Genomic DNA, 44,891 nt, shown 5'->3' with positions numbered 1-44,891 from the left:
GACGGGTCGAAGGCGGTGCGCTGGTACCGGATGGCCGCCGAGGCCGCCGACCGGTCCGGCGACATCGACACCCGTGTATGGGTACGGGGCCGCGCCGCCATCGCCCTCGGCTACGAGGGTGCCGCACTGCCGGTGGCGGACCGGCTCGGCCGCGAGGCGTTGCAGATCGATGACCGGCCGTCGCTCGGCCGCCTCAACGCCGTGATGGGCGCCGCCCATGTGGCCGCCCTGCGCGGCAACCCCCGTACCGCCCTCGCCCTCGCCGACGAAGGACGCCGCATCCACGACCAGGCCGGATCACACGAGCAGGACTCGGACTACGCCGTCCCGTACTGGCGCCAGAACGTACTCCTGTCCCTGCTCCTGGCCCGCCTCGGCAAGGAACACGACGCAATCGAGGCGCAGGACGCGGCGGCCCGCGAACTGCCCGCCACCCTGCCCAGGTTCGCCACCCACCTGGAACTCCACCGGGGCCTGATGATGGCGCGCGCAGGCGACCAGGCGGGCGGCGCACGATACGCGCGGACCGCACTCGACCGACTCCCGCCGGAGAAACACTCACTGACGCTGCGGATGCTACTCACCGAAATCGAAAGGGCCCCAGCACCCGCCTGACGGGGACTGGGGCTTTTCGGTTTGTCCGGGGTCAGGTGGCCTTACCGTGCTCCGTGCCCGCCGGCCGCCGCCTCGATGCGTCGGGCCAGTTCGATGTCGTGCTCTGCCACGTACCCGCCAAGGTCGCTGCTGCTGATCGAGACGTGCACGCCCCGGTAGCTGAGCGTGGTGTCCGAGTGGTGTCCGAGGTCGTCCTGGATCGCCGCGATGTGCACGACGAACGCGGCACCGGGAACATGCTCGATCGCATACGACCGTTCGATCTTCCGGCCGTCCGTGGACCTCCCTTACCGACCTTGCCGACCGTTCGTCATGTTCTGTCTGTCGCCTGCTCGATGGCGTCGAACGCCAGGTCCCACGGGTACGCGCGTGGCTCGCCCGGCTGATTCGGCACGAAGCCTTCCCCGCCGTACAGCACCTCGACCCGCATCGCACGCAGCCGGGCCACGCTCTCGTCGAGTTGCGTGTGCTGCGCGTACGCGGCGTTCACGCAGGGCATCGCCACCGTGGGAATGCCCTTGCCGACAGCCTCCGCCACGACACCCACCACGAAACGGTCGGTCAGACCGAGGGCCCACGCGTTGAGCGAGTTGAAGGTCGCCGGGGCGAAGAGGATCACGTCCGCGCGCGGCCACACATCCGCCGCACCGGGACGCTTGTACGCCGACCGCACCGGATGACCGGTCAGCGCCGCCAACTCCCCGATCCGCTCCCCCAGCCAGTCCGCGGCAGCGGGCGTCAACCCCAGACACACATCCCACCCGCGCCGTTGCAGTTGCTCGACGGCCCGGTCGATCGCCAGCACAGGAGGGGCCGCACTTCCGAACAGGTACACAGTCCTCGACATGCCGCCTATCCGACCACGCCCGAAACCATCCTCGGCCAAAGCGAGATCTGCCTTGCAGGCGCGACCTGGCTTCGCCGCCGCGGCACCCAACTCTCCCGTGCGGGGCTTCCGTTCGTGCACGACATCGCCACCGTGGGCTGTCCTCGCCCCGTTCCGGCGCGGTACGCCCCGCCGGGCGGCCGGGCGTACCGTGAGGGGTACAGCCTTCTGGTGGGGGTCACTTGTGTTCGGTATGGGTGAGCGGATCGCGGAGTTGCGTCTGCGCCGAGGGATGACGCAGGAGGGCTTGGCCGAGCGGGCCGGAGTGTCCGTGGACACCGTACGGAAGCTGGAGCAGGGGCGGAGGACGACAGCCAGGCTCGCCACCCTCAACGCCCTCGCCACGGCCCTGGACACCGAGCCCAGCCATCTCGTAGGCCAACCGACCACCTTCGAAACCCCCACCGCGCCGGACGACGGTCTCCCCTCCGTACGGGCGCTGCGCGAGGCCGTGTCACCCGTGGCCGACCTCCTCGGCGGCGACACAGACCCGGAGGAACCCCCGACCATCGCCGCGCTACAGGCTTCCCTCCGCTCGACGGAGACCATCCGCCGCGAGGGACGCCTCGGCGAAATCGGTGCGCTCCTGCCCCAGCTCATCAGGGACGCCCGCGCCGCCGCCCACGCCGGCACCGGCGCCGAGGCAGCCGCCGCCCACTCGGTCCTCGCCGTCGCCTACCAGGTCGCCGCGACCACCCTCACCGCACTCGGCAAGGAAGACGCCGCGTACACGGCGATGGAACGTTCCCTGGCCTCGATCCGGCAAGGCGACGACCCCCGCCTCGAAACCCTCGCCGTCTCCACCCTGTCCTGGGTGTTCACGAAGCAGGGGCGTCTGGCGGACGCCGAACGGATCGCCCTCGGCCATGCCGACACCATCGAACCGGGCTTCCGTTCCCCGTCGCGGGATCTCGCCCTGTGGGGCGTCCTGCTGCTCCGCGCCGCCACCGCCGCCGTACGCCAGGAGAAGCACGACACCGTGACCGACCTGCTGCGGCAGGCCCAGGGCGCCGCCGAGACCATGGGCGAGGATCTTTCCGTGTACGCCACCCCGTTCGGACCCACCAACGCGGGCGTGGCCCGGGTCAACTTCCTGGTGGAGATGGAACAGCCCGACAGGGCCGTACGCGCGTTCCGCTCGATCCCCGATCTCGGTTCCCTGCCGCCGACCTGGCGGGCCAGGGTCCAGGTCGACCGCGCCCAGGCGTACGCCGAACTCGGCAAGGACGATGCCGCCGCGCACGCCCTGCTGCTCGCCGAGGACGACGCCCCCGAGTGGATGCGATACCACTCCACATCCCGCCGCCTGGTCAACGCCCTGCGCGAACGAGCGCCCCGCCGCGACGCCCCGGTGGTGGGCCTGTCCGACCGACTCGGCCTGCTCAGGTAGGGCGCTGTGTCCTACCTGATCCGCAAACTGGGACGGCTCGTCCCTGGGCTGTGAACGGCGCCCACCCTCAACACCCCTGGGCAGAGGGGCCGGTGCCGCCCCAAGGACCCTGGAGCAGCCGCACATGACCCCCACCAAGGCCACCACCAAACCAAACGACGCCAGCGAGACCACCCCGCTGCTGAGCGATCGACTCATGGCGTGGGTGCGGGATCAACCCCCTTGTGAACGGTTCGCCTTGGCCGCGCTCATTGAAGAGGACGAGTTACTGGCGCGGGAGTGTGTGCGGCGGATTCTCGTCGCCGAACACGACGGTGGTTCAGTCTCGTGCGACTGGTTGGCGTTCGAAGCCCGGTACAGCCGGGCGCCTGGGCTCACGTCATCGGACAAGGCGTTCCTCGCCCTCATCGTCGCGGTCCGCTTCCCCCGCAACATCACCTTCTGGAACCTGGAGTCACTGGGCGACCGCCGCCTCGCCATTGTGCTGCGCGCGATGGCCAAGCTCGCCGGGTCCGACACCATCGCCGTAGGGACACGGGTATGACCCGGAGCCTGTTCACCCTCACCGAAGACGGCCGCACCGTAATGCTCCCCGACGCCGCCGTTGCGTACAGAAATCTGATCGAACACACCGTCACCTGCACCCAGTGCAATACCGACCAGCGGAAGTGCGCACCCGGCACCGCCCTGCGCCGCACCCTCAGGGAGACCCGCCGATGACCGCCACCGAAGACCAGAACCTCACCGACCTCCAATTCTTCGAAATCCCCCACATGCGCCAACTCACCGACCAACAGAACTCCGGCGCCGCCTGCGTATGGTGCGCCGACACACTCCCACCCACCACCGGCATCAACCTCCGGGCGGGCATCGGCTGGGCACCGTATTCCTGCCAGCCCTGCTACCCGATCCGAACCGCCGTCGTCAGTACATACCGAGACCTCTACCTCCACTGGACCTCCTGCGAGCCCTGCGAAGACGCCGCCCTCACCGGAGACCCCCTCTGCCCCACCGCCACCCCACAACAAACCGCACTCCTACGAGCCCGCACCGCCGCCCACAAGAGCCAGCCCATCTGCGCCTCCTGCCACGACCCCCTCACCCAGCAGGAGCTACAGGCCGGCACCTTCGTACCCCTCGTCTGGATGGGATACAGCTCCCCGCACCGAGGCTTCCTCCACACCGGGGCCTGCATGTGGAACGGGAGCCCCTTCTGACCCGTGCGTCAGGACCCGGTCTGAGGTCGGCCCTCGCGGAGGGACTCCACCGTCGTGGCCCAGCTTTCGCCGCCCCGCCCCTCCGCGATCGCCCGCGCAGCCACCGCCTGGATCGAGCGAAGCGTCCCCGCGTCCAAGCCCCGCCGCTCCGACGCCTCCACCAAGTGGTCCACCGCCGCCGCCATCATCGCCAGGTTCGCCCCGTCGCCGGGATACTCCCCCGCGTCGATGTCCCGCGCCGACCCGGCCGCGATCCCCGGCATGATCCCCGTGATCGTGCCGAGGTACGGCGCCAGCTCCGTCGCCGACACCCCGTCCGCCGCCGCCAGCGCGAACGCGTGGACGAGCCCGGCCATGCTCCCGTAGAAGTAGTCGAGCAGCGCGAAGTCGTACACCGCGGCCTTCCCCGCGTCGGCCCCCACGTACGCCGACCGCCCGCCCAGCGCCCCGAGCACACCCTCGTACCGCTCGAAAACCTCCCCCGCGCCGCTGTAGAAGACCAGCGCCTCGGGCCGTCCGATCACCGGGACCGGCACCATGATGGCGCCGTCCAGATAGGCGATGTCCCGCTTGGCCGCCCAGTCCGCCGCCTCCCGTGCCCGTTCCGGGCTGTCCGATGTGAGGTTGACCAGGACCCGGCCGCCGCCGGGCAGCGCGTCGGCCGCCTGGTCGAGGATCGCCTGCACGCCGTCGTAGTCGACGACGCAGACGACGATCAGCTCGCCCGCCCGTACGGCGTCCGCCGGGCTCGCCGCGGTACGCGCGCCTGCCGCCACCAACTCGCCGTCCCGGCCGGGCGAACGGTTCCACACCGTCGTCGGGTGCCCCGCCCGCAGGAAGGCGCCCGCGAGCGCCCGCCCCATCGCACCCAACCCGAGCACAGTGACCGGCGTCTTCAGAGCATCAGCAGGGTCAACAACAACAGTGGACATAAGAACCAGTTCCTTTGTTTCGTCCGGTCGACCGAATGGACCGAGCCGACCGGAAGGCGTCCCCCGATCGTCGTCCGTACCTCACCATCCAACAAGTACCGACTATTTGGTCAGGTACCCACCAGAAGGTAAGTAAGGAGCCCAGGGGCATCCCCGTATCAACTCCCCTCCGCCTTCGAGAAGTTGACGATGCACAGCCATTGACCGCCCTCGTTGCTTCATCTACAAAATCTGAGAGCGCTCTCAAAGATGCTCTCAAAGATGCCAAGAGCCCCCCTCCGGAGGTGTTCCATGAACACGACCGCTCCCCCGCACTCCCCCCACCCAAGACGCGCCACCCCCCGCGCGATCCTCGCCACCGCCCTCGCCGCCGTCCTCTCCCTCGCCGCGCTGATGTACGGCGGCCCGGCCGAAGGCGCCGTACCTCCGCCAGGGCCCGGCTGGACCGTCCAGTGGAGCGACGACTTCAACGGCTCGGCCGGCACCCTCCCGTCGTCCGCGAACTGGCAGATCGACACCGGCCACGGCTACCCGGGCGGCCCCGGCAACTGGGGCACCGGCGAGATCCAGAACTACACGAACTCCACCAACAACCTCAGCCTCGACGGCAGCGGCAACCTCAAGATCACCCCGCTCAAGGACGGCGCCGGCAACTGGACATCGGCCCGTATCGAGACCAAGCGCGCCGACTTCAAGGCCCCGGCCGGCGGCACCCTCGCCATCGAGGGCCGCATCCAGATGCCCAACGTCACCGGCGACCAGGCGCTCGGCTACTGGCCGGCCTTCTGGGCGCTCGGCCAGCCCTACCGGGGCAACTACTGGAACTGGCCCGCCATCGGCGAGTTCGACATCATGGAGAACGTCAACGGCATCAACTCCGTGTGGGGCGTGCTCCATTGCGGCGTGAACCCCGGCGGCCCGTGCAACGAGACCACCGGCATCGGCGCCAGCCGCACCTGCCCCGGCGCGAGCTGCCAGTCCGCTTTCCACACGTACCGCTTCGAGTGGGACCGCTCGGTCAGCCCGAACCAACTGCGCTGGTACGTGGACGGACAGCAGTTCCACAGCGTCTCCGAGAACAGCATGGACGCCACCTCGTGGGCCAACATGACCAGCCACGCCGGGTACTTCATCCTGCTGAACGTCGCCATGGGCGGCGCCTTCCCCGACGCGCTCGGCGGACCGACCCCGACCGCCGCGACCGTCTCGGGCCGCCCGATGCTCGTCGACTACGTGGCCGTGTCGACCAAGGGCGGAGGCGGCGGCAACCCCACCGATCCGCCCGGCTCCGCGACCCGCAACCTGCTCTCCGGCGGCGGCCTCGGCGCCGCGGGCTCCGCGTCCACCGTGACCCTCGCATCGGCGGGCGGCGGGAACTTCGACGGCGCCCCCAACAATCCGCAGACCTTCACGGCGACCGGCGTCAGCGGTACGTACACCGGCGGGTCGACGGCGTTCGACCTGTTCGTGGACGCCGGTTCGACCATCGCCAACGCCCAACAGGCCAGAGTGAGTTACGACCTGACCGGTGACGGGAGCTGGGACCGGACGGAGACGTACAACTACTTCGCCACCGACCCCGTCCCGGGCTACGAGCACTACACGCAGGCCAAGGGGCTCAAGTCGGCGACCGGTTCCCTCGGGAACATGAGCAACGGCAAGGTCCGGGTCGAGGTGTGGAACGCCATCGGCAACGGCAGCAGCACCCTCGGCACCGGCAATCAGTCCCAGGTCACCATCCCGTTCAGCTGAGACGCGCCCCTGGCTGAGTCAGGGCCAGGGAACTTCAGCCGACCCCCATGTGTTTCGGGCCGGACCCCCTCCCGCGGGGGTCCGGCCCGAAACGTCGAGCGGTGACGGCGTCAGGGGTGGGGGGACCCCCGGGCCGGGGGGCCTACGCCTTCACCGGCTCCTTCTCGCCGTCGTGCCGCTGCTCCGGCACGTCGTCGCCGGGCGCCGTGCCCGGGTAGTCGGATGCGGGCGCCTCGTCCAGGAGGGTCCGCTCGTCGAACGGCAGCTTGCCCGCGAGGACCTTGTCGACCCGCTCGCGGTCGACCTCCTTGGTCCAGACGCCGATCAGCAGGGTGGCCACCGCGTTGCCCGCGAAGTTGGTGAGGGCGCGTGCCTCGCTCATGAAGCGGTCGATACCGATGATCAGGCCGACGCCGTCGACCAGGGCGGGCTTGTGGGACTGGAGCCCGCTCGCCAGGACGGCGATACCGGAGCCCGAGACACCCGCCGCGCCCTTCGACGCGATCATCATGAACAGCAGCAGACCGATCTGCTGGCCGATGCCCATCGGCTGGTCCATCGCGTCGGCGATGAACAGCGACGCCATCGTCAGATAGATCATGGTGCCGTCGAGGTTGAACGAGTAACCGGTCGGCACGGTGATACCGACGACCGGGCGGCTGACCCCCAGGTGCTCCATCTTCGCGATGAGCCGCGGCAGCGCGGACTCCGACGACGAGGTGGAGAGGATCAGCAGGAACTCACGGCCCAGGTACTTCAGCAGGTGCAGCAGATTGACCTTGGCGACCAGGCGGAGCAGGGTGCCGAGGACGATCACGATGAACAGCACACAGGTGACGTAGAACCCGATCATGATCGTGGCGAGCGCCTTGAGGGCGTCCACGCCGGTCTCGCCGATCACGGCGGCCATCGCGCCGAACGCGCCGACCGGCGCGGCCCACATGATCATGCCGAGGACGCGGAAGACCAGCTTCTGGATGTGCTCGATGCCGCGCAGCACCGGCTCACCGGAGCGGCCCATGGCCTGGAGCGCGAAGCCGACGAGCAGCGCGACGAGCAGCGTCTGGAGGACTTCGCCCATGGTGAAGGCGGAGACCAGCGTGGTCGGGATGATGCCGAGCAGGAAGTCGACGGGGCCTTCGCTGGCGCCCTCGGCGGCGGTGTGACCGACGCCCTTGACGGCCTCGGTCAGGTGCATGCCGTCGCCGGGGTGCAGGATGTTTCCGACGACGAGGCCGATGGCGAGCGCCACGAACGACATCGAGAGGAAGTAGCCGAGGGCGAGGCCACCGACCTTGCCGATCTTGGCGGCCTTCCTGACCGAGCCGACACCCAGGACGATCGTGCAGAAGATGATGGGGGAAATCATCATCTTGATCAGGGCCACGAAGCCGGTCCCGATCGGCTTCAGCTCCTTGGCGAAGTCCGGCGCGGCGAATCCGACGCCGATACCGAGGATGACGGCGACGATGACGGAGATGTAGAGATAGTGGGTCCGGTCCCGTTTGGCGGCGGGTGCCACCTGTGTTTCGGCCACGGGGTGCCTCCTTGACGACTTCATCGGCGTGCGCGAAGTTCTGCGATGACCTCGCGAGGGTCGCGAAGAGCGGTGGGGGGCTACCTCGCGGAAGTACGCGCAGTGCGTGCGGCTCACGTCCTGGCGGGCGGATCCCGGTGAATATCTCCCAGGCTGTGAGAGCGGTCACCCTTACGTTCATTTAGTTCACGCTTATACGAGGATGCAGACTGAGTTCATGCGCCTTTTCCGTGTGCCACGCCCCCGCAGCCTGGCCGGCCAGCTCTTCGCGATGCAGGCCGTCCTGGTCGCTTTCGTGGTCGCGGGCTGCGCGCTCTTCACCTACATCAGCGATGGGCACCAGGCCCAGCAGGCGGCCCGGCGCCAGGCCGAGGCCGCGGCCCGCGCGGTCGCCGACTCGCCTTCGGTACGGGAGTCGATCCGCTCCAGCGATCCGACGCGGACGCTTCAGCCGTACGCGTCCCAGGTGCAGCGGGACACCGGCGTGGACTTCGTCACGATCATGAATCCGCAGGGCATCCGCTGGACGCACCCCGATCCGGACCAGATCGGCGCGCGGTTCCTCGGGCACACCGGGCCCGCCCTGCGCGGCAAGACCTTCGCCGAGACCTACACCGGGACGCTCGGCCCCTCGGTCCGTGTGGTCACGCCGATCGACGACAACGGCAGGATCGTCGGCCTGGTCAGCGCCGGGATCACCATCGACGAGATCAGCGCGCAGGTACGGGGTCAGGTGGTCGCGCTGGTCGGGGTCGCGGCGGGCGCCCTGGTGCTCGGCGGTATCGGTACGTATGTGATCAACGCCCGGCTGCGGCGGTCCACCCATGGCATGAACGCGACCGAGCTGAGCCGGATGCACGACTATCACGAGGCCGCGTTGCACGCGGTGCGCGAGGGGCTGCTGATGCTCGACGGTCAGCGCAGGATCGCGCTGGTCAACGACGGCGGGCGGGTACTGCTCGGGCTCTCCGGCGACCTGGTCGGCCGCTCGGTCGCCGATCTCGGGCTGCCGCCGCCGCTCACCGGGGCGCTGCTGTCGGCCGAGCCGCGCGTGGACGAACTGCATCTCACCGCCGAGCGGGTCCTCGTCGTGAACACCTCGCCCGTGTCCAGCGGCGAGCAGCGCGGCACCGTCGTCACCCTGCGTGACCACACGGAGCTTCAGTCCCTGACGGGTGAGCTGGACTCGGAGCGCGGCTTCACGCAGGCCCTGCGCTCCCAGGCGCACGAGGCCGCGAACCGGCTGCACACCGTCGTGTCCCTCATCGAGCTGGGCCGCGCGGACGAGGCCGTCGACTTCGCCACCGCCGAACTCGAACTCGCCCAGGCCCTCACGGACCAGGTCGTCGCGGCCGTCGGCGAACCGGTCCTCGCGGCCCTCCTCCTCGGCAAGGCCGCCCAGGCCAACGAGCGGGGCGTGGAACTCGTCGTCTCCCCCGACAGCCGCATGGACGACGGTCTCCTGCCGGCCTCACTCCCCGCCCGCGACCTGGTCACCGTCCTCGGCAACCTCATCGACAACGCCATGGATGCCGCCCAGGGCACCCCGCACGCCACGGTCACGGTCACCGCCCGCGCCGACGACGACGGCCTGCTGCTGCGCGTCGCCGACACCGGCGAGGGCGTGGACCCGGCCCACACGGAAGCCATGTTCGAACGCGGCTGGTCCACGAAGCCGTCGGGCCCGGCGGGCCGCGGCCTGGGCCTGGCCCTGGTCCGCCAGACCATCACCAGGAACGGGGGCACTCTGACGGTGAGAGAGTCGGGGGAGGGCGGAGGCGCGGAATTCACGGCAGAACTACCGTTGGGCCCCAGAACCGACGCCCCCGACGCCGAAGCTCTCCGCGAACCCGCCGCGGGCACACCCCACACCCGTCCCCCCGCCCCCGAAACGCCCACCGAACCCGCCGCGCACAGACGCCCCGCCGGCGCCGAAACTCCCCCCCAACCCGTTGTGGGCAGGCGCCCTGCCGGCGCCGAAACTCCCCCCCAACCCGTTGTGGGCAGGCGCCCTGCCGGCGCCGAAACTCCCCCCCAACCCGTTGTGGGCAGGCGTTCCGCACGGCGGAACGGGTGGGCACAACCCAAGGTGCCGGTTCAGCCGAAAGACTCGTCCAGCCCGGAAAGGGAGACCCAGGCATGACGGCGCCCCAGGACATCCGGGTCCTCGTAGTAGAAGACGACCCCGTAGCCGCCGACGCCCACATGATGTACGTCCAGAGAGTCCCCGGCTTCAAGGCCGTGGGCAAAGCCCACACCGCCGCCGAAGCCCGCCGCACCCTCGACCGCGTACCGATCGACCTCCTCCTCCTCGACCTCCACCTCCCGGACGGCCACGGCCTGGCCCTGGCCCGCTCCCTCCGCGCCGCCGGCCACCACGCCGACGTGATCGCGGTGACCTCGGCCCGCGACCTGGCGGTGGTCCGCGAGGGCGTCTCGCTCGGCGTCGTCCAGTACGTCCTGAAACCGTTCACCTTCGCGACCCTCCGCGACCGTCTCGTCCGGTACTCCGAGTTCCGTACGACGGCGGGCGAGGCCAGCGGTCAGGACGAGGTGGACCGCGCGCTCGCCACCCTGCGGGCACCCTCGCCCGCCGAGCTGCCCAAGGGCCTGAGCGCCCCGACCCTGGACCGCGTGATCCGCACCCTGCGCTCGGCGGCCGGCGGTCTGACCGCGGCGGCGGCGGCCGAGTCGGTGGGGATCTCCCGGATCACCGCCCGCCGCTATCTGGAGCATCTGGTCACCACGGGCCGCGCGAACCGCAGCCCCCAGTACGGGCAAGTGGGCCGCCCCGAGCTGCATTACCGGTGGTTGCACGGCAGTTGACGGTGCGTCACCGCCAGTGGTGCGACCAATGGCGGTGCGGCGTCCGCGACAACAACGTTGTCACGGTCTCCACTTGGGACGATGCACGACCATTGACCTTGCCTTGACGGCCGCCCTAGGTTCACCGGGCAGCCAACGAAGGCTCGTAGGAGGTCGTGCCCGTGCGCCCCACCGCCGCCCCATTGCTTCTCGCCGCCGTCCTCGCGGCGTCCACCCTGTCGCTGACCGCCTGCGGAAGCGGGTCCGGAAGCGACGCCGACACCATCAAGGTCGCGTACAACAGGAGTACGGACAACAAGGTCCGTTTCAAGGACGAGTACTTGCAGGACATGAAGAAGCAGTTCGAGAAGGAACACCCCGGCAAGAAGGTCGAACTCGTCCCGATCCAGGCGCCGGACAACGATTACGCGACCAAGGCGCAGCAAATGATGCGCTCCCCGAAGACCGCTCCCGATCTGGTCTACGAGGACACGTTCCGCATCAACTCCGACATCAAGGCCGGCTATTTGCGCCCGCTCGACGAATATCTCGCGAAGTGGGACACCTGGGACCAGTTCGTCGACACCGCGAAGGCGGCGGCGAAGGCCGAGGACGGCAAGACGTACGGGGTTCCCGACGGTACGGACACGCGGGGACTCTGGTTCAACAAGAAGATCTTCCAGAAGGCCGGGCTGCCCGAGGACTGGGCGCCGAAGAACTGGGACGAGATCTTGGAGGCCGCCCGCACCATCAAGAAGAAGGTGCCGGGCGCCATCCCGCTGAACGTCTACACCGGCAAGGCTCCCGGTGAGGCGGCCGTGATGCAGGGCTTCGAGATGCTGCTGTACGGCACGGGCGACGACCCGCTGTACGACCCGTCGGCGAAGAAGTGGGTGACGGGCAGCCAGGGGTTCAAGGACGCGCTCGGCTTCGTGGAGACCGTGTTCGGCGAGAAACTCGGTCCCGATGTGTCGGACTCGCTCGACCCGAATGTCGGTACGACGGTCGCGAATGAGTGGTTCCCCGAGGAAAAGCTCGCGATTTCGCTGGACGGTTCCTGGATGGGCCAGTTCTGGACGGGCAAGGGAACGACCGCGTGGCCCGAGTGGAAGACGGATCTGGCGCAGGCGCCGATGCCGACACAGAACGGCCAGGCTCCCGGAAAGGTGTCCATGTCGGGCGGCTGGACCTGGGCCATTCCGCAGAAGGCAGGAAATCCGGATCTCGCGTTCGACTTCATCAAGACGATGCAGACGAAGGAGAACGCGACCCGCTGGGACGTCGTAGGGGCGCAGATCGCGGTCCGTAAGGATGTCGCGGCGGACCCGTCGTATCTGAAGTCGATGCCGGGCATCGAATTCTTCACCGGTCTCGTCCAGTACACGCACTACCGTCCCGCGCTGCCGGTGTACCCGCAGGTGTCGACGGCGATCGGCGAGGCGATGGAGGCGGTGACGACCGGGGACGCGGACGCGGCGAAGGCGGCGGGCGCGTACGACGGGCAGGTGAAGGACATCACCGAGGGCGCCGTGGTGGCGAAACCGTGACGGTGGCTCCCACGGTGCGCGAGGTGAAGCCCGGCCGCCGGCCCCGCGAGGTACGAGGGGCGCGCGGCGGCCGGCTGCGCCCCCTCCGCTGGCTGCCGCTCGCCCCGGCGACCGTGCTCCTGGTGCTGTTCCTGGCCGGGCCGATCGCGTACTGCGCGTACATCGCGTTCACGAACATGCAGCTCACCGGCTCGTCGTCGGCGGACTTCGTGGGCTTCGAGAACTTCCGGCGGGCGTTCTCGGACCCGAAGTTCCGTAACGCGGTGTGGCTGACGCTGGTGTTCACGGTGCTGTCGTCGATCGTCGGGCAGAACACGCTCGGGCTCGCGCTCGCCGGGCTGATGCGGCGCGCGTCGAAGCCGGTGCGGACGCTGACGGGGGCGCTGGTGATCGCCGCGTGGGTGCTCCCGGAGATCGTCGCGGCCTTCCTCCTGTACGCGTTCTTCCGCCGCGAGGGCACACTCAACGCGGTCCTCGACTGGCTCCATCTCCCGTCCCAGAACTGGCTGTTCACGCTGCCGATCCTGGCGGTGTCGTTCGCGAACGTGTGGCGCGGTACGGCGTTCTCGATGCTGATCTACTCGGCGGCGCTCTCGGAGATCCCGAAGGAGATCACGGAGGCCGCCGAGGTCGACGGGGCGAACGGTGTGCGCAAGGTGATCCATGTGACGCTGCCGATGATCCGTCGGTCCATCGGCACCAATCTGATGCTCAACACACTTCAAACACTGTCGGTGTTCGGGCTGATCTGGGCGATGACGCGGGGCGGGCCCGGGGACCGGTCTACGACGCTGCCCGTGTTCATGTACGACCAGGCGTTCAACAAGAGCCTCATCGGCTACGGCACGGCGGTCGCGCTGCTGCTTCTGCTGGTCGGGGCGCTGTTCTCGGTCGTGTATCTGCGGCTCGCCCGAGCGGAGGTGTGACGCGGTGGCTCTGCGCCGCAAGACCCGTCAGCGGTTGGCGGTGGACGCCGCGCTCCTTGTGGCCGCCGTGTCGTTCGCGCTGCCGCTGATGTGGCTGCTGCTGTCGTCGGTGGCGCCCGACGCCGATCTGCGGGTGAGGGTGCCGAAGTCGGCGACCTTCGACAACTTCTCGGCGGTCCTGACGGACGAGATCACCTTCACGCCGATGCTGAACAGTCTGCTGCTGTGCGGGGGCGCGACGCTGCTCACGGTGGTGTGCGCCGCGCTGGCCGCGTATCCGCTGTCGCGCTACCGCTCCCGCGTGACCCGCCCGTACCTCCTGACGATCCTCTTCTCGACCTGCCTGCCGATCACGGCCGTGATGGTCCCGGTGTACGGGCTGTTCGTACAGGTCAATCTGATCGACACGATGTACGGCACGGCGCTGTTCCTCGCCACGTCCCAACTCCCGTTCGCCATCTGGCTGATGAAGAACTTCATGGACGGCGTTCCGCTGGTCCTGGAGGAGGCCGCGTGGACGGACGGCGCGTCCTCGCTCCAGACGCTGCTACGGGTGGTGCTGCCGCTGATGGGCCCGGGTCTGACGGTCGTCACGATCTACAGCTTCATCATGATGTGGGGCAACTTCTTCGTCCCCTTCATGCTGCTGCTCACCCCCGACCAACTCCCCGCCTCGGTCTCGATCTTCACCCTCTTCGGCAACTACGGCCAAGTGGCGTACGGCCAACTCGCCGCCTTCTCGATCCTGTACTCGACGCCGGTGGTGCTGCTGTACGTCGTGATAGCGCGACGGTTGGGCGGGGGGTTCGCTCTGGGGGGAGCGGTGAAGGGCTGACCCCGGGCCCAACTCCTTGTAGGAATCGGCGGGCGGACCGGCAGACCGGTCGGCGGCTCAGGCCCGGCGGCCGACCGCCTGACACACTGGCCTCGTGAGCACCGCCGTCGGCGGCGCCCAAGGGGAGGGAACCGATCGAGAATGTCCCGTTGGATAGTGCTGGCCGTCCCTGTTGACGGCGTCGCGGAGGCCAACCGCGACGCGCGTACGGTCGTGGAGCTGGAGGGCGGCCCGGAAGAGGCGGCGGCGGCGCTCCGTCAGGCGGTGAACACGTTCGAGCTGGGCCTCGGCAAGGTGCGCCGCCGGGAGATCTTCCAGTGCGGCGACCGGTCCTACTTCCTCCGCCTCCATGGGCGCCTGGCGACGTACGGCTTCCTCGTCCAGCTCGCCGAACTGGTCCACGACTCCGAGGCGAAGCCCGTGTCCCAGCCCTGAGTACGCGTCACGCCCGGGGTCCGCTCAGAAGACGGACTCGGCCTCGTCCATCCGGTCCTTCGGGACCGTCTTCAGTTCCGTGGTGGCCTCGGCGAGGGGGACCATCGTGATGTCGGTGCCGCGCAGGGCGGTCATCTTGCCGTGGTCGCCCCTGTGGGCGGCCTCGACGGCGTGCCAGCCGAAGCGGGTGGCGAGGACACGGTCGTACGCGGTGGGCGTTCCGCCGCGCTGGACGTGGCCGAGGATGACCGGCTTGGCCTCCTTGCCGAGGCGCTCCTGGAGTTCGAAGGCGAGTGCGGTGCCGATGCCCTGGAAGCGCTCGTGGCCGAACTGGTCGATCTCGCCCTTCCGGTAGTCCATGCTGCCCTCGACCGGGTGGGCGCCCTCGGCGACGCAGATCACCGCGAACTTCTTGCCCCGCGCGAACCGCTCCTGGACCATCTCGACCAGGTCGGCCGGGTCGAAGGGCCGCTCGGGCAGGCAGATGCCGTGGGCGCCCGCGGCCATCCCGGACTCCATCGCGATCCAGCCCGCGTGCCGCCCCATGACCTCGACGACCATCACGCGCTGGTGCGATTCGGCGGTGGTCTTGAGCCGGTCCATCGCCTCGGTGGCGACGCCGACGGCGGTGTCGAAGCCGAAGGTGCGGTCGGTGGACGAGATGTCGTTGTCGATGGTCTTGGGGACGCCGACCACCGGCAGGCCCGCGTCGGCGAGCATCCGGGCCGCGGTCAGGGTGCCTTCGCCGCCGATCGGGATGAGGACGTCGAAGCCGATCTCGCCGGCGAGGTGGACGACGTTCTCGCAGGCCGCGCGGAACCGGTCGCGCTCCAGGCGGGACGAGCCGAGGATGGTGCCGCCACGGGCGAGGATGCCGCTGACGGCGTTCAGGTCGAGGGTGCGGTAGCGGCCGTCGAGGAGACCCGCGTACCCGTCCTCGAAGCCGATGACGTCGTCGCCGTAGTGCGTGACGGCGCGGTGCACGACCGACCGGATCACTGCGTTCAGGCCCGGACAGTCGCCGCCTGCGGTGAGAACTCCGATACGCATCGTGCTGTGTCTCCTGCTCGCTGCTGGTCCCGATGAGCCGGTCCGATTGTTTCACGGCGCCCCGGCCGTCGCCGATTCCGTCCCCTGACGGCCCCCCGTTGTTCGGCGGGCGTTTAAACGATACGCGCAGGTATTGTCAAGAGGGCCCGACAGAGGCCATATGGGAACACGCATACGAATACACACAGGCGAATACCCACGTACGGGAACCCACCAGCTACGAACACCAGCTACGAAACGGAGAGCACGCGTGACGCGGAGCGTGTACGTGACCGGGATCGACCGGGGCGACGGCCGTCAGGTCGCCGAACTGGGGGTCATGGAGCTGCTGACCCGCCAGGTCGACCGGGTCGGGGTTTTCCGGCCCCTCGTCCACGACGGACCCGACCGCCTCTTCGATCTGCTGCGCGCCCGCTACCGGCTCTCGCAGGACGCGTCGACCGTGTACGGCCTCGACTACCACGAGGCCTCCGCGCTCCAGGCCGAGCGCGGCACCGACGAGCTGGTCTCCACGCTGGTGGACCGCTTCCACCGGGTGGCCCGCGACTACGAGGTCGTCCTCGTCCTCGGCACCGACTTCGCGGCGACCCAGCTCCCCGACGAGCTGGCGCTGAACGCCCGTCTCGCCAACGAGTTCGGCGCCTCCGTCCTCGCGGTCGTCGGCGGCCGGGGCCAGCACGCCGAGTCCGTACGCGCCGAGGCCCGCAACGCGTACCGCGCGTACGAGGTCCTGGGGTGCGACGTCCTGGCGCTGATCGTCAACCGGGTCGCCCCCGAGGACCGCGAGGAGATCCACGAGCGCCTTGAGTCCCGGCTCCCGGTGCCCTGCTGGGTGCTGCCCGACGAGCCCGCGCTCGCCGCGCCGACCGTCGCCCAGATCACCCACGCGCTCGACGGCGACGTACTCCTCGGCGACGACTCGGGTCTCGCGCGCGACGCGCTCGACTTCGTGTTCGGCGGCGCGATGCTCCCGAACTTCCTGAACGCCCTGACCCCGGGCTGTCTCGTCGTGACCCCCGGCGACCGCGCCGACCTCGTGGTGGGCTCGCTCGCCGCGCACAGCGCGGGAACCCCGCCGATAGCCGGCGTGCTGCTCACCCTCGGTGAGCGGCCGAGCCCGGAGATCCTCACGCTCGCCGCCCGGCTCGCCCCCGGCACACCGGTGGTGTCCGTCGCCGGGACCAGCTTCCCGACCGCCGCCGAACTCTTCGGCCTGGAGGGCAAGTTGAGCGCCGCGACCCCGCGCAAGGCGGAGACGGCGCTCGGCCTGTTCGAGCGGTACGTCGACACGGCGGCGCTGCTGAAACGGGTGTCGGCGCCGAGCAGTACCCGGGTCACACCGATGATGTTCGAACACAAGCTCCTTGAGCAGGCCCGCTCCGACCGGCGCCGGGTGGTGCTCCCCGAGGGCACCGAGGAGCGGGTGCTGCGCGCCGCCGACGTCCTGCTGCGGCGCGGGGTGTGCGATCTGACGCTCCTCGGGGATGTCGAGCAGATCCGCAAGAAGGCCGCCGACCTGGGGGCCGACCTCGCGGACGCCCAGCTCATCGACCCGCAGACCTCCGAGCTGCGGGACCGTTTCGCCGCGCGGTACGCGCAGTTGCGGGCGCACCGGGGCGTGACCGTCGAACTCGCCTACGACGTGGTCGCGGACGTGAACTACTTCGGCACCCTGATGGTCCAGGAGGGCCTGGCCGACGGCATGGTCTCGGGCTCGGTGCACTCCACGGCCGCCACGATCCGCCCGGCGTTCGAGATCATCAAGACAAAGCCGGACGCCTCCATCGTGTCGTCCGTGTTCTTCATGTGCCTCGCCGACAAGGTCCTCGCGTACGGCGACTGCGCCGTGAACCCGGACCCGGACGCGGAACAACTCGCCGACATCGCCATCCAGTCGGCCGCGACCGCCGAACGGTTCGGCGTCGAGCCCCGGATCGCGATGCTGTCGTACTCGACGGGCACCTCGGGCTCCGGCGCGGACGTCGACAAGGTCCGCGAGGCGACCGAGCTGGTGCGCACGCGCCGTCCGGATCTGCTGATCGAGGGCCCGATCCAGTACGACGCGGCCGTGGAACCGTCGGTCGCGGCGACCAAGCTGCCGGGCTCGAAGGTCGCGGGGCAGGCGAGCGTGCTGATCTTCCCGGACCTGAACACCGGCAACAACACGTACAAGGCCGTGCAGCGGTCGGCGGGCGCGACCGCCGTCGGGCCCGTGCTCCAGGGGCTGCGCAAACCGGTCAACGACCTCTCGCGCGGCGCGCTCGTCCAGGACATCGTCACCACCGTCGCCATCACGGCGATCCAGGCCCAGACCCCCTCCGACGACTGACCGGCCCGTGCGGCCCCGTACCCCTCCCGCCCCATCACCAGAAGGCATCCCACCCGTGACCGAGCACCGCGTGGCGCACCGCGTCCTCGTCCTCAACTCCGGCTCCTCGTCGCTGAAGTACCAGCTCCTCGACATGAGCGACAGCTCACGGCTCGCGGCCGGTCTGGTCGAGCGCATCGGCGAGCAGACCTCACGTCTGGTGCACACGCCGTTCACGGGCGGCGGCGGTGAGCGGCGGGAGCGGACCGGGCCGATCGGCGATCACGACGCGGCGCTGAAGGCGGTCGCCGACGAGCTGGCGGCGGACGGGCTCGGCCTGGACTCGCCGGAGCTGGCGGCGATCGGCCACCGGGTGGTGCACGGCGGCCGGCTGTTCACCGAGCCGACGGTCGTGGACGACGCGGTGCTCGCCGAGATCGAGCGGCTGATCCCGGTGGCGCCGCTGCACAACCCGGCGAACCTCACCGGCATCCGCACCGCGCGGGCGCTGCGCCCGGATCTGCCGCAGGTCGCCGTGTTCGACACCGCGTTCCATACGACGATGCCGGAGTCGGCGGCCCGGTACGCGATCGACGTGGAGACCGCCGACGCCCACCGCATCCGCCGCTACGGCTTCCACGGCACCTCGCACGCGTATGTCTCGCGCCGCACGGCCGCGCTCCTCGGCAAGGAGCCGTCCGAGGTCAATGTGATCGTGCTGCACCTGGGCAACGGCGCGTCGGCATCGGCGGTGCGCGGCGGGGTCTGTGTGGACACCTCGATGGGGCTGACGCCCTTGGAGGGTCTGGTGATGGGGACGCGGTCCGGGGACGTCGACCCGGCGGTCGTCTTCCATCTGGTGCGGGTCGCGGGGATGGCGACCGACGAGATCGACGACCTGCTGAACAAGCGGAGCGGTCTGGTCGGGCTCTGCGGCGACAACGACATGCGGGAGATCCGCCGCCGTATCGACGAGGGCGACCGGGCCGCACGGCTCGCCTTCGACATCTATGTGCACCGCTTGAAGAAGTACATCGGCGCCTATTACGCGGTGCTCGGCCGGGTGGACGCCGTGGTGTTCACGGCGGGTGTCGGTGAGAACGCGGCGCCGGTACGGGAAGCTGCCGTCGCGGGCCTGGAGGAGCTGGGCCTGGTGGTCGACGGCGGGCTCAACGCCGTACGGGACGGCGGGGAGCGGCTGATCTCGCCTCCGGGCGCCCGGGTCGCCGTCGCCGTCGTGCCGACCGACGAGGAACTGGAGATCGCCACGCAGACCTACGCCCTCGTACACCCCTGAGCGCCGTATAAATCCGATGAGCACCGCAGAAATCCGAGTCATATCGAGTCATACCCGAGTCGCACACGCTCTCGACTGAGCACCATCCCGCCCATTTGTATCTTCCGCCAGACGGAATATTCCGTAGCGAAACAAACCGATAGGATCCGCCCCATGCGCCGTTCCAAAATCGTCTGCACGCTGGGCCCCGCCGTCGACTCGTACGAGCAGTTGAAAACGCTCATCGAGGCCGGGATGAATGTGGCCCGTTTCAATATGAGCCACGGATCCCACGAGGAGCACAAGGCGCGGTACGAGCGCGTCCGCAAGGCCTCCGCCGACACGGGCAGGCCCGTCGGTGTGCTCGCCGACCTCCAGGGACCCAAGATCCGCCTGGAGACCTTCGCCGAGGGCCCTGTCGAGCTGGAGCGCGGTGACGAGTTCGTCATCACCACCGAGGACGTCCCGGGCGACAAGTCGATCTGCGGCACCACCTACAAGGGTCTGCCGGGCGACGTCCAGAAGGGCGACGCGGTCCTCATCAACGACGGCAACGTCGAGCTGAAGGTCACGTCCGTCGACGGCACCCGGGTCCGGACGATCGTCATCGAGGGCGGTGTCATCTCCGACCACAAGGGCATCAACCTGCCCGGCGCGGCGGTCAATGTGCCCGCGCTGTCCGAGAAGGACATCGACGATCTGCGGTTCGCGCTGCGCATGGGCTGCGACCTGGTCGCGCTCTCCTTCGTCCGGGACGCCGACGACGTCAAGGACGTCCACAAGATCATGGACGAGGAGGGCCGCCGGGTCCCCGTCATCGCCAAGGTGGAGAAGCCGCAGGCGGTGGCGAACATGGAGCACGTCGTCATGGCGTTCGACGGCGTGATGGTGGCCCGCGGTGACCTGGCCGTCGAGTACCCCCTCGAAAAGGTCCCGATGGTGCAGAAGCGGCTCATCGAGCTGTGCCGCCGCAACGCCAAGCCGGTGATCGTGGCGACCCAGATGATGGAGTCGATGATCACCAACTCCCGTCCCACGCGCGCCGAGGCGTCCGACGTCGCCAACGCCATCCTGGACGGCGCGGACGCGGTCATGCTGTCCGCCGAGTCGTCGGTCGGCGCGTATCCGATCGAGACGGTCAAGACGATGTCGAAGATCGTCGTCGCGGCCGAGGGCGAACTGCTCTCCAAGGGCCTCCAGCCGCTGGTGCCCGGCAAGAAGCCGCGGACGCAGGGCGGTTCGGTGGCCCGCGCGGCCTGTGAGATCGCGGACTTCCTGGACGGCAAGGCGCTGGTCGCCTTCACGCAGTCCGGTGACACGGCCCGCCGCCTTTCCCGTTACCGCGCGGCCCAGCCGATCGTCGCCTTCACCACCGACGAGTCGACCCGCAACCAGCTGACGCTGAGCTGGGGCGTGGACGCGTATGTCGTCCCGCACGTCGACAACACCGACGCGATGGTCGAGGTGGTCGACGCCGAACTGGTCAAGCTGAACCGCTTCAACGAGGGCGACACCGTGGTGATGACCGCCGGTTCGCCTCCCGGCGTCGCCGGCACCACGAACATGGTCCGCGTCCACCACCTGGGCGGCGGCGAGCGCGCCTGACCGGCGAGGGACCGACCGGTCCCCCGGATCCTTTGCGCGTACGGCCGGATCCTTTGCGTGTACGGCACGGAGGGCGCCCCCTGCGACAGGGGACGCCCTCCGTGTTGTGCGGCTCCCGGATGGGTTCTTGGGGCCGGTTCCGCGCGTCAGCCGGAGATCGACTGGTGCAGTCCCGGAATGGTCAGATCTCCGCCGAACTGGCCGGCCTGAACGATCTTGACCTTGGTGAAGTACGCGATCGGGATGTTGAGCGGCGGCGGGTGCTCGGGGTCGAACACGATCGGGATCAGCCCGAAGAGGTTGCCTTCGAGGCGCTCCGTGTACATCGTCACACGGCCGTTGCGGATCGTGGACGTGGACCCTTTGGCGGCCTCCACGTGGTACTTCCGGCCGCCGGGGCCGTCCACGATCTGGTGCAGGTCGCCGATGTCGACGCCGTCGTCCGCCGTGAACTTCAGCGCCTGCTTGGTCTGTCCGTTGGGCATCGTCAGATTCACGACGCCCGCGTAGTCGAGGCCCTTGAGCAGCAGTGAGCTGGCTTCCAGGTTCCACGGCTGGTTCGGGATGGTGGCCGGGGGCCGCTCGGCGTCGCCCGCGACCTTCTCCTCGACGACACAGGGGAACGGCTTCTTGCCGTTCTCGTCCGGTGCCATCGGGTCGGACGCGCTCGGTGAAGGCGTCGGTGTCGCCGACTCCTTGACCTCGTCCGCCGCGTCCCCGGCGCCGTCCTTGGCCTTGTCCTCGGCCTTGTCGGTGGCGTCCTTCACGGCGCCGGTGACCTTGTCGACCGTGTCCTTGACCGGGTCCGTCACCTTGTCGAGGCCGGTCCCGTCGCCCTTCGGGTCGTCCTTCGGCTCGTCCTTCGGGTCGTTCTTGGCGGGCGCGGTGGCCGACGGGGTCGGGGTCGCCGACTCCTTGTCCCCCGGTGAGAGCAGGTCCTTGAGGGCGTCGCCGAGCCCCAGCGGGTCGAGCGGGTTCTTCGTCTTGGACGGCGTGGGGCTGGGCGCGGGGTCCTTGGTACCGGAGTCGGCAGGGTCGGACGGCTTGGGCGCGGGGCTGGTCTTCCCGTCGGAACCGGAACCTGAATCCGGGTCCGGCGAACCGCCCGACGCACCGTCCGACGGGGCGCCCGAGGACGGCGAAGGCGTGGGCGTGGCCCCGCCCTTGCCGCTGTCGTCCGTACCGCTGTCGTCCTTACCGGTCCCGTCCTTGCCGGTGTCGTCCTTCTCGTCCTGCTTGTCGTCCGTCTTGCCCGCCTCGTCGGGCGCCGTGACGCACGGGCCGTCCTGGAACGGGTTCTTGGGCAGTGGTTTGGCCGAGGCCAGTGTGGGGGTGAGGCCCATTCCCATGAGGACCGCGGTCGGCATCGCGGCGATGGCTATCGCCTTGCCCGCGGGGACGTGCAGCCGGGTCAGGAGCGGTTTCTTGGGTGCTGCGTGCCGCGGTCCGGTTCTGACCCGGGGCTCACCTCCCGCGTCCGTCCCGTGGTGCACCTCGTCAGCCGGCACGGTGCCTCCCGTTCGTCCCGTCGTCCGGGCTCGTTCCTGACAGATCGGTGGACTCGCCGCCCGGCCCGTTCACGGCCCCGGCGGTCGCGGGCTCCGGGTCGCCGCCGGTGCGCTTCATGTCCGGCTCCGGCGCCTTCTCACTGCCGGGAACCCAGGAGACGCTGAGGGCACCGCCGATCAGGGCGAGCAGGAAACCTATGACGAAGCCACCGAAGTTGGACACGACCAGGGAGACCAGGGCGAGCAGGATGGCGGCGACACCCGCGAAGATCCGCGAGTGCTTCTGGTACCACATCGTCAGGCCGAGCACGATCAGCAGCACACCGATGATCAGCGACCCGGCACCGGTCGGCGTCCCCATGCGGATCGTCAAGGTGCCGAGCGTGAGATTCGCGTACGGGAAGTACATGATGGGAATGCCGCCCAGCAGCGTCAGCAGACCACCCCAGAATGGGCGCTGGCCGCGCCACCCTCGGAACGATCGGCGCATCCGGGCGAGCCTGACGCCGGGCCCTGCGTGCGCTTCGGCGCTCATGTCGTACAGCTCCTCGGGTATGGCGTTGGTTCTTTGATCGAGCGGATACGGGCACGGGGACGGCCCGGGAAGTGACCCGTGCGCCCCCGCGCCCGGCCGTTCAGCACGGGGAGTGCCCTCAGCACAGGAAGTGCCTTCAGGCACGGCGAGTGCGTCAGGCACGGCGAGTGCTTCAGGGCGCCGAAACGCCTAGGAGCACACGCCTAGTAGCACTCGTGCTTGCCCTTCTCGACCTTCATACCGAGGCCGGAGAGCTTGAAGGTGCCGGCGGTGGTCGCCCACGCGCGCTGCTTCACATCGGTGAACGTCACCGAATCGGCCTGCTGCGCGAACGAGTCGGGGGCGTACCTGTCGCCCTTCGACGGGCCGGGGCCCTTCGTCGTGCTGTCGACCGACACGCCGATGTCGACCCCGCGGAAGGTCGCGTTGGCCATCAGGTCGTCGGCGTCGATGTAGAGGTTGTTCGCCTTGACCTTGGGCCCACCGGGCTTGCCCGCCGTCAGCGTCATCGACACGTCGCCGAAGACCGGCACCGGGACGACGACCGACTGACACAGGTTGGTGATCGTGGCGTCCTCAAGACCCACGACGGCCACCGGGTGGGCGCCCGACTTGCCGGTGTCCAAGGCCCCGTACTGAATGAATCCTGTGCCGTCGAGACGGTCGGCAGTGACCTTGAACTGCTGACCCGACACACTGAACGATGCCGCCAGCGCACCCTGCGAGAGGGCGACACCTATCGCGGCGGTCGCCGCGACGCTGGGCACCATGACGACGGCGAACCGCTTCCATCTGGTTCCGCCACGAGCCACGGACTCCATGACTTTCCTCCTTCTCGGACGTACATCTCCGGCCCTGACTGGCCCTCTGCGGCTCAGCCGGGCAGGGATGGGAGAAGTGCTACGTCCTCGGAAAGGAGAGCGCCCGCTTCTCGGTGGCGCTGACGCACCCGATCACCGGCGATCACCCCCGAGCGACAACCACTGGGTCGCGCCTGAACGCATCACGCACAACCTCCGGACAGGCTCCGTCACCCGGAAGGGACGGAGACCCCCCTGCCCAAGGCCGGCGCCAGGTGCCGCCGGCCTACTCGGTGGGGACCCAGAGCCCCGGGCCCGACTGGTGTGCCGGGTGGGGGGAATGGACCGAGCGTCGCCGATCGTGGTGCATTCTCGGCCCCCGCACAAGGGGGTTCGTTACTCGCTAGTAACGGCCGGATCACCGAAGCACGACGGGCGGGCGTCGACCGGCGACACAGGGTTGTCCTCACCCCAACGTCACACCGGGAGATCCAAGGGCGAATCAGGACAGAATCCTGACCTCCACTTACTGGAAGTAACACGAGCCTCCTTTACCAAGTTTTGGCAAAGGAGGCGTCGTTGCCCAAAGTCGGCGAATCTTTCACCCGGGCATCACATGCCCCGGTGTTTACGGACTGGTCAGCGCCCGCCCGCCGAGCGGAACGGGCGGTACCGGTCAGAACAGCGCCCGCGCCAGGGACTTGCGTGCCGCGGCCACGCGGGGGTCGTCCGCGCCCACGACCTCGAAGAGTTCAATCAGCCGCAGCCGTACGGTGTCCCGGTCGTCGCCCGCGGTGCGGCGCACAGTGTCGACGAGCCGGCTGAAGGCGTCCTCGATATGGCCGCCCATGAGGTCCAGGTCGGCCGCGGCGATCTGCGCCGCCGCGTCGGCGGGTTTCTCGGCGGCGTCCTTGCGGACCTGCTGCGGGTCCATCCCCTGCACCCGCTGCATCAACTCGGCCTGCGCGAGCCCGAGTCTGGCCTCCGGGTTGCCCGGGTCGTCGGCCAGCACATTCCGGTACGCCTGTACGGCACCGCCCAAGTCGCCCGCGTCCAGCGCCTGCTGGGCGGCGTCGAGCAGCGCGTCGTACGGACCGACGGGCTCCTCGGCCGGCGCGGCCTCACCGTCCGCGCCGCCCTCGGCGTCCGGGTCGACCGTCAGCCCGGTCAGCCCGAAGCGCTCCTCGGCGACCTGGATGAGCTGGTCGAGGGTGCCGCGGATCTGCGCCTCCGGGGCGGCGCCCTGGAAGAGGGGCAGCGCCTGGCCCGCGACCACCGCGAAGACGGCCGGGATGCCCTGGATCCCGAACTGCTGCATCAGCATCTGATTGGCGTCGACGTCGATCTTGGCAAGGACGAACCGGCCGTTGTACTCGGCCGCCAGTCGCTCCAGTACGGGGCTGAGCTGCTTGCACGGCTCGCACCACTCGGCCCAGAAGTCGATGACGACGGGCACTTCGGTGGAGCGCTGGAGGATGTCTCGCTCGAACCCCGCCTCGTCGACGTCGATCACGAGGCTCGACGGGGAGACGGCTCCGCCTCCGCCGTGTCTGACCGCTTCGGCGCGCGCCTGCTCCGCCTTCGCCTTGGCCTCCTGGGCCGCCTTCACCGCGCCGAGGTCGACGACTCCGCTCATGGACATGTTCCGTGGCTGCATGAGTACATCCTCCCCCCTCCGCGCGCGGCTGTGAAAAAGGCCGGTGCCGGGGTCCCCACCTCGGCGCCCGCACGCACGGGGACGTCCACCCCGCACACGCTTCCGCTACGGCCCGTAGCGTAACTGGGGGTCGGCCACCGCGTCGCCCCTTTATCGGTGATCTCTCTCACGAATCTCCCGCAGGGCCTCGCGCCGGGTTGGCTACTGGCCGGTATCGTCAGGTTCATGCAGAGCCGCATCCCGTCCACCGCCCGTACGGGCCGTCCGCGCAGCGCCGCCACGGATGCCGCGATCCTGGACGCGACGCGCGTCGCCCTGGTGGAACTGGGCTGGTCCAGGCTGACGATGGGGGACGTGGCGACCCGGGCCGGAGTCGCCAAGACCACGCTCTACCGGCGCTGGGCGGGCAAGAACGAACTCGTCGTGGACGCCGTCGCGGAACTCTTCGACGAGCTGGAACTCCCGGACCGGGGCAGCCTGTCGGCGGACATCGAAGGCGTCGTCCTCCAGTTCGCGGCGCTCCTGGAACGCCCGGAGGCCAAAACCGCGCTGATGGCCGTCATCGCCGAGTCGACCCACGACGAGCCGCTGCGCGAACGCATCCGCATCTCGATCGTGGAGCGCCAGAAACGCCTGGTCCTGGAGGGCCGAGCCCGAGCGGAGGCCCGCGGCGAACTCCCGATCGAACAGGACCCGGAAACGGCATCCCGCACGATCGACCTCATCTTCGACGTGGCGGCAGGCGCGGTGGTGCACCGCACCCTGGTCAGCGCAGAACCGGCGGACAAGGACTGGGCCCAAAGATTCACAGCCCTCCTACTAACCGGCTTGCAGGGCTGACCCACCCCCACCCCACCCCCAACCCGTTGCGGGCAAACACCCCGCACCCCCACCCCACCCCCGACCCGTTGCGGGCAAACACCCCGCACCCCCACCCCACCCCCGACCCGTTGTGGGCAGGCGTTCCGCACGGCGGAACGGGTGGGCACAACCCCATCCAACGGCGCCCCGGTAGACGAACCTCAGAACCCCGCCGGCTCCGTATAAGTCCCCCACTCCTCCCGAAGAACCCCGCAAATCTCCCCAAGCGTCGCCTCAGCCCGCACCGCCTCCAACATGGCCGGAACCACGCTCCCCGAGCCCCGCGCAGCGGAAAGCATCGCCCGCAAGGCCCCCCGGACGACCGAGTCGTCCCGCCCCCCTTTCCGGTCGAAAAGAACCCGCACCTGCTCCCGCTCCACCTCATGACTCACCCGAAGAATCTCCAGATCCCCGGTAACAGACCCCTGGGCGACATTCACCCCCACCACCCGCTTCTCCCCCTTCTCCACCCCCTGCTGATACCGGAACGCCGACTCCGCGATCTCCCCGGTGAACCACCCGTCATCGATCCCCCGCAGAATCCCGGACGTCATCGGCCCGATCGGATGCCGCCCATCGGGATGCGCCCGCACCCCCCGCTCCCTGATCTCCCCGAAGATCCGCTCCGCGTCCGCCTCGATCCGGTCCGTCAACTGCTCCACGAACCACGCACCCCCCAGCGGATCGGCGACATTGGCGACCCCGGTCTCCTCCATCAGCACCTGCTGCGTCCGCAAGGCGATCTCGGCGGCCTGCGCGGACGGCAGCGCCAGCGTCTCGTCCAGGGCGTTGGTGTGCAGCGAGTTGGTGCCGCCGAGCACGGCGGCAAGCGCCTCCACGGCCGTCCGTACGACGTTGTTGTACGGCTGCTGCGCGGTCAGCGAGACCCCCGCCGTCTGGGTGTGGAACCGCAGCGACTGCGCCTTGTCCGTCCGCGCCCCGTACACATCCCGCAGCCACCGCGCCCAGATCCTCCGCGCCGCCCGGAACTTGGCGATCTCCTCGAAGAAGTCGAGATGCGCGTCGAAGAAGAAGGACAGCCCCGGCGCGAAGACATCGACATTCAGACCGCGGCTCAGCCCCAGCTCCACGTACCCGAAGCCGTCCGCCAGCGTGTACGCCAGCTCCTGCGCGGCCGTCGCACCCGCCTCACGGATGTGGTACCCGGACACCGACAGCGGCTTGTACGCGGGGATGCCCGCCGCGCAGTACTCCATCAGGTCGCCGATCAGCCGCAGATGGGGCTCGGGCTGGAACAGCCACTCCTTCTGGGCGATGTACTCCTTGAAGATGTCGGTCTGGAGTGTGCCGTTGAGTACGGCCGGGTCCACGCCCTGCCGCTCCGCCGCGACCAGGTACATGCAGAAGACGGGGACGGCGGGACCGCTGATCGTCATCGAGGTGGTGACGTCACCGAGCGGGATGTCCCGGAACAGGATCTCCATGTCGGCGGCCGAGTCGATCGCGACCCCGCAGTGCCCGACCTCGCCGAGCGAGCGCGGGTCGTCCGAGTCGCGGCCCATCAGCGTGGGCATGTCGAAGGCGACGCTCAGCCCGCCGCCGCCGGCCGCGAGGATCATCTTGTACCGCTCGTTCGTCTGCTCGGCGTTGCCGAAGCCCGCGAACTGCCGGATCGTCCAGGTACGACCCCGGTATCCGGTGGCGTACAGCCCCCGCGTGAAGGGGTACTCGCCGGGCCACCCGATCCGCTCGAAGCCGTCGTACGTGTCCCCGGGGCGGGGCCCGTAGACGGGGTCCACGGGGTCGCCGGACAGCGTCGAGAAGTCGGCTTCGCGCGTACGCGAGGCGTCGTACCGGGCCTGCCAGCGTCGGCGGCCCTCTGCGATGGCGTCAGCGTCCATACCAGCGAATTTACTAGGACGTCCAAGTAAACGCGACGGCATACCGCCGCGAGCCTTACTCGCGGCGGCGGGGGTCAGGCTTTGACGGGCGCCGTGGCATCGTCCGTGACCTTGGCGGCCAGCTCCTGCGACACCTTGCGCTCCACGAAGAACGCGGCCGTCGGAATGGTCCCGGCGAGCAGCACCCACAGCTGCTTGGCGACCGGCCACTTCGCCTTGGACCCCAGGTCGAAGGCGAAGACCAGGTAGACGACGTACAGCCAGCCGTGCGCGATGGACACGACACGGGTGACGTCGGCCGCGCCGTTGATGTCGAGGACGTACTTGGCGATCATGCTCAGGCACAGCAGGACCAGCAGGACACCGGTGACATAGGCCATGACGCGGTAGCGGGTCAGCACGCTCTGTTTCATGCCCCGAGCGTAGCCATCCGTTTCGGGCGATCTTGCGGCGGGTCAGTCCTCGTCGAAGTCCTGCGCGGCCACCCGCAGCGGCCGGAGCATCGCGAAGATCTCCAGGCACTCGTCGGCGTCGTACGCGCCGAGGCCGAACTCCATCGCCATCAGATCGCGGGTCGCCGCGTCGACCACCTCGCGGCCCTTGTCCGTGATGGAGGCGAGGGTGCCGCGTCCGTCGTTGGGGTTGGGGCGCTTGTCGACCAGGCCGGAGCGGACCAGCCGGTCCACGGTGTTCGTGACGGACGTCGGGTGCACCATCAGCCGCTCGCCGATCTTGGACATCGTCAGCTCGCCGGCCTTCGAGAACGTGAGCAGCACCAGCGCCTCGTACCGCGCGAAGGTCAGTCCGTACGGTTTGACGACGGCGTCGACCTCGGCGAGCAGGATCTGGTGTGCCCGCATGATCGACGTGATCGCGGCCATCGACGGCACCGATCCCCATCGCTGCTTCCAGAGTTCGTCGGCTCGGGCGATGGGATCGAAGGCAAGGCTGAGCGGCTTCGGCACGGCACCGACCTTACCGGCCGGTCATATGGTGGTCAGCCCTGTCTCGCCCTTCGGTCCGGACGCCTCCGCGGAGTCCGACACGGAGTCCGATGGCCCGGCCCCCGCCGTCCTGCGCACCTCGGCGACGAGCAGCAGACAGACGACCGTACCGACCACCCCGGCGCCCGCGACGACGGTACTGACCGCGAAGAACTCGGCGGCGAGCCCGGCCAGCGCCATGCCGACGCCCTGGATGGTCATCAGCCCGGCGGTGTGCACGGTCATCGCCCGGCCGCGCAGCTCCTCCGGTACGGAGTCGACGAACCAGCGGTCGAGCCCGAGCGTGTACGCGAATCCGGCGCCGGCCAGGACCAGGACGACGGGCGCCCAGATCAGGCCCGGGACGAACGCGTACGCGAGGAGGGGCAGCAGCATGGTCGCCGCGAGGGGCAGCGCGATCCGGCCGCGCGCCGCGGGCGACAGTGCCGAGCCCGCGTACAGCTCCCCCGCGACCGTGCCGACGGGCATCGCGCACATCAGCAGGCCGACGCCCGCGGTGCCGACGCCGATCTCGTCGGCGTAGGGCGCGGCGAGCGCTTCGGGGGCGACGACGAACATCGGGGGCGCCCAGAGCAGAAGGAGCAGGGCGCGGATACGGCGGTGGGCGAGGATCTGCCGGGCGCCGGCGAGCGAGTAGCGCATCAGGGCGCCGGTGCCGGAGTCGCGGGCGGGCCGCCGGCGGGTGCCGCAGCGCAGCAGCAGGGCCGAGAGGAGGAAGGTGCACAGGGTGATGACGAGGGCGCCGCGCGGCGGGACGACGGTGAGCAGGATGCCGCCGACACCGAAGCCGACGAGCACGGCGCTCTGCGAGACGATCCTCAGCAGGGAGCGCCCGAGGACGAAGAGGTCCCCGTCGCCGAGCACATCGGCGAGCGTCGCCATCCGGGTGCCGTTGAACACCGGCGAGACGACCGCGATGACACACCGCAGCGCGAGCAGCGCGGCGACCGGCGTCAGAGGAAGCGCCATGAGCGCGGCACACCCGGCACAGATCAGATCGCACACGACGAGCACCCGCCGCGCCGGAAACCGGTCGGCGATCCCCGCGAACAGCGTGCCCCCGACCAGATAGGGCAGCATCCCGAGCGCGAAGGTCAGCGCACTGAGCAAGGGCGACCCGGTGAGCCCGTACACGAGCACGGTCAACGCGATCTCACTGACGACGACGCCGAGCAGAGAAAAAAGGTGCGCGACAAACACGTACCGAAACTCGCGAACGGCGAAGACGCGCCCGTAGCCGCTGGTGGGCACGGCCGAAGTACCGGCCAACTCCTCTGTCATACGCAGGACAATGCAACCGATCAACGGAACCCCGTAATGTTTCGGCACCAGACGAATCTTCACCCCCGGAGGGAGGACACCATGCCCTTCCACCTCCGCTTCGGCGAAGACGACCTCCTCGCCTGCCGCTTCGCCATCTCCCCCCTCTGGGAGACGCAGGAAGCCGTCCGTACCCTCAAACGCCCCGACCGCCAGGGCTACCACCCGCACTGGCTGCGCCGCGTCCACGCGTCCGGCGCGGACCTCGATCTCGCCCCGCTGTGGCTGCTGATGCCGCAGCGCGGCCACAGCCCGGACTGGCTCGGGCCGCCGCCGATCGGCCCCTCGGCCACCTTCGACGAGGAGATCGCGGCGGTACGCGCCGCCGACCCGGAGGCGGCGCGCGAGGAGATGGTGCGCGCCCTCGCCTGTACGCCGGGCGCCGCCGACACCGCGCTCGGCCGCCGTCTACTGGCGGATCCGGCCCGCGCCGTGCGGGAGCTGGCGGATGTGATGGAGCGGGCGTGGCAGGTGCTGGTCGAGCCGGACTGGCCCCGGTTGCGCGCCCTTCTTGAGGCCGATGTGGCGTTCCATTCACGGCGGCTGGCCGATGTGGGGCTCGGCGGGCTGCTGCGGGAGCTGGACCGGCGGTTCGTGTGGCGGGCGGGGACGCTGACGGTGGAGTGGAAGGGGCAGCACGAACGGGATCTGGACGGCCAGGGTCTGGTGCTGATGCCGAGCGTGTTCTCGTGGCCGGACGTGATCGGCGGCCATGACCCGCCGTGGCAGCCGACGCTGGTGTATCCGGTACGCGGGATCGGCGGCCTGTGGTCGGCGCCGACCGAACGCACCACGGAGGCGCTGGTGCGGCTGCTCGGCCGGCATCGCGCGGCGGTGCTCGCGGCGCTGGACCTCCCGGCCACGACGACCGCGCTGGCGCACCGCCTGGACCTCGCACCGTCGTCGGTGTCGGCGCATCTCAAGGCGCTGCGGGACGCGGGCCTGCTGACGTCGCGGCGGTACGGGCATCAGGTCCTGTACGAACGGACCCCACTGGGGATCGCCCTGGCGGCGGGCGGCTGATCGATCGGCGCCCGATGCGCGCGGGCGGGTCACATCCGGGAGGTGACGTCCCGTTATGTCACGATTGCAAATAATCGACCACTGTTGATAGATCCGTCACCATTTGGGGGCAGGATGTCCCGCCTGATCCGTACCCGCAGGGTTTCCGTGCTGGTGCTCGCGGCCGTCACCGTGCTGGGGCTCGCCGCCTGCGGCGCAGAGCCCGACGTCGACGAGGCGGCCGTCGTGCGCGGCCCGTCGAAGGCGTCGGCGGGGTCACCCGGCGGTTCGCCGTTCTGGGTCGACCCCGAGAGCCCGGCGGCCCGTCAGGTCGCCGAGTGGCAGCGGACGGGCCGGCCGTCGGACGCGGAGCTGCTGCGGCGGATCTCCGAGCAGCCGATGGCGATCTGGCCGGCCGGCGAGGACCCGGCGGCGATGATGCGGGCGGCCACGGAGGGCGCCGCGAAGGACGGCCGTACCGCGCTGTTCGTCGCGTACGACATCCCGCACCGCGACTGCGGGCAGCACTCGGCGGGCGGGGCGACCAGCCCGGAGGCGTACCGCGAGTGGATCGACCGGTTCGCGGTGGGGCTGGGCGACACCAAGGCCGTGGTGGTCCTGGAGCCGGACGCGGTCGCGCACACGGTGGACGGCTGCACCCCGGAGGAGTACCGCGCGGAGCGGTTCCAGCTCCTGTCGGACGCGATCGACCGGCTGAAGCGCCAACCGCACACCACGGTGTATCTGGACGCGGGCAATCCGGCGTGGATCACGGACGCGTCGAAGCTGCGGGAGCCGCTGACCCGGTCCGGCATCGAGCGCGCCGACGGATTCGTGCTGAACACGTCCAACTTCCAGACCGACGCGGACGTACGGTCCTACGGCCAGGAGCTGTCCCGGATTCTCGGCGGCAAGCACTTCGTGATCGACTCCAGCCGCAACGGCAAGGGCCCGCTCACCGGCGACCGGGTCGACGCCTGGTGCAACCCGCCGGACCGGGCGCTCGGTACCCGGCCCACGACGCAGACCGGGGACCCGCTGCTCGACGCGTTCCTGTGGATCAAGCGGCCCGGTGAGTCGGACGGCGAGTGCAGGGGCGGTCCGGCCGCCGGGAAGTGGTGGCCGGACTACGCCCTGGGACTGGCCCGCAACAGCCCCGCCTAGCTCCTCATCTGTCTAGGGAACCTTGATCCACTTCGCCTCGGACGGTGTCCCGTCCTTGTCCGTCGCGAAGAGCATGTACCAGCCGGGCGGTACGAGCGCCTTGTCGTCGGGGACCTCGACGGTGACCGAGCCCTTGCCCTTGGTCAGGGTGAGCGCGATGGACCGCTGTTCGACATCGGTGGTGTGGGTGACCGCGCTGGGCCGCATCAGCCGGGCGCCGGTGATCCGGTCCGGGTGCTCGGTGGTGAAGGTGGCGCGGTGGTTCGAGGCGAGTGTGTCCGGGCCCGCGCCGAGTACGGGCCGGCCGGCGCCGTTCTTGTGCAGGGCGGGCGGTGTGAAGATCTCCATGCGCTGCTCGAAGTGGCCCAGCTTGGTGTTCTGCTGGTCGTCGAAGAGCGGGTCGGAGCCGAAGGTGGCGACGCGCCCGTCGGGCAGGAGCAGCGCCTCGGAGTGGTAGTTGCGGCCGACGCGGGGTGAGGCGGCGTCGCGGAAGACGTTCCGCTTGGGGTCGTAGAACTGCGCCTTGAGGAGGTTGCTGGCGCTGCGGCCCCGGTAGTCCGTCGAACCGTTGCTGGTGAACACCGAGTCGTCCGGCATGATCACGCTGTTGAGGTAGCGGGTGCCCTGCGGCAGGTCGGGCCCGTTCTCGAAAGCGGGGTTGTCCTTCTTGAGGTCCACGACGGCGGTGCGCCGGGTCGCCTTCTTGGACTCACCGACGCCTCCGCCGCCGAGGATCATCACCTTCTGGTCCTGCGCGGGCGGCAGCAGCAGCGAAGCCGACGTCTCGGTCTGGTCGGTGTCGGTGAGACCGGGGATCTTCTTGAACTTGTTCGTCTTCAGATCCCACAGACCCGGCTCGCGGCCCTGGTCGGCGGGCCCGTACCCGGCGTTGGACGCGGGGTAGAAGAGCTTGCCGCCCTGGGTGAGGAACAGCGCGGGGTAGGTCGGGAAGTAGCGGTGGGGGCCCACCGACCACTTCTTGGTCTTCGGGTCGTAGATCTCGTTGTCGCCGGGGTCGATGACACCGACGTCGTCCAGGCCCGAGACCGCGAGCACCCGGCCGTCGTCGAGACCGACGAGCGTCGGATACCAACGCGCCTTCTTCATGGGGTCGACGGGTATGTACTTCTCCGCCTTCGGGTCGAACTCGTACGCGGCCCTGATGCCTTGGAAGTCCTGCTTGTCGAGGGAGATCTTCTCGGAGAGCCCGTAGGTGTTGGCGGCGTCCTTGCCCGTCAGACCGACGATCGAGTACTGGGCCTGCTTGTCGGTGACCGCCCCCGGGCCGTCCTCGACGGCCTCCACGAAGACGCGCGCCTCGCTGGCCGTGACGACGGTCTGCCAGGGCAGCATCTGCCCCGACTTGCCGTACGTGATCTTGTTCTCGCGGTGCGCCTTCGGCACGGTGATGTCGAACCTGCTGACGTACTCGACCCCGGCGGGCGACCGGAAACGGGTGCCCTTCTTCAGGGTGACCGCCTTGTCGGGGTTCTCGTTCTTGACGCGCATACCGCCGCCGGCCCGCTCGACCTCCCCGTCGAGGAGTTCGTAGCGCGCGGTGCCGCCCGCCACCAGGAGCCGCCCGTCGGGGAGCGCGGCGTGCCCTGAGCAGAAGAAGTCGTCGGGCGTCGCGATCTTCTTGAAGGTGTTCGCCTTCGGGTCCCACAGGACGGTGTCGAAGGAGCCCTTGTCGAACTTCTTCTGCTCATTGCCGGACCCGGCGACGATGAGGACCTTGCCGGTGTGCAGGAGGGCCGCGTGGATGGCGTTGGTGCGGTACCGCTCGGGTATGTCGACCTGGGTCCATGAGCCGTACTTCGCCTGATAGGCGGGCTGGGCGATCTTGTACTCGTAGTAGCGCTCCTGGGCGAACCCGACGGCGGCGGGGGCGTTGAGCCCGACGAGGACGGCGCCCGCTCCGACACCGAGCACGGTCTTCTTCAGTTTCTTCGACGGCTGGTACGCCATGGGTCAGGAACCTCCTGTCGTGGTACTGGTGACCGTGGTCGACTGCGCGCGGACGCGCGGGCCCTTGGCCAGCACGGTCTGCGGGGTGATCGCTCCGGCGGGGCTCGCGGATTCGTCGCCGAGGGGGCGCGGGGTGCCCAGCAGGGCGGCGGCCCGGCGCTCCTGGGTCCGGGTCCAGACCCACACCGAGACAGGCGCGAGCGAGATGACCAGGGCGAGGACGGCCCAGGTCCGCATGGCCGCGTGGGTGTGGTCGAGGACGACCGACGCGGCGAGCGAGGAGGCCAGGAGCGCGGCCCAGCACAGATGGATACGGAAGGTCAGCAGCCGGTCGGGGCTGGTCCCGTCGCCCTTCGGCGTGACGACGAAACGGCTGGGGCGGCGCAGCACCGCCGAGCCGAGCGAGGTCGCGTAGATCGGCGCGGACAGCGCGGACATCGCCATCCCGGCGAGCCCGCCGGAGCCCTCGGGTTCGTGCGGGGACACATTGTGCCGCCGGTTCCAGAGGTAGAGGCCGATCTGGAGGGCGGCGGCGTCGCTGTAGAGCATCAGCCACACGGAGGCGGCGACCTGCGTACCGGAGGCCCCGAACCAGAGGAACAGCACACAGCTCAGAATCCCGAGCAGCCAGTTGACGGCGGTCATCGGGTAGTAGACCAGCATCATCGTGTACGAGAAGAGCCGCCCGGGAGACATGCTGAAGGGGGCCTTCCAGTACTGCTTGAAGAGGGTCTCGTACGTACCGCGCGACCAGCGCATCTGCTGCGTGAAGAAGTCGGTCCAGGAGGCCGGTCCCTCGCCCACGGCGAGCACATCGGGCGTGTAGACGGACTGCCACGCGTGGCCGGTACGGGGATTCTTGCGCCGGTGCAGTTCGAACCCGGTGGCCATGTCCTCGGTGATCGAGTCGTACAGCCCGCCGATCTGACGGACGGCGGCGATGCGTACGACGTTGTTGGTGCCGACGAACATGGCGGAGCGGTAGCGGTTGCCCGCGCGCTGGATCAGGGTGTGGAAGAGGAACTGCTGCGACTCGGCGGCCTTGGTGACCGGGGTCTCGTAGTTGCCGTAGACCTGAGGTCCTACGACGAACGCGACATCGGGGTCCCGGAAGTACCCCATCATCCGCTCCAGGAAGGAGGGGAGCGGGACGTGGTCGGTGTCGACGGAGGCGAAGAACTCGTAGGCGCCGCCGTGCATCGCGATCCACGCGTTGTAGTTGCCGTGCTTGGTACGGGCCTTGTGGACGCCCTGAGGGCGGTTCCACTCGGGGACGCCGTGCCGGGTGAAGTGCCGGACGCCGAGTTCGGCGCAGAGGTCCTTGGCCTGCGGGTCGTCGCCCTCGTCGAGGAGCCAGACGTCCAGGGGTCCGGTGTGCCGGATCCGTATCGCGCCTTCGAGGGTGGCGCGGACCATGGCGAGGGGTTCCTTGCCGGGCACATAGGTGGTGAGGAAGGCGACCTTGGTGCCGGCCTCGGGTATGACGGGTATGGGGTCGCGGGCGACGAGGGTCGCGTGGGCGATGCTGACGACGTTGACGAGCATGAACAGCTCGATCAGGCCGATGCATATGAGCATGGTGACGTCCAGGGCGACGAGCCAGCTCTCACCGCCCTCACGGTCGGTCCAGTGGGAGGGCCACACCAGGTAGACGAGCAGGACTCCGGTGAGCACGGGCGCGAGCGTCATCAGCAGGACGGCTCGTATCCGATGGGGCTCACGGGAAAGGAGCTTGGTGTACCGCACCCGGTACGCGTTGCCGGACGGCTCGGTGAGCGGTCCGGCGAGCGTGCTGTGGGTCTCGTAGTCGTAGCCCTCAGACCGCACAACGCCCTCCCATTCTGTTGATCGACAAGCCAATACCCTCACAAAAGTGGAGATATGGCGGCGTGTCGACTGGAAGTGGACCGAGAGGGGTGTTTTGCGGACAAGGTTCCGCCGGTCGGCGGGATGCGGTGGCGGGCGGGGTTTGTGGGTGGGGCCTGGCGGTCGGTCAGGTCGGCGGGGTGCGGCGCAGGCGGGCGCGTACGGCGCGCTGGGTCAGCGGGCCCAGCGACTCCAGGGTGGCGAGCAGGGTCGCGAGCTGGGCGAGGGCGTCCAGGGCCGCACCGGCGCCCTCCGGGTCCACACCCTCGTACAGTTCGATGCCGACGAAGGAGGCCGCCACCGCGCGGGCCAGGCCCGCCGGGTCGGCGAACTCGGCGAGCGGGGTGCCCGCGAGGACGCGGGTCAGCACCTGCTCGATCTCCGCAATCCACAGGTCGAGCCCGGCAGCCGTGGCCGCGCCGAGCTGCGGACGCGTCTGCGCCCCGGCGAGCAGTTGGCCCAGCCGGGCGACATGCCCCGACGCCCGCTCCTCCTCGTGCATCTCGCGCCCGAAGGCGAGAAGGTCCGCGAACGAGCCGATGCCCGCGAGGCGTTCCCGGTACCGGTCGACCCGCTGCCGCGCCCCGTACCGGCACGCCGCCGCGAGCAGGTCGTCCACCGAACCGAAGTGGTAGAAGACGAGCGCCTGGTTGACACCCGCCGTCGCGGCGATCGTGCGGGCCGATGTCTTGGCGATGCCCTGCTCGGTGAGGGTCCGCAGCGCCCCTTCGAGCAGGCGCACCTTCGTGTCTTGCGCCGGCCCCGGTTTCGGCGTCATGAGAGTTCGTCCGTACGGAAGGCCGCGAACAGGCGCGGGGCGCGGGCGCGGTCGGGCGGGGTGCGCAGACAGCGGCGGGCCGCCGGGGTGCCGGGCAGGGGCGGCAGGAACAGGGCGAGCGCGACGGCGATCGGTGCGGTGCCGACGGCGCCGTAGACGACGAGCGAGGCGAGCGGCCCGGCCAGGTAGGCCAGCGGAACGATCACCAGGCCGGTGGTGTACGCGACCAGGACGAAGACGCGCAACGCCAGCTCCAGGCACCAGTGGACCAGGGCACGTTCGGGGCTGATGCCGCGCTCCAGCCTCAGCCGGAGCCGGTCGAAGGACCAGGCCGTGACCCATCCCGCGAGTGGGCGCACCACCAGCCGGTCGGCGAGGGCGCCGAAGCGGCCCGGGGGCGACGACCGGTGGCCGTACCGCGCGATGAGGCGGACACCGTCGGCCGTGGGGAGGTGACGGAGGTCCCAACGGGCGTATCGCGCCGGGTCCCCGGTGAGGGCCAGGAGGTCGTCCAGGTCGGCCCGTATGTGTGCCTCGACGTACTGCCGCATCAGGAACCCCCAGGTCACATGGCCACAGCCCCACATTTGAGCGATCGCTCAAATCACGGACTCCGCTCAGAGTACGCGAAAGCCCCGGTCCACCCGGACCGGGGCTTCGACAGATTCCGTAGGAGTGACAGTGGCAGTGGCAGTGGCGGTGACCGTGGCTATTCGGCGGCGAGCCTGCGCTCCACCGTCGCGACCTTGGACGTGAGGCCGTCCGTCACGCCGGGGCGGATGTCCGCCTTGAGGACGACGGAGACGCGGGGCGCGCGCGCCTCGACGGCGGCGACCGCCCGCTTCACGACGTCCATCACCTCGTCCCACTCCCCCTCGATCGAGGTGAACATGGCGTCGGTACGGTTCGGCAGCCCCGATTCCCGTACCACCCGGACGGCGTCGGCGACGTACTCCCCCACGTCCTCGCCGACGCCGAGCGGCGTCACGGAGAAGGCGACGATCACGCGTTCACGACCCCTTCCTTGCGCGCGCGGGACGCGATGACCGCGCTCTCCGCCTCGCGCTTGAGCATGCGCTCGGCGAAGAAGCCGCCGGTCGGCAGCACAGAGAGGACGAAGTAGAGGGCGGCCGTACGGAGGGACCACTTGGTGCGGTTCCAGGCGTCCGCCCAGAAGAGCACGTAGAGGATGAAGAGGATGCCGTGGATCGCGCCCATCGCGGGGACCGCGTTGAACTCGGTCGTCCGCTTGAGCACGGAGCAGACGAGCAGCAGCAGGAACGAGACGGCCTCGGGCGCCGAGACCAGGCGCAGGCGGCGGAGTGCGGATGCGGTCTTGATGTCCACGGGTCACCTTCGGTAAGGAATCGGGGTCCCCTCAGGGTACGTATTCCTTCTACGGACGCTGTCGGGGGGCTCCTCGCAGCGGCTACCTTCGCTCCGTGGCAATGTTCCGGCTCCAAGGGAGCAAGGTGCTCGCCGTCGACATGTCCGGCGACTCCGTCAAGGCGAAGAACGGCTCGATGGTCGCCTACGACGGCCAGATGAGCTTCAAGAAGATGACCGGGGGCGGTGAGGGCATACGGGGGATGGTGACCCGGCGCCTGACCGGTGAGCAGATGACCGTCATGGAGGTGAGGGGACAGGGGACCTGCTGGTTCGCGGACCGCGCCAGCGAGATCAACCTCGTCCACCTCCAGGGCGACAAGCTCTACGTCGAGTCCAGCAATCTGCTGGCCACCGACGCGGGCCTGCGCACCGGCACCTCCTTCACCGGTCTGCGCGGCGCCTCGCAGGGCAACGGCCTGTTCACGACGACCGTCGAGGGCTCGGGCCAGGCGGCGATCATGTCGGACGGTCCCGCCGTCATCCTGCGCGTGGCACCGCAGTTCCCGCTCACCGTCGACCCGGGCGCGTACATCGCTCACCAGGGCAATGTGCGCCAGAGCTTCCAGTCGGGCGTGACCTTCCGCACCTTCATGGGCGAGGGCGGCGGCGAGGCGTTCCAGATCCGTTTCGAGGGGGACGGGCTCGTCTACGTGCAGCCCAGCGAGCGCAACACGATCGGAGGGGACGCCTGATGCCTTTCCGCGAGATCAACTCGAAGATGGTCGAGGCGACCGTGGCGCCGGGTCAGACGATGTACAGCCAGCGCGGCGCGATGCTCGCGTACAAGGGCGAGGTGTCCTTCACGCCGAACATCCAGGGCGGGCAGGGCGGGGTGATGTCGATGATCGGGCGCCGGATGGCGAACGAGGCGACCCCGCTGATGACCGTCGAGGGCAGCGGCACGGTGATGTTCGGGCACGGCGGCCACCACATCCAGGTGATCAACCTCTCCGGCGACACCCTCTACGTCGAGGCGGACCGGCTGCTCGCCTTCGACGGGACGCTGCAACAGGGCACGATGTTCATGGGGTCGCAGGGCGGGGTCATGGGCATGGTGCGCGGCCAGGTCACCGGGCAGGGCCTGTTCACGACCACCCTCAAGGGGCATGGCGCGGTGGCGGTGATGGCGCACGGCGGGGTCATCGAGGTGCCGATCACCCCGCAGCGCCCGGTGCATGTCGACCCGCAGGCGTACGTCGCGCACCACGGCGACGTACGCAACAAGCTGTCGACGGCGCTGGGCTGGCGGGACATGGTGGGGCGCGGCTCGGGCGAGGCGTTCCAGTTGGAGCTGAGCGGCAATGGCGCGGTGTTCGTCCAGGCGTCGGAGGAGAAGCTGTGAGCGCGTACGGAGCCACCGGGCCGACCGTCTACGACCCGACGACGCTGCCGGTCGACGACAACGTCAACAGCTACACCTTCTGCGTGGAACTCAAGGGCAGTGAGTGGTTCCTCCAGAAGGGCAAGATGATCGCCTACTACGGCTCGATGGAGTTCAACGGCATCGGGCACGGCCGGCTGGAGCGCCTGGTGCGGACGGCGTTCCATTCGCCGTTGCACGCGAGCGACTGGGTGGTGGCGTCCGGCTCGGGCAAGATGCTCCTCGCCGACCGGGCCTTCGACGTGAACTCGTACGACCTGGCTGAGGGCAACCTGACCATTCGCTCCGGCAATCTGCTCGCTTTTCAGCCAACTCTCGCGCTGAAGCAGTCGATCGTTCCGGGCTTTCTGACGCTCATCGGGACGGGCAAGTTCGTGGCCGCGTCGAACGGTCCCGTGGTGTTCGTGGAGCCGCCGATCCGGGTGGACCCGCAGGCCCTGGTGGGCTGGGCCGACTGCCCGTCGCCGTGCCACCACTACGACCACGGCTACATGACCGGGTTCCTGGGCGGTCTACGTGCGATGACGGGCATCGGCGGGGCCTCCGGCGAGGAGCACCAGTTCGAGTTCGTGGGGGCCGGAACGGTGCTGCTCCAGTCCACGGAGGTACTGATGGCGGAGCAGGCCACGGGGGCGGTGCCGCAGGCCGCGGGGGTACCGGGGGGTCAGGGCGCGGGGGGACATCCGGGACAGCAGGGTGCGGCACCGCGTCTTCCCGGACAGCTCGGAGACCTCCAGCGTCGCTTCGGGCTGTGAGCGGTAGTCTGCGGAGTGTGACGTTCGAACGCGTGCGCACCGTCACACACCGACCACTCGTTCAGTTTTCAACCTCTTAGGTAGAATCGCATATATGGAGACCGAGACGGCCACGCCCTGGCTGACCGATGCCGAGCAGTGCGCCTGGCGCACTCATCTGGAGGTCAACCGCCTGCTGACGCACCAGCTGGAGAAGGACCTCCAGCCGTTCGGCCTGACGATGAACGACTACGAGATCCTGGTCAATCTCTCCGAGTCCGCCGACCTGCGGATGCGGATGAGCGATCTGGCTTCCGCGACCATGCAGTCCAAGAGCCGGCTTTCGCACCAGATCACCCGGATGGAGAACGCCGGCCTGGTCCGCCGTGAGAACTGCGAGTCGGATCGGCGGGGGTTGTACGCGGTCCTCACGGAGGACGGGCTCGCGACGATGAGGAAGGTGGCGCCGCACCATGTCGCCTCGGTGCGGCGGCACTTCATCGATCTGGTGTCGCCCGAGGCGCTGGAGGAGTTGCACAAGGCGTTGACGCCCATCGCCGACCATTTGCGCGGTCGCTAGGACCTGGGTGTCCTGCCTGGGCGTGGGGTCTGCTCGCCGGTCGCCTCGGTGAACGGTTGCGCAGTTCCCCGCGCCCCTTTTTTGGGGCGGCTGATGTCCGTCGGGCGGTGCGGGTGCATCGTGGCTGGGTGCGCAGTTCCCCGCGCCCCTAAAAGACTTGCGCTGACGGTAGTCGTAGTTCGAAGCGGGCGCCGCCCTCCCCGGATCTTCCCGCCGTCAGTGTTCCTCCGTGGCGGGTTGCCACGTCTCTGGCGATGGCCAGGCCCAGCCCTGCTCCGCCGTCGTCCCGGGTGCGGGCGTCGTCCAGGCGTACGAAGCGTTCGAAGATGCGGTCGCGCTCGGCCTCCGGGACTCCGGCGCCGTCGTCGCTGACCGACAGGACCGCCGTGCCGTCGCGCAGGCGCACCTCGACCGAGACCGCCGAAGTGGCGTGCCGCTGGGCGTTGTCCACGAGGTTGCCGAGGATGCGGGCCAGTTGGCCGCGGGACCCGGTGACCTCGGCCGGGTCGAGCGCGACGATCCGTACGGGGAACCGGTCGCCGGTGCGCTGCGCCAGCTCCGCGCGGACCAGCGCCGCCAGGTCGAACCGCTTCTCCCCCGGGCGCTCCCCCGCGTCAAGGCGGGCCAGCAGCAGCAGGTCGGCGGCGAGCGTCTGGAGCCGTACGGTGTCCGCGACGGCGCCGTCCACATCCAGCAGCTCCGGGTGCGCGGCGCCCACTTCGAGCTGGGTGCGCAGCGACGCGATGGGGCTGCGCAGCTCGTGCGAGGCGTCGGCGACGAACCGCCGCTGCCGCTCGACGGACGCCTCAAGCGCGGCCAGCGTCTCGTTGGTGGTCCGCGCCAGCCGTGCGATCTCGTCGTGCGAGTCCGGCTCGGGAACCCGGCGCGCCAGGTCCTGCGACGCGGTGATGGCGGCCATCTCGCCCCGGATGTCCTCGACGGGCCGCAGCGCGCGCCGCGTCACCAGCCAGGTCACCCCGGCGACGACCGCGAGCAGCAGCGGGAACCCGATCAGCATGGCCGTCAGCGCGGTGTTCACGGCGCTGCGCTCGGCGGACAGCGGCGCACCCGCGTACACGGTCAGATCGCCCTTGCCCTGCACGTTCACCCCGACACGGGCGAACTGGTACTCGGCCGTGGTGCCGTCGATGGTCGCCGAGCCGCTGCTGAAGACGGTGTCGTCGGAGATCTCCCCCGGCTCCAGCAGATACGAGTCGTCGTCCCCCTTGTCGTCGTCGTCATCGTCGTCCGGTGTGACCCTCGGCGCCGGCTGCGGCTTGACGGCGGCGCTGCCCGTACCGCTGATGCGCTCCAGGTCCTCGCTCGCCGCGACGAGCCGCCCGTCGTCGTCCAGGACCTGTACCGGTGTGTCACTGTCGTCGGGCAGATCGAGCTTGTCGTACGCGATGCCGGTCGCCAGCCGGGTCGCCACCTTGTTCGCCGAGGACAGGGCGCTGTTGCTCGCCTCGTCGGTCAGGCTGGAGCGGAGCGCGAGCAGGACGGCGGATCCGGCGGCGAGCAGCGCGACGGCGACGACGAGGGTCGCGCCGAGCGTCGCCTTGGCCCGTACCGAACCGAACAGCCTGCTCATCCGGTGCGCTCCAGCCGGTAGCCGGCGCCCCGGACCGTACGGATCAGGGAGGCGCCGAGCTTGCGGCGCAGCGCGCTGATGTAGACCTCCACGATGTTGGGGTCGCCGTCGTACGCGAAGTCCCAGACGTGCTCCAGGATGTCCGCCTTGGACACCACCTCGCCGGCCCGCAGGACAAGCGTCTCCAGGACCGCGAACTCCTTGGCGGTGAGCGGAAGCTCCTCCTCGCCCCTGCGCACCCGGCGGGCGGCCGTGTCGACCTCCAGATCCCCCAGGACGTGCACCGGCGAAGCCCCCGCGCGCCCGCGCCGCCGCAGCAGCGCCTTGACCCGCGCCACGAGGACCACGTACGAGAACGGCTTCGTCAGATAGTCGTCGGCCCCCGTGTCCAGACCCTCGGCCTCGTCGTACTCGCCGTCCTTCGCCGTGAGCATCAGGATCGGTACGTCATGGCCCGCGGCGCGCAGGGCGCCGCAGACGCGGTAGCCGTTCATGCCGGGCAGCATGATGTCGAGGATCACCAGGTCGTACGCGCCGTCGCCCGCCCGGTGCAGCCCTTCCAGACCGTCGTGGACGACATCCACGGCGTAACCCTCGGCGGTCAGGCCCTTCGCGAGGGACAGGGCCAGACGCTTCTCGTCCTCCACGATCAACAGGCGCATGCGCACAGCCTCGCAAATCGAACCTGAAGAAGTCTTCAGGCGACTTCAGCGGACCTTCAGCATCGCTCCCGCAGATTGGTCCTCGTCGCACAGAACGACGACTGACCGGACAGACCGTCCGGCCGAATCGGGGAGGACACCCATGAAGCGCAACCTCGTCATCGCCACGCTGGCCGCCGCGACCCTCGTCGGAGGCACCGCCACCGCCTTCGCCGTGGCAGGCGACGACGACGCGCCGAGCCGCGAGGCGGACGTCCGGGTCTCGGACGACAGCCGGGACGACGACGGCGGCAAGGACGACGGGCGCGACGACGACGCGGCCTCGGCCAAGGGCGCCAAGGTGACGGCCGCGGACGCCATCGCCGCCGCGCTGCGGCACACCTCCGGTACGGCGGTGAAGGCCGAACTGGACGATGACGACGACGATGTCCCGGTGTGGGAGGTCGACGTCTTCGGGCAGGACCAGAAGCGCTACAGCGTGCACGTGGACCCGGCCACCGGGAAGGTGCTGACGTCGCACATCGACCAGGACGACGACGATGACAGCGACGACGCCCGGGAGCTGGCCGCGGCGCGCGGGGCGTCGGTGAGCGCCGAGGCCGCGGCGCGGGCGGTCGCCGGGGCGCACGGGACCGTGACGTCGGTCGAGGTGGACGACGACGGGACGGGCCGCGGGTGGGATGTCGACTCCGTCGTGGGCGGTACGGAGCGGGAGTGGCGGGTCGACTTCGGGTCGGGGTCCGTCTCGGCGGACCGGACCTCGGACAACCACGTGTCGGACGACCGGGACGACCGGGGGTCCGATGACCACGACGACCGTGGGTCGGACGACTGACGCTGCGCTGTGCCTGGTGCCGGGTTGCCTTTCGGGGTGCCCGGCACTTGGGCTGTGCCCACCCGTTCCGCCGTGCGGAACGCCTGCCCACAGCGGGTAGGGGGTGAGGGTGCGGCGGCGGGCGGGACGGCTGCCCACAGCAGGCGCGGAGTGAGCGTGGGACGGCGGGCGGGACGGCTGCCCACAGCAGGTACGCGGTGAAGGTGCGGCGGCGGGCGGGACGGCTGCCCACAGCAGGTACGCGGTGAAGGTGCGGCGGCGGGCGGGACGGCTGCCCA

General features: G+C 69.7%; 43 protein-coding genes and 1 pseudogene. 23 read left to right on the top strand and 21 right to left on the bottom strand.

Features of this window, described 5'->3' with window-relative positions:
* Nucleotides 1-615 (top strand): annotated as a pseudogene (locus tag ACIQNU_RS37025) (XRE family transcriptional regulator); the annotation flags it as partial.
* A gap of 41 nt (nt 616-656) precedes the next feature.
* On the opposite strand, the gene ACIQNU_RS37020 reads toward ACIQNU_RS37025, so the two are convergent.
* Both ACIQNU_RS37020 and ACIQNU_RS37015 read right to left on the bottom strand, forming a co-directional pair.
* Complete coding sequence (locus tag ACIQNU_RS37020) at nt 657-878, bottom strand: 4a-hydroxytetrahydrobiopterin dehydratase (protein WP_401375028.1); 222 nt, start codon at nt 876-878, stop codon at nt 657-659.
* A 47-nt stretch (nt 879-925) separates the two neighbouring features.
* Entirely contained in the window at nt 926-1,462 is a 537-nt protein-coding gene (locus tag ACIQNU_RS37015) for a flavoprotein (protein ID WP_401375005.1), read from the bottom strand.
* 232 nt (nt 1,463-1,694) lie between these two features.
* On the opposite strand from ACIQNU_RS37015, the gene ACIQNU_RS37010 reads away from it, so the two are divergent.
* The 4 genes from ACIQNU_RS37010 to ACIQNU_RS36995 all read left to right on the top strand — a co-directional run bounded on the left by ACIQNU_RS37010 (nt 1,695) and on the right by ACIQNU_RS36995 (nt 4,108).
* The gene (locus ACIQNU_RS37010; RefSeq protein WP_401375002.1) at nt 1,695-2,891 is read left to right on the top strand and encodes a helix-turn-helix domain-containing protein; all 1,197 of its coding nucleotides are present in this window, start codon (nt 1,695-1,697) and stop codon (nt 2,889-2,891) included.
* A gap of 124 nt (nt 2,892-3,015) precedes the next feature.
* Nucleotides 3,016-3,435, top strand: coding sequence for a hypothetical protein (locus tag ACIQNU_RS37005; protein ID WP_401374999.1), 420 nt, complete (start codon nt 3,016-3,018; stop codon nt 3,433-3,435).
* Entirely contained in the window at nt 3,432-3,611 is a 180-nt protein-coding gene (locus ACIQNU_RS37000; RefSeq protein ID WP_401374997.1) for a hypothetical protein, read from the top strand. The genes ACIQNU_RS37005 and ACIQNU_RS37000 overlap by 4 nt, the downstream gene beginning before the upstream one ends.
* On the top strand, nt 3,608-4,108 hold the full coding sequence (locus ACIQNU_RS36995) for a hypothetical protein (protein ID WP_401374995.1): 501 nt from the start codon (nt 3,608-3,610) through the stop codon (nt 4,106-4,108). The genes ACIQNU_RS37000 and ACIQNU_RS36995 overlap by 4 nt, the downstream gene beginning before the upstream one ends.
* 8 nt (nt 4,109-4,116) lie before the next feature.
* Here the strand turns inward: ACIQNU_RS36995 and ACIQNU_RS36990 are convergent, their stop codons facing one another.
* Entirely contained in the window at nt 4,117-5,040 is a 924-nt protein-coding gene (locus ACIQNU_RS36990; RefSeq protein ID WP_401374992.1) for an NAD(P)-dependent oxidoreductase, read from the bottom strand.
* A gap of 291 nt (nt 5,041-5,331) precedes the next feature.
* On the opposite strand from ACIQNU_RS36990, the gene ACIQNU_RS36985 reads away from it, so the two are divergent.
* Nucleotides 5,332-6,792 carry a glycoside hydrolase family 16 protein gene (locus ACIQNU_RS36985; protein WP_401374989.1) on the top strand — a complete coding sequence of 487 codons (1,461 nt, stop codon included), beginning with the start codon at nt 5,332-5,334 and terminating at the stop codon, nt 6,790-6,792.
* A 142-nt stretch (nt 6,793-6,934) separates the two neighbouring features.
* Here the strand turns inward: ACIQNU_RS36985 and ACIQNU_RS36980 are convergent, their stop codons facing one another.
* On the bottom strand, nt 6,935-8,353 hold the full coding sequence (locus ACIQNU_RS36980) for a cation:dicarboxylate symporter family transporter (protein ID WP_401374987.1): 1,419 nt from the start codon (nt 8,351-8,353) through the stop codon (nt 6,935-6,937).
* Between the two features lie 193 nt (nt 8,354-8,546).
* On the opposite strand from ACIQNU_RS36980, the gene ACIQNU_RS36975 reads away from it, so the two are divergent.
* From ACIQNU_RS36975 to ACIQNU_RS36950, 6 genes are all read left to right on the top strand, one after another.
* The gene (locus ACIQNU_RS36975; protein ID WP_401374984.1) at nt 8,547-10,472 is read left to right on the top strand and encodes an ATP-binding protein; all 1,926 of its coding nucleotides are present in this window, start codon (nt 8,547-8,549) and stop codon (nt 10,470-10,472) included.
* Nucleotides 10,469-11,155 (top strand): response regulator, encoded by a 687-nt coding sequence (locus ACIQNU_RS36970; RefSeq protein ID WP_401374982.1) that lies wholly within the window; start codon nt 10,469-10,471, stop codon nt 11,153-11,155. Before ACIQNU_RS36975 ends, ACIQNU_RS36970 begins: the two co-directional genes overlap by 4 nt.
* A 161-nt stretch (nt 11,156-11,316) precedes the next feature.
* Nucleotides 11,317-12,681: an extracellular solute-binding protein gene (locus ACIQNU_RS36965; protein ID WP_401374980.1), complete on the top strand. Its 1,365-nt coding sequence runs from the start codon at nt 11,317-11,319 to the stop codon at nt 12,679-12,681.
* Nucleotides 12,682-12,755: 74 nt separating this feature from the next.
* A complete protein-coding gene (locus ACIQNU_RS36960) occupies nt 12,756-13,607 on the top strand; it encodes a carbohydrate ABC transporter permease (protein WP_401375025.1) in 852 nt (283 codons plus the stop codon).
* Nucleotides 13,608-13,611: 4 nt separating this feature from the next.
* On the top strand, nt 13,612-14,442 hold the full coding sequence (locus tag ACIQNU_RS36955; RefSeq protein WP_401374977.1) for a carbohydrate ABC transporter permease: 831 nt from the start codon (nt 13,612-13,614) through the stop codon (nt 14,440-14,442).
* 141 nt (nt 14,443-14,583) lie between these two features.
* On the top strand, nt 14,584-14,877 hold the full coding sequence (locus ACIQNU_RS36950) for a hypothetical protein (protein WP_401374975.1): 294 nt from the start codon (nt 14,584-14,586) through the stop codon (nt 14,875-14,877).
* A gap of 24 nt (nt 14,878-14,901) precedes the next feature.
* On the opposite strand, the gene ACIQNU_RS36945 is transcribed toward ACIQNU_RS36950, so the two are convergent.
* The gene (locus tag ACIQNU_RS36945; RefSeq protein WP_401374972.1) at nt 14,902-15,927 is read right to left on the bottom strand and encodes a 6-phosphofructokinase; all 1,026 of its coding nucleotides are present in this window, start codon (nt 15,925-15,927) and stop codon (nt 14,902-14,904) included.
* Between the two features lie 250 nt (nt 15,928-16,177).
* On the opposite strand from ACIQNU_RS36945, the gene pta reads away from it, so the two are divergent.
* The 3 genes from pta to pyk all read left to right on the top strand — a co-directional run bounded on the left by pta (nt 16,178) and on the right by pyk (nt 21,116).
* Nucleotides 16,178-18,256 (top strand): phosphate acetyltransferase, encoded by a 2,079-nt coding sequence (gene pta / locus ACIQNU_RS36940; RefSeq protein WP_401374970.1) that lies wholly within the window; start codon nt 16,178-16,180, stop codon nt 18,254-18,256.
* Between the two features lie 55 nt (nt 18,257-18,311).
* Complete coding sequence (locus ACIQNU_RS36935; RefSeq protein WP_401374968.1) at nt 18,312-19,532, top strand: acetate kinase; 1,221 nt, start codon at nt 18,312-18,314, stop codon at nt 19,530-19,532.
* 153 nt (nt 19,533-19,685) lie between these two features.
* Nucleotides 19,686-21,116, top strand: coding sequence for a pyruvate kinase (gene pyk, locus ACIQNU_RS36930; RefSeq protein WP_401374965.1), 1,431 nt, complete (start codon nt 19,686-19,688; stop codon nt 21,114-21,116).
* Between the two features lie 146 nt (nt 21,117-21,262).
* Here pyk and ACIQNU_RS36925 read toward each other — a convergent pair whose 3' ends face one another.
* The 4 genes from ACIQNU_RS36925 to ACIQNU_RS36910 form a co-directional block, all read right to left on the bottom strand.
* Nucleotides 21,263-22,624 (bottom strand): hypothetical protein, encoded by a 1,362-nt coding sequence (locus ACIQNU_RS36925; protein WP_401374962.1) that lies wholly within the window; start codon nt 22,622-22,624, stop codon nt 21,263-21,265.
* Nucleotides 22,614-23,159, bottom strand: a complete 546-nt coding sequence (locus tag ACIQNU_RS36920) for a DUF6114 domain-containing protein (RefSeq protein WP_401374959.1) — start codon at nt 23,157-23,159, stop codon at nt 22,614-22,616. Before ACIQNU_RS36920 ends, ACIQNU_RS36925 begins: the two co-directional genes overlap by 11 nt.
* 203 nt (nt 23,160-23,362) lie before the next feature.
* Entirely contained in the window at nt 23,363-23,980 is a 618-nt protein-coding gene (locus tag ACIQNU_RS36915) for a DUF6230 family protein (RefSeq protein WP_401374957.1), read from the bottom strand.
* Between the two features lie 655 nt (nt 23,981-24,635).
* Nucleotides 24,636-25,616: a tetratricopeptide repeat protein gene (locus ACIQNU_RS36910; protein ID WP_401374954.1), complete on the bottom strand. Its 981-nt coding sequence runs from the start codon at nt 25,614-25,616 to the stop codon at nt 24,636-24,638.
* Between the two features lie 225 nt (nt 25,617-25,841).
* Here ACIQNU_RS36910 and ACIQNU_RS36905 point away from each other — a divergent pair, with 225 nt between their 5' ends.
* Complete coding sequence (locus ACIQNU_RS36905) at nt 25,842-26,456, top strand: TetR/AcrR family transcriptional regulator (RefSeq protein WP_401374953.1); 615 nt, start codon at nt 25,842-25,844, stop codon at nt 26,454-26,456.
* Nucleotides 26,457-26,638: 182 nt separating this feature from the next.
* On the opposite strand, the gene ACIQNU_RS36900 is transcribed toward ACIQNU_RS36905, so the two are convergent.
* The 4 genes from ACIQNU_RS36900 to ACIQNU_RS36885 all read right to left on the bottom strand — a co-directional run bounded on the left by ACIQNU_RS36900 (nt 26,639) and on the right by ACIQNU_RS36885 (nt 30,624).
* A complete protein-coding gene (locus ACIQNU_RS36900; protein ID WP_401374950.1) occupies nt 26,639-28,339 on the bottom strand; it encodes a methylmalonyl-CoA mutase in 1,701 nt (566 codons plus the stop codon).
* Nucleotides 28,340-28,413: 74 nt separating this feature from the next.
* The gene (locus ACIQNU_RS36895) at nt 28,414-28,752 is read right to left on the bottom strand and encodes a DUF3817 domain-containing protein (protein WP_401374947.1); all 339 of its coding nucleotides are present in this window, start codon (nt 28,750-28,752) and stop codon (nt 28,414-28,416) included.
* A gap of 42 nt (nt 28,753-28,794) precedes the next feature.
* Nucleotides 28,795-29,304, bottom strand: coding sequence for a MarR family winged helix-turn-helix transcriptional regulator (locus tag ACIQNU_RS36890; RefSeq protein WP_401374945.1), 510 nt, complete (start codon nt 29,302-29,304; stop codon nt 28,795-28,797).
* Between the two features lie 21 nt (nt 29,305-29,325).
* Entirely contained in the window at nt 29,326-30,624 is a 1,299-nt protein-coding gene (locus ACIQNU_RS36885) for an MFS transporter (RefSeq protein WP_401374942.1), read from the bottom strand.
* A gap of 81 nt (nt 30,625-30,705) precedes the next feature.
* Between ACIQNU_RS36885 and ACIQNU_RS36880 the strand changes: the two genes are divergently transcribed.
* Nucleotides 30,706-31,686, top strand: a complete 981-nt coding sequence (locus tag ACIQNU_RS36880) for a DUF5937 family protein (RefSeq protein ID WP_401374939.1) — start codon at nt 30,706-30,708, stop codon at nt 31,684-31,686.
* A 114-nt stretch (nt 31,687-31,800) separates the two neighbouring features.
* Entirely contained in the window at nt 31,801-32,829 is a 1,029-nt protein-coding gene (locus ACIQNU_RS36875) for a glycoside hydrolase family 6 protein (RefSeq protein ID WP_401374936.1), read from the top strand.
* A 12-nt stretch (nt 32,830-32,841) separates the two neighbouring features.
* Here ACIQNU_RS36875 and ACIQNU_RS36870 read toward each other — a convergent pair whose 3' ends face one another.
* From ACIQNU_RS36870 to ACIQNU_RS36845, 6 genes are all read right to left on the bottom strand, one after another.
* Complete coding sequence (locus ACIQNU_RS36870; protein ID WP_401374933.1) at nt 32,842-34,797, bottom strand: galactose oxidase-like domain-containing protein; 1,956 nt, start codon at nt 34,795-34,797, stop codon at nt 32,842-32,844.
* Nucleotides 34,798-34,800: 3 nt separating this feature from the next.
* Nucleotides 34,801-36,624, bottom strand: coding sequence for a glycosyltransferase family 2 protein (locus tag ACIQNU_RS36865; protein WP_401374930.1), 1,824 nt, complete (start codon nt 36,622-36,624; stop codon nt 34,801-34,803).
* 166 nt (nt 36,625-36,790) lie between these two features.
* Nucleotides 36,791-37,441: a TetR/AcrR family transcriptional regulator gene (locus tag ACIQNU_RS36860; RefSeq protein WP_401374927.1), complete on the bottom strand. Its 651-nt coding sequence runs from the start codon at nt 37,439-37,441 to the stop codon at nt 36,791-36,793.
* Nucleotides 37,438-37,992, bottom strand: a complete 555-nt coding sequence (locus ACIQNU_RS36855) for a hypothetical protein (RefSeq protein ID WP_401375023.1) — start codon at nt 37,990-37,992, stop codon at nt 37,438-37,440. The genes ACIQNU_RS36860 and ACIQNU_RS36855 overlap by 4 nt, the downstream gene beginning before the upstream one ends.
* A 158-nt stretch (nt 37,993-38,150) precedes the next feature.
* Nucleotides 38,151-38,447 (bottom strand): MTH1187 family thiamine-binding protein, encoded by a 297-nt coding sequence (locus ACIQNU_RS36850; RefSeq protein WP_389894531.1) that lies wholly within the window; start codon nt 38,445-38,447, stop codon nt 38,151-38,153.
* Nucleotides 38,444-38,788, bottom strand: a complete 345-nt coding sequence (locus tag ACIQNU_RS36845) for a DUF3817 domain-containing protein (RefSeq protein ID WP_401374925.1) — start codon at nt 38,786-38,788, stop codon at nt 38,444-38,446. The genes ACIQNU_RS36850 and ACIQNU_RS36845 overlap by 4 nt, the downstream gene beginning before the upstream one ends.
* Before the next feature lie 101 nt (nt 38,789-38,889).
* Here ACIQNU_RS36845 and ACIQNU_RS36840 point away from each other — a divergent pair, with 101 nt between their 5' ends.
* The 4 genes from ACIQNU_RS36840 to ACIQNU_RS36825 all read left to right on the top strand — a co-directional run bounded on the left by ACIQNU_RS36840 (nt 38,890) and on the right by ACIQNU_RS36825 (nt 41,525).
* Complete coding sequence (locus ACIQNU_RS36840; RefSeq protein ID WP_401375021.1) at nt 38,890-39,522, top strand: AIM24 family protein; 633 nt, start codon at nt 38,890-38,892, stop codon at nt 39,520-39,522.
* Nucleotides 39,522-40,172 (top strand): AIM24 family protein, encoded by a 651-nt coding sequence (locus ACIQNU_RS36835; protein WP_401374923.1) that lies wholly within the window; start codon nt 39,522-39,524, stop codon nt 40,170-40,172. The genes ACIQNU_RS36840 and ACIQNU_RS36835 overlap by 1 nt, the downstream gene beginning before the upstream one ends.
* Nucleotides 40,169-40,966, top strand: coding sequence for an AIM24 family protein (locus tag ACIQNU_RS36830; RefSeq protein WP_401374921.1), 798 nt, complete (start codon nt 40,169-40,171; stop codon nt 40,964-40,966). The genes ACIQNU_RS36835 and ACIQNU_RS36830 overlap by 4 nt, the downstream gene beginning before the upstream one ends.
* Nucleotides 40,967-41,060: 94 nt before the next feature.
* A complete protein-coding gene (locus tag ACIQNU_RS36825; RefSeq protein WP_401374918.1) occupies nt 41,061-41,525 on the top strand; it encodes a MarR family winged helix-turn-helix transcriptional regulator in 465 nt (154 codons plus the stop codon).
* Nucleotides 41,526-41,673: 148 nt separating this feature from the next.
* On the opposite strand, the gene ACIQNU_RS36820 is transcribed toward ACIQNU_RS36825, so the two are convergent.
* A complete protein-coding gene (locus ACIQNU_RS36820) occupies nt 41,674-43,116 on the bottom strand; it encodes an ATP-binding protein (protein ID WP_401374915.1) in 1,443 nt (480 codons plus the stop codon).
* Nucleotides 43,113-43,778, bottom strand: coding sequence for a response regulator transcription factor (locus ACIQNU_RS36815; RefSeq protein WP_401374912.1), 666 nt, complete (start codon nt 43,776-43,778; stop codon nt 43,113-43,115). The genes ACIQNU_RS36820 and ACIQNU_RS36815 overlap by 4 nt, the downstream gene beginning before the upstream one ends.
* 142 nt (nt 43,779-43,920) lie before the next feature.
* On the opposite strand from ACIQNU_RS36815, the gene ACIQNU_RS36810 reads away from it, so the two are divergent.
* Complete coding sequence (locus tag ACIQNU_RS36810; protein WP_401374910.1) at nt 43,921-44,613, top strand: PepSY domain-containing protein; 693 nt, start codon at nt 43,921-43,923, stop codon at nt 44,611-44,613.
* The last annotated feature ends 278 nt before the right edge of the window (nt 44,614-44,891 follow it).

It is taken from the genome of Streptomyces sp. NPDC091292, from assembly GCF_044757265.1.
In the GTDB taxonomy this organism is placed as follows: Bacteria; Actinomycetota; Actinomycetes; order Streptomycetales; family Streptomycetaceae; genus Streptomyces.
Note: the sequence above shows the minus strand (reverse complement) of the source record. Positions and strands in the feature narration are given on the sequence as shown.

Bases quoted from the DNA above. Each gene is read 5' to 3' on its own strand.
- ACIQNU_RS37015 (WP_401375005.1), bottom strand. From the start codon at position 1,462: ATGTCGAGGACTGTGTACCTGTTCGGAAGTGCGGCCCCTCCTGTGCTG.
- ACIQNU_RS37010 (WP_401375002.1), top strand. From the start codon at position 1,695: ATGGGTGAGCGGATCGCGGAGTTGCGTCTGCGCCGAGGGATGACGCAG.
- ACIQNU_RS37005 (WP_401374999.1), top strand. From the start codon at position 3,016: ATGACCCCCACCAAGGCCACCACCAAACCAAACGACGCCAGCGAGACC.
- ACIQNU_RS37000 (WP_401374997.1), top strand. From the start codon at position 3,432: ATGACCCGGAGCCTGTTCACCCTCACCGAAGACGGCCGCACCGTAATG.
- ACIQNU_RS36995 (WP_401374995.1), top strand. From the start codon at position 3,608: ATGACCGCCACCGAAGACCAGAACCTCACCGACCTCCAATTCTTCGAA.
- ACIQNU_RS36990 (WP_401374992.1), bottom strand. From the start codon at position 5,040: ATGTCCACTGTTGTTGTTGACCCTGCTGATGCTCTGAAGACGCCGGTC.
- ACIQNU_RS36985 (WP_401374989.1), top strand. From the start codon at position 5,332: ATGAACACGACCGCTCCCCCGCACTCCCCCCACCCAAGACGCGCCACC.
- ACIQNU_RS36980 (WP_401374987.1), bottom strand. From the start codon at position 8,353: ATGAAGTCGTCAAGGAGGCACCCCGTGGCCGAAACACAGGTGGCACCC.
- ACIQNU_RS36975 (WP_401374984.1), top strand. From the start codon at position 8,547: ATGCGCCTTTTCCGTGTGCCACGCCCCCGCAGCCTGGCCGGCCAGCTC.
- ACIQNU_RS36970 (WP_401374982.1), top strand. From the start codon at position 10,469: ATGACGGCGCCCCAGGACATCCGGGTCCTCGTAGTAGAAGACGACCCC.
- ACIQNU_RS36950 (WP_401374975.1), top strand. From the start codon at position 14,584: ATGTCCCGTTGGATAGTGCTGGCCGTCCCTGTTGACGGCGTCGCGGAG.
- ACIQNU_RS36945 (WP_401374972.1), bottom strand. From the start codon at position 15,927: ATGCGTATCGGAGTTCTCACCGCAGGCGGCGACTGTCCGGGCCTGAAC.
- pyk (WP_401374965.1), top strand. From the start codon at position 19,686: ATGCGCCGTTCCAAAATCGTCTGCACGCTGGGCCCCGCCGTCGACTCG.
- ACIQNU_RS36920 (WP_401374959.1), bottom strand. From the start codon at position 23,159: ATGAGCGCCGAAGCGCACGCAGGGCCCGGCGTCAGGCTCGCCCGGATG.
- ACIQNU_RS36915 (WP_401374957.1), bottom strand. From the start codon at position 23,980: ATGGAGTCCGTGGCTCGTGGCGGAACCAGATGGAAGCGGTTCGCCGTC.
- ACIQNU_RS36910 (WP_401374954.1), bottom strand. From the start codon at position 25,616: ATGCAGCCACGGAACATGTCCATGAGCGGAGTCGTCGACCTCGGCGCG.
- ACIQNU_RS36905 (WP_401374953.1), top strand. From the start codon at position 25,842: ATGCAGAGCCGCATCCCGTCCACCGCCCGTACGGGCCGTCCGCGCAGC.
- ACIQNU_RS36900 (WP_401374950.1), bottom strand. From the start codon at position 28,339: ATGGACGCTGACGCCATCGCAGAGGGCCGCCGACGCTGGCAGGCCCGG.
- ACIQNU_RS36895 (WP_401374947.1), bottom strand. From the start codon at position 28,752: ATGAAACAGAGCGTGCTGACCCGCTACCGCGTCATGGCCTATGTCACC.
- ACIQNU_RS36885 (WP_401374942.1), bottom strand. From the start codon at position 30,624: ATGACAGAGGAGTTGGCCGGTACTTCGGCCGTGCCCACCAGCGGCTAC.
- ACIQNU_RS36880 (WP_401374939.1), top strand. From the start codon at position 30,706: ATGCCCTTCCACCTCCGCTTCGGCGAAGACGACCTCCTCGCCTGCCGC.
- ACIQNU_RS36875 (WP_401374936.1), top strand. From the start codon at position 31,801: ATGTCCCGCCTGATCCGTACCCGCAGGGTTTCCGTGCTGGTGCTCGCG.
- ACIQNU_RS36870 (WP_401374933.1), bottom strand. From the start codon at position 34,797: ATGGCGTACCAGCCGTCGAAGAAACTGAAGAAGACCGTGCTCGGTGTC.
- ACIQNU_RS36860 (WP_401374927.1), bottom strand. From the start codon at position 37,441: ATGACGCCGAAACCGGGGCCGGCGCAAGACACGAAGGTGCGCCTGCTC.
- ACIQNU_RS36855 (WP_401375023.1), bottom strand. From the start codon at position 37,992: ATGCGGCAGTACGTCGAGGCACACATACGGGCCGACCTGGACGACCTC.
- ACIQNU_RS36840 (WP_401375021.1), top strand. From the start codon at position 38,890: ATGTTCCGGCTCCAAGGGAGCAAGGTGCTCGCCGTCGACATGTCCGGC.
- ACIQNU_RS36835 (WP_401374923.1), top strand. From the start codon at position 39,522: ATGCCTTTCCGCGAGATCAACTCGAAGATGGTCGAGGCGACCGTGGCG.
- ACIQNU_RS36825 (WP_401374918.1), top strand. From the start codon at position 41,061: ATGGAGACCGAGACGGCCACGCCCTGGCTGACCGATGCCGAGCAGTGC.
- ACIQNU_RS36820 (WP_401374915.1), bottom strand. From the start codon at position 43,116: ATGAGCAGGCTGTTCGGTTCGGTACGGGCCAAGGCGACGCTCGGCGCG.
- ACIQNU_RS36815 (WP_401374912.1), bottom strand. From the start codon at position 43,778: ATGCGCCTGTTGATCGTGGAGGACGAGAAGCGTCTGGCCCTGTCCCTC.
- ACIQNU_RS36810 (WP_401374910.1), top strand. From the start codon at position 43,921: ATGAAGCGCAACCTCGTCATCGCCACGCTGGCCGCCGCGACCCTCGTC.